The sequence below is a fragment of the Clostridium sp. TW13 genome, from assembly GCF_024345225.1.
GTDB classification, from domain to species: Bacteria; Bacillota; Clostridia; order Clostridiales; family Clostridiaceae; genus Inconstantimicrobium; species Inconstantimicrobium mannanitabidum.
In genome coordinates this window covers 634,386-692,056 of sequence record NZ_BROD01000001.1, presented here as the reverse complement: position 1 = coordinate 692,056, position 57,671 = coordinate 634,386, and the positions used below count along the sequence as shown (strand labels likewise).

Here is a 57,671-nt window from a genome sequence, read left to right as displayed (position 1 = left end):
TGCACTCAACCCTTGCAATGCTAGTAATATCTCATTTTGCTCCTTTTCTGAAAGCAATGATTTATTTATAATAAATTCAGGTAAGATACTAATCCCTCCACCTTTCCCTTTATTAGTGTAAATAGGTATACCTGCTATGGTTAAAGATTCAATATCCCTATATATAGTTCTCTGCGAAACCTCAAAATGTTCTGCTAATTCTTTCGCAGTAACTGTTTTCTTATTAAATAATATATATACAATTTCAAATAATCTATTTATCTGCATTTCTACCACCCTAATAAATTATATAATCAATAATATGACAACTATATGTCATATTATTGATTATATATCTAAAATCTATATTTTAGCAATAACTCCTTTACTTGTTAACAAAGTTTTGTTATAATTCGAATAATATTTTTACTGGAGGTGCAAGATATGAAGCTAATAAAACCAAATAAATTAAATCCTGGAGATAAAGTGGCTACTATAAGCCTTGGCTGGGGTGGTGCTGGTGATTCAGACATGCTATGGAGATATGGCATTGGAAAGAAACGACTTCAAGAAGAGTTTGGACTAGAAGTTATTGAAATGCCACATACCCTTAGTGGAAGTAATTATATTTATGAACATCCAGAGAAAAGAGCTGCAGACTTAATGATAGCATTTAAAGACCCTTCAATCAAGGGTATCTTCACTTGTATCGGTGGTTATGAAAGTGTAAGGATGCTCCCTTATATTGATTTCGATGTGATAAAAAATAACCCTAAAGTCTTTATAGGTTACTCTGATAACACTATTACTCATTTTATGTGCTTAAAAGCTGGCATATCTAGTTTTTATGGACCTTCAATCTTAGCCGAATTTGCTGAAAATGTAGAAATGCTTGATTATACAAAATATTGGGTAAGAAAAACTCTATTTAGCACTGAACCTATTGGATCCATTGAGCCAGCTAAAGAATGGGTGAACCAATACTTACCTTGGGAAGAGAGTAACAAACATATAAAAAGAAGCGTCGAAAACAATACTAGCTATGAATTATTACAAGGCAGCGAGAAAGTTCAAGGCCATTTAATAGGCGGTTGCATAGAGGTATTAGAAATGATGAAAGGTACTGAATTATGGCCTGATTTAAAAACTTTCGATGATGCTATCTTATTCTTTGAAACTTCTGAGGATAAACCTGATCCTAATTATTTCGAATATTGGCTAAGGAATTATGGAACCATGGGTATTATACAAAAAGCTAAAGGAATTATCTTTGGTAAACCTTATTTTAATGTTTACTACGAAGACTATAAGAAAGCAATATTAAAAGTAATTAGAGACGAATTAAAATTAACAGATCTTCCTATCCTATGCAACGTAAACTTTGGACATGCTTCTCCAATAATTACGATTCCATATGGTGCACTCGCTGAAATAGATTGTATTAACAAGCAATTTAGCATTTTGGAATCTGGAGTAATATAACTAAAATAACTTCTATGGTAGAATAGGTTTTGAAAGGTATAGAATCAATATTGGCTCTATACCTTTTTCATCTTTATTATTCCTCAAGTCTATACCCACCACTTTACATTGATAATTATTTTCATTTACTCTTCTATTTATTCTATGCTATATTATTTTTATAATATATATAAGTTCTAAGTAACAAGCTAAATATGGAATAGTTCTATATAAACTTACAAACTATATAAAGTGCATAGAATAAAAAATTTATACTAACCATAATACTTTTAACGGAGGAGAATAAAATTTATATGAATTTTAGCAAATTAAACAATAGATACAAAGGAATATTCTTTATAATAATGTCTTCCTTTGGCTTTGCCATGATGTCTGCATTCGTGAAATTATCAGGAGAGTTACCTTCATTTCAAAAGACTTTCTTCAGAAATGCAGTTTCACTAGTTATAGCATTCTTTCTTATAGTAAATCATAAAGGAAGCTTTTTAGGTAAAAAAGAAAATCAGAAAACATTGATTCTTAGATCAACATTTGGAACCTTAGGAATACTATTTAACTTTTACTCAATTGACAAATTAATTTTATCTGATGCAAATATGCTAAATAAGCTTAGCCCATTTTTTGTAATCATCTTCTCATGGATGTTCTTACATGAAAGAATAAATTTAAAACAAATTTTATCAATAATTGTAGCCTTTATTGGTGTTTTATTTATAGTTAAGCCTACTTTTAATTCAGATGTATTTCCATTTGTTATAGGAATTTTAGGGGGCATTACAGCTGCAGCTGCATATACCTGTGTGAGAGCATTAAGCGGAAAGGAAAACCCAGATACAATCGTATTTTATTTTTCACTTTTTTCAAGTGTTGTTACATTTCCATTAATGTTATTTTATTATGAACCTATGCAACTAATTCAGTTAGCCTATTTAATTCTAGCCGGAGTTTTTGCAAGCCTTGGACAGTTTGGTATAACCTTTGCATATAAATACGCACCTGCCAAAGAAATATCTATATTTGACTATAGCAACATAATTTTTTCTGCATTAATTAGTTTATGCTTATTTGGTATTCTACCTGATTATTTAAGCATTATAGGATACGTTGTTATTTTTATCGCTTCATTATATATGTTTTTATTTAATAAAAATTAATCTTTTTATTAACTTCCTTCTATTGATTCGAATTTAAATAATCTAGGATAATATGTATTTTTATTTAGCAAATAGGAAACTTCTATAATATAGTATTATTTTTATACCTATATACTCAGCAAAAACAATATAACTTAGGAGGAAAAAATGAAATCAAAAAAATTAATATTAGCATTAACAATGACTTGTATAATTGGCTTAGGTGTAACAACATATGCAAGTACAGATTCAGTAACTACTAATAATCTTATCATTAGTTGTCACCATCATGGATCTGAACTTAAAAATATTACAGGCATGAACGGTTCTGATTATGGAAAATCAGTATTAAAAAATAAATTAGGTTTATCTGACAAAGAAATCAACGAAGCCATTAAATCTGGTAAATCAATATATGATTTAGCTAAAGAAAAAGGAATGACTAAAGAACAATTTAAAGCAGCACTACTTGAAGAAAAATTCAAAGCCATTGACAAAGCCGTTGCAGATGGTAAAATAACAAAAAGTCAAGGTGATTCACTAAAAGAAACTGTAAAAAATAGTATGAATAGTTGCGACAGAAATTATAGTGAAAATTCTAATAAAAATCAAATAGAAAACAAAAACAACTAATTTTTTTAATAGAAATCATATTTAAAATACTTGGAATAATGTTTGACCATTATCCCAAGTATTTTAAATTATTTTTGAATATTGTTATCCCCATCAATAACCACATCTATCTTTCCTGTTTCAGGATCAATTATTAATCCGTGTACTTTTACATCATCAGGAAACAATGGATGGTCTTTTATCATTCTTACGCTTTCCTTTATTGATTCTTCAACTGATTCAAATCCATGAAGCCAGCCTTCAATGTTAATACCTGCATTTTTTAAGGTTTCTATTGTTTCTTCATTTATTCCTCTACTCACCATAGTATCAACAAGTTTCCTTGTATCCAAATTATTCATTCCACATCCATAGTGCCCAACTACAAAAACATCTTCAGCCTCAAATTCATAAACTGCAACCAGTATGCTTCGCATTACTCCTCCAAAGGGATGAACTACAGAAGCGCCTGCATCTTTTATTATCTTCGCATCTCCATTTTTTATATTCATTGCCCTTGGCAACAATTCTGTTAGCCTTGTATCCATGCATGTCACAATAACCATTCTCTTCTTTGGTATTTTTGTTGTTATATATTCTTCATAATCTTTATTATCTATAAAACTTCTATTATACTCTAGTATTTGTTGCAATTTACTCATCTATCTAATCTCCTTAGTTATGTCTAATTAATTTATATTTACATTTTAAAATCCTACATTTATTTATTATTAATAAAATTATTATATATAACTTTTATTTAAATACAACATAAATAATTTATTCTTTTTCTCATTATATATGCACTTATTAAATAAAAACTTCCTGTATTTCCACTGAAAACATAAATGTTATCTTAGCGTATATCCTTAATAACTCACATATATTCATCGATAACATAATCAAACTAATTTTTATCATTAAGGAGGAAATTCTTTTGAGAATTAATAAACGAATTAATATATTTTTTATATCATTGATTCTTGTTTTCTCAGTAAAAGCTGTTAATGTATTTGCTGCTAGTATAAGTGTTAAAGTTAATAGCTTAAATGTAAACAAGCAATCTGCCAAGGTAGATGAATCAGTTAAAATTAACGCTAGTGCTACAGGGAGTAAAAACTTACTATACAAATTTTCAATATTTGATGGAACTAGATGGTATGTACTTCAAGACTATTCATCAAAAAATAATACTGTTTGGAAACCTTATAGAGCATCTACTTCTAAAATAAAATTAGAAGTAAAAGATAAGTACTCATCTAAAAACTATAATTCTAAACAAATAAATTATCAAGTTTATAGTAATGTAAAAATACAAGCTCTAAGCACAGATGTAAAGGTTTCTCAAGTGATTAGCGCCCCTGTTCAAGTCACTACAATTACTAATTTACCTTCAGGTGTTCTTTATAAATACTCAGTTTTCGATGGACAAGCTTGGAAAACAGTTAGAGATTACACCTATAATAAATCAATGATTTGGAAAGCATTAAAAGCCGGAAAATACATTATAAAAGTAGATGTTAAACAGGCTAATTCTCTAAGAAGTCCTGATACTTCTACTCAAACAAGTATACAAATAGTAGACAAGCCTCAAGTTCAAGATTTATCTTCTGATGTTGCTTCTCCAAGAAAAATAGGCAACACAATAATACTAACTGCTAAATCAACTTTTGGTACATCACCACTATATAGGTATTGGGTAAATTCGGGAACAACTTGGGTTAAAGTTAGAGATTATTCTTCTGATGCAAATTACTCCTGGATTCCTACTGAAGAAGGTCAATACAAAATAAAAGTTGATGTTAAAGATTCTAAATCGCTTAATGATGTAGATGACTCTAAGGAAATATCATTTGGAATACTAAAGTATGGCGTATTAAATTATGTTGATACCAACTTAAGTCTAAGTGGATTTTTAGATAGTGAAATGAATTTAGCAACTAAAGCTCAAACTTGGAGTAATGGTAATTGGATTGATGCTACAAAAGATCAAGTAAGCTACTATTTAAACCCAACTAACTTCATTAATGACTATGGTATAAATCAATTTTTGAAGTTAAATTATGTAGATGGAATATCTGTAGAAGATTTAAATAAAGTTTTAGTTGGAAAAGGAGTCCTTGATGGTCACGGAGCTGATTTCTTAGAAGCGGGAAAGCAATACAATATAAATCCTGTATATTTAGTTGCTCATTCTCTTTTAGAAACTGGCAATGGTACTTCTGCACTTGCTAAAGGTATATCCGTAAAATCTATACATGAAGACTTTGGATACATAAATTCAAAAATTATTACTTTGGACAATCCTGTTACTGTATATAACATGTATGGTGTTGGTGCTTATGACTCCAACCCAGATCTATGGGGTTCTGAAAAAGCCTATAATGAAGGGTGGACTTCTGTATCTAAAGCAATTATAGGTGGAGCTAAGTTTATTTCCAAGGGGTATATAAACAATTTAACACTTAAACAAGATACTTTGTACAAGATGAGATGGGATATAAATACACTATATAGAAGTCCAAGCACACTATATGCACATCAATATGCTACTGATATAGGTTGGGCTTACAAACAATCAGTAATCATGAAAAAAATTATAGGTCAAATGAGTAACTCTATGTTCTACTACGAAATACCTAGATTTAATCTTCCATAGCATATTAAGTGAGAATCTATAGATAAACTAAATAAAATTACAAAATGCCAATTTATCAATAAATTTGATTGATGAATTGGCATTTTCCATTTTCCAGCACTTATAGCTTATATAACTTTTTGGAATGTGTATAGAACTGTTCCGCCTAAATGTTGGTAGAATTTTGTCGATTTTTATACCCTTGTCCACCAACTACCTTATGGAACAGTTCTATATGCATGTACCACATTTTAAGTAGATAGATATTATTACAACAAATAAAAATCATATTTTTATATTATTAATAAAAACTCTTAATGCTTCTTCCCAATTCCTCATTTCATCTCCAACTGTATATTTTAACATCATATTATCTAATGATGAATAAGCTGGTCTTTTTACTTTGCTCTGGTATTCATCAGAAGTACAAGGCTTCACTGTACATGAAATATTAGCAAATTCAACAATCTTGCAGGCAAAATCATACCAAGTACATTCTCCCTGACCTGAACAATTATAAATTCCATATTCCTCTGTAACAATCAACTTCAAGATGTGGTGTACTATATCTTCAACATTAGTTGGATTACCTCTTTGATCATTTACAACTGTTATAACTCCGTTTTCTTTTGCCAATTTTAATATAGTATATACAAAATTCTTACCTTGATATCCATATACCCAAGACGGTCTTACTATAAAATACTTAGAAGAAAACTCCCTTACAAAATCTTCACCCATTTTTTTACTCGCACCATAAATGCTCTGAGGATCTAGATGATCATACTCTCTAAAAGGTTTATTTCCTACTCCATTAAACACATAATCTGTGGAGATATGCACTAATTTTGCTCCTATTTTTTCACAGGCTATTGCCAAATTTTTAGGTCCTAAAGCATTTACTTTATATGCAAGTTCCTCATTTATTTCGCAACCATCTACATTCGTATACGCAGCTGCATTTATAACAACATCTGGTTTAACTTCTCTTATAAACTCTATTACCTTTTTATTATCTGATATATCTAATTCTTTAGAACCTGTACCTATAACTTCTACATTTTCTATCTCCCTAGGAATATTTCCTAATTCAGATTTTCCACTAGCTAATATATTCATTAATTGAGTGCCGACTTGTCCTGTTGCTCCTGTTATTAATATCTTCATAATCCTACCTTACCCTTCCATCATATCATCTATATACTGAGAAAATATTTTTCCTACTACATCAATGCTTATTATATTTTTTAAATATGGTGTATGAACAAACAAAAGCTTTGTATTTAAGTTATTTTTAATTATATATTCTAATCCACTAAAATACACATAATTGCATAGGTAATTACCTGGGTTATTGGATAGCTTCACTTTGCAATTATTGAACTTCAGACACTCTACTAGCGAAGCATACTCATAATTTGTCTGATAATCGTATTGTTGTCCCTTAGCAGTAGTTTCTATACAAATAGCTTTAGTAACTGGCTTTTGCCCAAAAACAATAACATAATCATAATTTACTGCTTTTATTTGTAGTTCCAATTGATTTTTACATATTGAAAAATCATTCTCTAAATATAATTTATTAACTTTATTCCTTGGATTAATTAAATCTAATAGGATTTTAGCTGAGTTATTTTTCCCCTTAAAACCTGCTAATAATGTATTCATAAATGCTATCCTCTCAATGTATACTACAATAACCAATTTTCTTCCATTATATAATATTATCTCAATTTATTTCCACATTAAATCAATCACACTTCTTACTTACATATTTCCACAAGCCATGTGAAATTAACTAAATGTTGGGTTTTTATAGAGCCCCCCAAAAATTCGGCATACTCTTTGATTTTTTCAACATCGGAATAATACTCATCTTCTACTATATCCCATAAATCCATTCTTCCGCCATCAACATACTTCTGTTTTTGTTTTTCTCTTTCAGCTTCATTTAAAAACATTAAATCAGCAATAATTAATTTTCCACCTTGCTTTAAATATCTTAATAGCAAGTTAATTGCATTTTCCTTCTCCAATTGATTTAAATGATGAAAAGCATAAGATGTAATTACTGCATCAAATTCATTTTCATCAAATGGCTCATCTAAAAAATTGCCTAATCTTAGATTAATATCAGAAAATTTATTCTTTGCCTTTAAAAGCATCTCTATACTCTGATCCATCCCAGTATATTTTATACCTTTAGGTAACCTTTTGACTATATTGGCAGTCCCACATCCAATATCAAGTACATTCTTTGCATTTGAGTTAATAATTATTTGAGCTATACATTTCAATACATAATCATATTTTTCAAATAACCTCAATTCATCCCATGAATCATTATTTTCTAAGGAATTATCATAATTTTTAGCCCATTCATCAAAGCCCCACTTATCAATCCACTCAGTTCTATTAGCTCTATTCTCATTAAGACATTCCATTATTCTGTCAAAATAATTATCATAATTTTCGTCTATCTTAACTTCTAATGCTTCATTTATACTCTGTTTTAAGGTCTCTTTTATTTTCTGCAATTCACTTATTTTGTTTTCAACCGCTTTAAATTGAAGATTTAATCCTCGAATTATTTTATTATCCTTACTAATTTCTTGGTCTAGAAGTTCCTTAATATTCTTTAATGGTATTCCCATTTCCTTAAGGAGTGTCACCTGCCTCAATTTCATAAGGTCATCTTTACTATAATTTCTATAGTTATTTTCCGTTCTTTCAGGCACTACAATTCCCATACTTTCATAAATTCTTAATGCTTTAGAAGAAATATTTAACTGTCTTCTAACTTCATTTGTATTCATTAATAATCACCTCAATTGAAATATAACCCCTGCCCTTTGGGCTAAGTCAATACCATTATTAATTATACACCCAGGCTTTTTTCTTTTAAATTCGTAAGGAATCCAGAGAAGCAATACTTCAAAATGAAACAATATATGAATTCACTTATTTTTCAAATCATTTAACCTATATTCAAAATAAAAAAGGATTGTAACTAGACTATATAAAAATAATCTAATTACAATCCTATTGTTATATAAACAATTATTAGCTACACATACCTATGAAATATTTATGCATATCTAAATTGTCTGTTAATTCAGGATGAAATGATGTAACTAACATATTATTTTGCCTTGCTGCTACAACATTATTAGCAACCTTACACAACACTTGTACATTGTCTTCTACTTTTGTAATATAAGGTGCTCTTATAAATACAAGTGGAATTGGCTCAGAAGAAACTTCTCCTATGATTTTTTCCTCAATAAAACTATTTATTTGTGTTCCATAGGCATTTCTCATAACTGTTATATCCATAGTCTGTAAGTGAATTGCTCCATCATTTTCAATACTCTTTGCAAGAAGTATCATTCCAGCACAGGTTCCCCACACAGGAAAACCACTAGATATTTTATCTTTAAGTTTATCAAAAATACCTGTTTTTCTTAATAATTTACCAATAGTTGTACTTTCTCCACCTGGTAAAATAAGCCCATCCAAATCATCCAATTCGTCAACTTTTCTTACTTCTACAGCTTCACATCCAAGAGCCTTAACGTGATTTATATGCTCTATTACTCCACCTTGAAGTGCTAGTACACCTATCTTCTTCATTTTTACCAGCCTCTTTCTTCAAATTTAGTAGTTAACTCACTGCAGTTTATACCTACCATTGGTTCACCAAGATCCTCTGATACTTCAGCAAGAATCTTAGGATCATTATAGTATGTTGTTGCCATAACTATAGCTCTTGCTCTCTTTTCTGGATCTCCTGATTTAAATATTCCAGAACCTACAAACACTCCTTCTGCTCCTAGCTTCATCATAAGTGCTGCATCTGCTGGTGTTGCAACTCCGCCTGCTGCAAAGTTCACTACTGGTAACTTACCATTTTCCCAAACATATTCTATAAGATCATAAGGAGCTCCAAATTCCTTAGCTAAAGTCATCAATTCATCTTTTGGCGCATTCTTTACTCTTCTGATATCGTCCATTATACATCTCATATGCTTAACAGCTTGAACAACATCTCCAGTACCTGCTTCTCCCTTAGTTCTTATCATTGCTGCTCCTTCACCAATTCTTCTTAACGCTTCACCTAAATCTCTTGCTCCACATACAAAAGGTACATCAAAACTTGCCTTATCTATGTGATATTTATCATCTGCATGTGTCAGAACTTCACTTTCATCTATAAAATCAATGCCAATTGCTTGTAATATTTCAGCTTCAACAAAATGTCCAATTCTAACCTTAGCCATAACTGGGATTGAAACTGCTGCTTGTATCTCTTTTATCATCTTAGGGTCAGACATTCTTGCAACTCCACCCTCTTTTCTTATATCTGCTGGTACTTTTTCAAGTGCCATAACTGCACAAGCCCCTGCTCTTTCAGCTATAATTGCTTGCTCTGCATTTACTACATCCATAATTACTCCGCCCTTAAGCATTTGAGCCAAATTTTTGTTTAATTCATATTTTGCCATTTATTTAACCCCCAAAATTTTATTGTTAGCTATATTATAGATTAATAAAAACAAATTACAAATGTACCGATACATTTAAAAATAACAAATAAAAAGCACTGCAAATATCAATATTTCAGCACTTTTCCTATTATAACTATAAAATTTCTTTTCTCATTACACCTTTATTTATTTTCCCCATTCCTCAATGAATTATAAATAAAATCTATCTTTTCATTCATCTCTCTATTTATAATAGTAGCTTTTTTATAAGATTGTATTCCTTTGAATATCACAACTATAATTGCAATTATAATAACCAAATTGATGATAGTAAATATTAGAACAGTATCCATATTATCTTCTCCCTTGATTATATTTAAAACATTTTTATTATACTAAACTGTTTCATAAATTATACTACTAAATTGAATAAAAGGTGAATATATCTAATGTTGTATTATTTTCTTTACATCTTCCGCTCTGTATATAATCATCTCTAAGAAACTCCTTCCTACAAATGTAATCCATAATTAGAGACTACACTTGTAAGAAGGAGTTGCCAGTATATTTTTTCAATCAATGTAAATCTAAGGTTATAATTAATGACCCTTCTTTTTCGATTTCTTCTTTTGCTGTTTCTTTTCGAATTTTAACTGTTGTTTTTTTTCTTTTCTTTCCTTAGACAAAGCTTTTCTTTCACTTTTCTTATTTTCATAATCAAGCTTCAATGCCTGTTGTGCCTTAGTGCCAATTCCACTCTCTTCTACTGTTTTACGAATTTTTCTTTGTATCCTTTTAGGATTGATTTTTATTTGTGGACTCTTTTCAATTGCCATAGGTTCACTAAATTTTAACTTATACAAATTCTTTAATGCAAACTCATACACTTCATAATCTTTTGGTTCCTGACCAAAAACTACTCGTGATACTTCAATTTTATCATCCTCAACCTTTTCAAAAACACCTATCCAAAACGGATCCTCAAAAAATACTGTTAATTTTATCATTTTTTCCTCCTGTATTTGAGCTTAAGCATCTAAAAGCACATAGTTTTATATGCAAGTCTATTTTCAGATGCCTTATACAGAGAACGGACAACCCCAGGAGGGCAGGTTACTGACGTATATTGTATACGCATTCGGACTACCAACCGAATAGTGTTTTTATCTCATAGCTATTTATTTTACAATTATTATATCACTGATTAACTTAAATTCCAATTTATTAGCCATTTTATCTATTTTATTTCATTTCTCATATAACTTTTCAATGGAATAAATCCATGTTTTTTGTATAATTCAATACCTGAAGAATTATCAATTAAAACAGTTAAATCTATGTACTTTGCATGAACTGATTTGCCCCATTTCTTAAATTCTTCTATAAGTGCTGTACCTACACCCTGCTTTCTGCTTTTATCTTTCACATACATAGCATCAAGCATTACTACTGTCTCATTTACATATGTACCTGCTTGATCCTTTATAAACCCATGAATAAACCCAATTGCTTCTCCTTCATCAATTGCAGCAAATGTTATTAGTTGTTCATTATCTAATGTAGTTGAATACCAGTCGCACACTATAAAATTTTCACTAATATTCCTATCATATTGCCTCTCATCCATGATTAAAGATGTTAACATCTCATCACACGCATCCGCTAAAGGTTTATCTGTCACTTTAATTATATTCATATTTCTCCTCCTTATTTTGCATAAACTTCTAGCTATGCATTTGCTTTATTATACATAGTCTTAGCGTGTACTTCAATTTCTAAGGTTACTGTGAAAAGCAAAAAATTGCTGATATAATACTTATATAAAAACAAGACTGAATTTAATAGATTGGTGATGATAAAATGTTATTAAAAGCTGGAGAACAAATAGCAATTGTTGGGTGCTCTAATGCCCAGCTCACTTCATATAAAAAACGTATAAACGAGCTACTAGAAACCATCAAAAGTTTAGGTTTAATACCTGTATGCAGCAATCATATTTTTGAAAAATATTCTGTATTTAGTGGTACAGGAAAAGAACGAGCTGATGCTCTTATGAATTTCTATATTGATGATAATATAAAAGCTATTTTTGATATATCTGGTGGTGATGTTGCTAATGAAGTGCTAGAGTATCTTGATTTTGATGTAATCTTCAATCATTATAAGCCTTTCTTTGGATATAGTGATTTAACTACAATAATTAACTCAATATATGCTATGACAGGTAGTACCTCTTACCTATATCAAATTAGAAATCTAATATATAATCATAAAACACAACAAATTGAATGGTTTTCTAATTCCTTGCTAAATAATAAGGATGATCTATATGATATAAAATACAAATTCTTACGTGGAAATAGCATGGAAGGTATCGTTATTGGAGGCAATATAAGATGCTTCTTAAAATTAGCTGGTACACCTTATATGCCTAACTTTGATGATAAAATATTGCTTTTAGAAGGGTATGGCGGTGAAGTGGCCTTAATGACCACCTACTTAAGCCAATTAAAACTCATGGGTGCATTCAAAAAAATCAAGGGTATTCTGCTAGGTACTTTCACTGAAATGGAACAAAATAATATTACACCTACTATGGAGGAGCTTGTATTAAATATTACCGAAAATGAAAATCTACCTATAGTAAAAACCTATGATATTGGTCATGGTACTGATTCTAAATGCATAAGAGTTGGTGAATATCTTTCATTAGATTGCTAATTCCCCATCTTCTCTCTTAATAACATAGTGTAAACGATGGATTTGCAACTTTAAACGCTTTCCTATCCTTGGCACTTATTAGATTTAGACGTATATCAAGAACTATTAAATCTGGTAACCCCTTTAAAGCAGTTATATCTCTAATATAATTTTTAGCTACATTAATAGTAAAAAGTTTCTTAAGCCCTTTCATTGGGCTTAAATCCCTTATTCTATTATTTTCCAAGTTTATATGCCACATTTTTATTAAATTCTTTATTGGGTTAATATCACTTATTCTATTATTATTTAAATCAATACTGGTTAGATTAGTTAATCCACTTAATGGTCTTAAATCACTTATTTTATTATTATTTAACCTAACGTCTGTTAGTTTGGTCAATTTTTCCAACACACTTATATCACTTATATTACATTCTTGCAAGCTGACAAAATTTAAATTAGTTAATTCTTTTACTACACTTACATCTTTTATAGGGTTATTGTCAAAAGCAATCCCCCTCAAGTTATTTAATCCTCTTAGTGCACTTATATCTTTAATTTTATTATTACTCAATATAATATCCTCTAGTTTTTTTAATTTGTTTAATGGAGTTATATCAGTTATTTCATTGCTTAACAAATGTAACTCAGTAAGATTTTCAAGATTCTCTATCCCATCTAAATGCGTAATTCCACGATAAGTCCCATCTAAATTTGTTATCTTGTTAACATCGCTTTTATGCAAGATTCCTTTTTTATTTTCTATTTTGAACCTAACCAAGTCTTCTAAATTTTTATCTTTAAAAGTCACTATAGGATCTTCTACTGTTAATGTTAATTTAACCTTATCACTGTACCCACTTATTCTTCCTGTAAAAGTATATTTACCAAGCTTACTAGTAACTACTTTATTACCATTCCAAGTTACAGGAACTTGTTGCTTTGAATTATTATTCATAACTGCTAATACTTTAGTTGGTAATATGTAATTATCCCACTGAGTTACAACCGCATTTATATCCTCAACCTTACTTATAGTCAGTTGAATATTAGTAACTGCAAAATAATTACTAGGTGAAACTGTAATACATGCTAATAAAGCAAGTATTAAAATCTTAACAAAATTTGAAAACTTAATTGATTTTTTCATTATGCTGCTCCTTTTTCATTAATGCTTTTTCTGCTAAGCTTATAAAACCTAATTTATTATAAAGTATTTCTGCATCATTACCAACAACATTATTTAATCTAATTGCTGGATAATCATTTTTAAATAAATTTAATGTTCTTTTCATCATCTTTGTTGCCAATCCTCTTCTTTGGTATTCAGGATGTACAACAAAATCAAGTATATATGGTAGATTATTAACAAGAGCAACTGTACATGCTGCAACTAATTTATTGGTTAATTTATCAAAAACTAATGTAGACCAGTCTTTAGGTACACTTCCACCATTTATAAAGTTAAAACATACATTTACACTTGAAACTTGAAATTCATAAGATTGTGCTGCAATTTGTGGAAGTTTATTTTTACTATAGCTTTGAAAATAAAGCTCCACCATATCAGCAGCATGTCTGCTTTCATCAGGACTTATAATCTCATATTGTTCATCCCAAGTAACTTCATATTTATTTGTAGGACAAACCATAAGTTTATTAACTTCCTCAAGCTTATATCCAATGTTTTGGTAGTACTTTACTGATTCTAAATCAGCATCAGGAACTTCTATTGGTTTACTTTCATCTGATATAGATTCAACATACTCACTTAACTTGTTAATTAATATCTCTTTATTATTAAATGGTGGTATAGTGAAAACACACTTTAGCATATTAGGTTTTATGAGTGCACCACCAACTTTTATCCCTCCTATCATGACCCAATAGCAGAAGTCTACTTTTAAATATCTGTCAATATCCCCCTCAAAGCTTAATGACATCCATTCATTAAAATTACTCAATCTATAAATAGCATGATATCTTGCCCATTCTTTTGAATCAGCTTTACAAATTTTATATTCCTCTAAATTAATCATAATAATCCCCCAATATTTTATTATATATTCTATAATTATACTTATATTCCATTATTCTTACAAGTGAGATATAATATATCTATACTTATTTTTGAGAGGTGCACTATGAATTTAAATAAAACAAAAATACTAGAAACTGTACGTCAACAATTAGCTATAGATATGAACTGTACTCCAGAGGACTTCCTTACAGAAGGAACAATATTTTGTGAAGCTAGACAAAATGAAGGAAGAAGGCTGTTTGAAAGACAAACACCTTTCCTTGAAATATGTACTATGGACAAAAGCATTATTGTCTCTGCAGATAAAAACATACTACCTAAAGTAAAACTATTACTTGAGCATAGAACCAGAGAAGATATCTTCGCAGCACCATTTTTATATGGACATTCACTCTACTTCATTCCTGATACTAATAGAGTACAAACACTGCCTTATCCTGATGGTTTTACTATACACATAAAAGAAGGAACGGAAATACATGAACTTTATAAAACTCCCGGTTTTGAAAACGCTATCCAATATGAGATTGATGATCCTCGCCCAGATGCAATTGCTATATATGCAATGCATGATGATAAAATTGTAGCTATGGCAGGTGCTTCTATTGATAGTATTCATATGTGGCAGATAGGTATTGACGTCATACCACAATATAGAAATAAAGGACTTGCTACAACTCTAGTAAGCAATCTTGCAATGATAATTATTGATAAAGGCATAGTTCCTTATTACGGTGCTGCTTCTTCAAATATTGCTTCACAAGCTGTGGCATATAAAAGTGGCTTTATTCCAACTTGGATGTGTACTTATAAAAATATCTTTGATGGAACATCACCTTATGACAGTAGCCTAAAATTCAACTTTGACTAATCTTTGTAAACTCTAACTTATGTAACTCATGATTAACTAAATATACATGAACATATAAAGTATTTGCAGGAATGTGTGTAGAACTGTTCCACTTAAATGTTGGCAGAAAAATGTCGAATTTTTGCATCTTGTCCACCAATATTATTATGGAATAGTTCTATACAACTAATAGATAACACCTTATACCCTCTTTCTCTACATATAACAACTTTGTTAAAGACTATATTAGCTGAAAAATGCACTCCTAACCTATACTGGTTAGAGTGCATTTCTATTTATTCATTACTATTTTCTATTTTCAGCAATTAACTTATCCACTAATTCTACTAATTCTCCAACTTCTGGCTTACTAAGTTGTCCATCAGCTCCTACAGAATCACCTTTATGTTTTAAGTCATCTGTAATAAGAGATGAGAATATAATAACTGGTAACTTGCATAGGATTGGATCTTCTTTTATATGTCTAGTAAGTGCATGACCATCCATTTGAGGCATCTCGATATCTGTTATAAGAATTTCTACATCATCTGTAAATTTTTCACCTTTTTCAACAGAAACTGCTTTTAAGTAGTCCCAAGCTTGTTTTCCATCAGAAAATGTCTTAAACCCTCTAAATCCAGCCTTTAAAAGCGTGTTTTCTAATAACTTTCTTATCATAGCTGAATCATCTGCAATTATAAGCTTAATGCTAGATCTATCTCTATAATCAACATTATAAATTCTATCTTCACTTATTCCTGTTTCCGGACTAATATCAGTAACTATTTTTTCAAAATCAAGCATTAATACTATATTATTATCAATAACAATATTACCTACTACTAAAGAATTAGGTGAAATATCATCTGGTTTCATAATTTCTTCCCATTTAATTCTTTGAACTTTTATAACTTCATCAATAATAAAAGCAACTTTTAACTTATTAAATTCGCACACTATAAGTTTAGAAAAATTCTTGCTCTTTACACCTTCAACAACATACTTAAGGTCAATTACAGTTAATATTTCTGTTCTATTAAGAATCAATCCAGCAATTGCAGGATGTGATAAAGGTAATGGTGTTAATCTATTTGCATCTACATCTAAAATTTCTTTAATCTTTATTATATTTATTGCATAATGTCTTTTGCTTATTGCAAATTCTAGTATTTCTAATTCTCCAGTTCCAGATTCAAGCAGTATGTTTGTTTCCATATTAAACTCCCCTTCTCATTCGTAATAAAACTATTACATCATTAATCAATTTATCGAATATAAAAGACTTTTCTTTATACATGTAATATAAACATATATAATAAAATAATTAAAATTTATAATTTTATTATATATTATTTAAGAATTAAAAAACACTTTATTTTTTCTTATTATCTTTTTCATTACCATGTTTAAAATCACCAGTAACTTTTGCCATAATTAATTGAGCTTCCTTCGAATCAGCATTTTCTATTTTAGAAAGAAACTTTTCGCTCTCTTTCCCCACCAATATCTTTACCTGCTTATTATACCAATATAAAAATACATTTTTATCTTTTGAAACTTTATATGAAAAGTATTCTTCAGCAAGTTTATTACGTTTATCTATCTCACCCATTTTTATATCTCCCTAAAATCTTATTATCCTTACTCTATTTTTATTAAATTATCTCTCACACAGAAGCAGCTTGAGACCATCATCAATACTCTTAGTTGCACTAACAATAAATTTATCCATTTCTTTTTGTGTCAAATAAATATAATTATCTTTCTGCTACTCTTAAATGTGCAATCCAAGTTGCCATATAGATGACCCTCTCTATCTCACTTTACTACTTAGCATACTTTCTAATATATGCTTAATTATTATTTTTTTAAGCTTAATAATGTTTAGTTAAATAATTTATCTTTCCTTATAAAAACTCAATTGATCAACTACTCCAAATTTATAATGTTTCTGTGCCTTATGAATTTTTCCCTCTTGTAAAAATCCAAGTTTATTTAATAAACTTATTGATTCCTCGTTCCATTCATTCACTAATGCAACTAACATCTCTATTCCCAGAAAATTAAAACAGTACTCTATAATTGCATTAATAGCTTCTGTAGCATACCCTTTTCTTCTAAATGCGTAATGAATGTCATATCCAATTTCATAACACTCCACTGCTCTTTCTAGTATTTCCGTTAAATGCATAATGCCAATCATTTTATTACCTTCTTTTAATTCTATTGCAAAATGCATCTGATCTGATATATATTTAAAATCTGCTTCATATCTTTTATCCATTTCCACATAAGGTCTTATTCCATCATTTATAGCAGTTTCCTCGTTACTAAATATTTCAAAAAAATCATTTCTATCTTTATTCTCAATATGACGTATAAGCAATCGTTCTGTATTAATTTCTAATCCTTTAAAACTATTTTTAATCTCTGTTCTCATATCTGCACCCCAATTCTATAAAATCAGCTAATTTCATACTTAGTTAATTTTATAATCAAAATAATTATTGCCATAAAATCTATAAAATAAGTATATTATATGAATTATATCATATTTTATGGAAAAGTCATGATATAATATAGATTATAATTGTAGAAAAGAATTCCTAACTTCTTGGGAACTTTGCACTTTTACACTAATTCATAAGGAGTGATATTATGTCTGAATTCAATGATTTAAGTAAAGAAAATACTGACGATATAATTAATACTGTTGCGTTCAAGAACTTTATGGAGAATTACACACGTACTACATCTTGTCCTTCAATCAAATTGAAGGCTGAAAGAAAAACAACTACAGTTTACAATAGCAAATTAGGAGGTACTCCTTATCTTCCACCTGATTTTGAATATCCATGTAACACTGATAAAGACAGTGACAGTGAGCCATTAAAACTCTTAGCTCAACTTAATTTTGAGGAATTACCTAAACTTAATGGATTTCCTTCAAAAGGGATATTACAATTTTATGCTGCTTGTGATGATTTATATGGGGCTAACTTTGATGATTGGACAGAGCAAACCAGTTTCCGTGTAGTTTACCACAAAGACATAATTAAAGAAGAAAGTCTTTTACAAACATATTCTATGGATGAAGCCCAAAATGAAGAATATTTCCCTTTTGAGAGTGAATTCCTTTTAACTGGAGAGCTTACATCATCACCAATGTCCTCTGGTGACTTTAGATTTGATAAAACCTTCCTTGATTTGTACAAACAGTACATTCCAACAGCTGCAAAGAATGTCTATGATTTAGATGAAGAAATTGCAGAAAAAGTTTTTAATGATCTATCTCAACCTGGACATCGTATAGGCGGTTATCCGTTCTTTACTCAAAGTGATCCTAGAGATACAGATGAATATAAAAATCATACAATATTACTTCTTCAGATTGATAGTGAAGGTAGTGGTAAGGATGAAATTCTTTGGGGTGACTGTGGAGTTGCAAATTTCTTCATAAAACCTGAGGATTTAGAAAAATGTATTTTTTCTAATGTCATGTATAATTGGGATTGCTGCTAAAAACATGTTGCTTCAAAACTAATTTATCAAGTTCAACTAAGATTCAGGTGGGGTTTGATCCCCATCTGAATCTTAGTTGAACTTATCCAGGAGCATGCAGCCGTTATCTCCAACTTAAGCAGAAAACCTAAATCTATGATTTAGTGTGAATCGGTTAAGCAGACATCTCAAATCTATGATTTGATGATGGTCGCTTACTCTGTGAGTACTCATCTGACTTTAGGAAGGGAAGTTTCATGTAAAGTTGGAGTGTTACGGATGCTAGCTATCGGATAAATAGAGAGGTATGAATTATGGGGTATGTAAAAGATTTAAGAGCAATTATTGGTACAAGACCTGTAAACTTAGTTGCTTCAACAGTTATAGTTACAAATCACCAAAATCAAATATTATTGCAAAAAAGAACTGAACCTTATGGTTCATGGGGACTACCAGGTGGACAAATTGAACTTGGTGAATCTACTGAAAGTGCTGGAAAAAGGGAAGTTTTTGAAGAAACCGGACTAATAATTGATGACCTGCACTTAATTGACGTTTTCTCAGGTAACGCTGATAGCCATATACAACTAAAAAATGGCGATGAATATTATGTTGTACTTGTTGCTTATTATACTAATAATTACAAAGGTACTCTAAAAGCAGATGGTCTTGAAACACTAGAGTGTAATTTCTTCAGCATAGATGATATTCCAACCAATACATTAAAAAGACATAAGGATGTTATCCACAGATATTTAGAAATTATCAAAACCTATAAATAACACAAAAATGGTTTGAGAAAGATTACACACCTTTTCTCAAACCTAATATGCATAATTTATATAGTTTTACGCATCCTATTATAATGTAAAATTGACTCCTTTAAGTGTCCACCTCTAAACTCTGGCCAATAATCTGCTGTAGCCCAAAAGTTAGGTTGTGATGACTGCCATAATAAAAAGTTATTTATTCTCATTTCTCCACTAGTTCGGATTATTAAGTCTACATCAGGTAGCCCAGCAGTAAGCATGTACTTATCCACTGAGTCCTCACTTAACTTATCTATATCCACCTTTTCTTCTACATCTTTTAAAATTCCTGTTACAGCATCTACTATTTCAAAGCGTCCTCCATAATTCAATGCTATATTTAAAACCATCCCAGAATTATTCTCTGTCAATTTCTCAATTTTATCAATTTCACTCACTAATTCAGGAGAAAAACTTGATTTATTTCCGATATGTTTAACCTTAATATTTGTTCCCACATCTTTACCCAAGCTTCCAAAGAATTTCACAAATAGCTTCATTAAATAATCCACATCTTCTGGAGATTTCTCCCAACTTTTAGTCGAAAATGCATAGAACGTTAACACTTCAACTCCTAATTTAGAACATTTTTTAGTGATTCTTCTTATTGGTTTTATACTTGCTTTATATCCATAAGATTTAGGCAAATTTCTAACCTTAGCCCACCTACAATTTCCATCACAAACTATAGCAATGTGCCTTGGAATTAAAAATGTATTCTTATGCAATAATCTCTTGATAAAAAAGACCATTTTTTCATTTCCCTTCTCAAATTATTTACCTTTACACTACCCTATCTATTACCTTAATTTAATAATTCCTTGTTTATACTTACATTTTACTTAATTTATCATTTTATGTAAATATCTTTGTTAACAAATGTGTCCAATTTATTAATATTAATGTGATGACTTGAATATTTTCTGTGCTTCCTTTAAAAATATAATATCTCTAGCATGGATAAACTTTCCCACATAACTTTGTGGTTGATCACTTTCCATAATCTCGATTGCCTCTTCAATTGAGTACCATTGAAGTTGAAACCCATCACTAATTTCAAGTTCAGTGAAACTAACTGGAACTAATTCTCCAACAATTCTTGCAATATAGCAATATGAAATTTGAAGTAGCTTAAATTCATCACGATATTCAATTGTACAGCCCACTTCATCTTGAATTTCAATTTCTGCTCCTACTTCTTCCATGACTTCTCTTCTCAAAGCTTCTTCTACATCTTCATCACCCTCGAAGCCTCCTCCAGGCAATTTGTGATACTTATCTTTTGTAACATTTAATATAGCAATTCGATTATCTTTATTAACAACCATTGCCCTAGCAGCTTTTCTTAGCCTATATGCAATATCTACATCTCCATTACTAATTCCGATGTCTTTTTGTGATATTTCTTTTAATAAAATCATATCTTTCTTTCACCTTCTCTATAAAAAATTCTCATTTCACTTACAAATATGTAATTTTATAAATATTGTAACATAATATAAGAGTGCATTAAAATGATTTTACAAAATCATTTTAATGCACTCTCTATTTTTAAGGTGAATTTGTATATATTATTTATATTTTAAATTTAGTTACAAGTCCAGATAGATTATCAACACTATCCTTAATGCATGCTGTTTCACTATCTATGCTACTAACTCTCTCTGCTATACCGCTTGTCTTTAATGCAATATTAGATGTTCCTTCTGCTCCTTCATTAGTTGCTAAAGTAATTCCAGACAGTTGTTTTGAAATATTGTCAATAAATTCTTTTATTTGTCTGGTAGCTAAGCTAAAGTCATTTGATAAATTATATATATCATTTGCATCTTCATTGTATTTTTCACCAGTCTCAACCATTGATTTATAGTCTCTCTGTACTTGTTTATCAATAAATTCTAATATTTCACGAGAGCTTGCTGCTAAATTTTCTACAGAATCTAGTACTATCTGAGTTACATCTTGAATTTCAGTTACAGTATTTTTTGAATCTTCAGCCAAGCTTCTAATTTGATCTGCTACTACAGCAAAACCTCTACCAGCTTCTCCTGCTCTTGCTGCTTCTATAGCTGCATTTAATGCAAGCATATTAGTTTGAGATGTTATCTCTAGTATTGATTCAGATAAAGTTTTTATTTGCTCTACTGATTTCGATTTTTCTATTGCATCTCTTAAATTCTTGTTTGTTGCTAAATATACTTCATCTGCATTCTTTTGAGATACAATTGCATTAGATTTTATTTCATTAGCTCTATGACTAATTTCATTTGAAGCTACTGCACTGTTTTCAGCTTTCTTAGAAATTCCTTCAATTGCACTTTCTATTTCTACTGCTGTATTATTCATGTCCTCAGTAGAAGCTGCTGTTTCCTCCATCCCTGATGAAAGTTGTTCAGTTGTAGCTGATACATCTTCAATTTGAAGATTTAACTGTGAAACATGATTACCAACATCATAAACCATTTTTTCAATATTTGATGACTCATTAATTACTGAACTTAATACTTCTTTTATAGACTGTTGCATTTTATCAGTAGCTCTTAACATAACACCAACCTCATCTTTACTCTTTAATAAAGCTGGTTGAATTTCTTGGCTAAAATCACCTGTAGCAAGAACTCCTAAATGTTCTGTAGCCTTCTTTAAAGAGAAAGTAATTGGTTTTACAATTATGAAAGTAAGAATTGCACCTAAAATAACAGCCACTCCTAAAATACTTAAAAGTATTGTTATTGATATTTTATATGTATTATCTACTTTAACATATGAGGCATCAGCTTTTTTCACATGATCTTTTAATAATGCATTAGCCCCTGAACGAATGCTATCTAATGTCTTGTCATTTTGCGAATAATATGCATATATTTCTTCAGTTTTAGTTTTACCTGTAGAAGCCATTTCCTTTATTTTTTCGCACACACTTACAAATTGAGTTAGATTCGCTTCCATTGTTTCCACATTTTGCTTTTGAGTATTATCTAATTTCAATTTTTTATAATTGTTAATAACATCGCCTATTCCTTTAGACTTAGAATCTATTTCCTTTATATATGCCTTTTGCTCTTCTTGATTTCCATTACTAAGTATTAATCTTAATAAATTCATTTGACACGTTCTTGTTTGAATTCTTATGTCATCAGTTAAATTGATAGCCTTTACATCTTGATTGTACATTGTTGACATATTACTATGTGACTGTTGTGTAAAATAATAACCTGCACCACCAATAATAGCTCCAAATAATAATAAAATAGCAGACAATAATGTGACCTTGTGTAAGATTTTCATGTTCTTTAGCATTGATACTCCCCCTTAAAACAATTTTGATTTTCACTTTTGGACTATTAGATAAAATACATAACATTATTGGCAATATATACAATGTAATATACGCATTACATACTTATGTATAATTCTACACTTTAGTTATATAATCGACTGTTTAGTATAATATATTTAGCCTATATATTACATTTATATATAGATACTTTAATATTTTTAAAAAAATATTAACTTTTTTATGTTTAAAATTTAAAAACATAAAAAATAAGAACCTCCTAATATAGAGATTCTTATTTTGCATTTTAGTCATTTGAAAATAAATAACAAGTCCAAACACGCCACATTACTGAGCCATCTTCTCCAAATCATTACTTAATGTTTTAATTTCATTAACAGAGTTACTTATCATATTAATATCATTATGTGTATTTTCTACTGTAGCAGAAATTTCTTCTATAGTTGCCGCTTGTGTTGCTGATATTTCTGCAACAGAATGAATTTTTTCTAGCATTTGCATGAATTCTGATGAAGTTTCTTCACTAATGCTTGCGGCTTCCTCCATCAATCTATTTGTCATTTCAAAACTCTTTTGAAATAGCACAAAACTTTCACTTACCTTAGAAATAAGCTGCTTTCCAACTTCAACTGCCTCATCTCCAAGTTTAACTTCATCTACAGCTACTTTAGTCTTTTCATTTATCTTATTAATAATATTGTTTATATCTTCTACTGTAGTTGAACTTTGTTCTGCTAACATTCTAACTTCATCAGCAACTACTGCAAATCCTTTTCCTTGTTCACCAGCTCTAGCAGCTTCTATAGCAGCATTTAGTGCAAGCATGTTAGTCTGCTCTGCTATATCTGTTATTCCTGCAAGGAAATTATTTATTTCAACTATACTGCTCTGCAATTCATTAACTGTAATATAAGAAGTGTTAACTGCTTTATATATTATGTCCATCTGAGAATTCATTTCTTCTATATTAGCTGAACCTACAGTCACTTTTTCTGTAACATTTTTTGCTTCATTCTTAACTTTGTTTGATATTTCTGTATTCTGAACAATATTCTTTGATGCAAATTGCATCTTTTCATTAATGCTACTTAAGCTTCCAGATTGTTCACTCACACCACTTGCCATTTCTTGAATAGCTATATTTAAATTTGAAATTGCTTCTTTTGAAGAATCTATATCTCTATCAAAATCATCTATTGTTGAATTTACAACATTGATGCTTGTCTTTATTTGTTCCATTGAAACATTTAATTTTTCTGAAAGCTCCATTGAAACCTTCTCTTTTGCAACTGCTGCATCAACCAATGCTCTTCCCCATTTTGTAAGAAAAAATAGCAAGCATAATATACTGTTTACACAAATTAAAACATAAATTAGTGTCCAAATGTTCCCATTGTTATCAATTAGTAATCTTGATCCATATGTCACATACTGTACAATTAATAATAGATTAACCAATACCTGATATATAGCTACTAACTTATTATTGAAATATAATGCTATCATAGCTATTGATACTATCATCAAAACATTGTTGCCAACTTGACTAGCTCCATTCATAAAAAACATAGAACCTGATATGGCTAAGGGAACAGCTGCATAAATGATTGCTTTAATATTATCATTTATATGTACAAAATAAATTAAAGCTAAAATAATCCAGACAACTACACTTTCCGCCAGCGAAGTCATTCCTACAGACGTGCTTATAAACGATACTATAGTAAGAAATATTGATAGTAAAACTACTATAAAAATGTTTAATAAATGTGCTTTTTTCACATCATACTTTATTGAGGTTTCAGTGCTCATTTTATAATACCACCTTTTAAAATTTAATCTAAAAATAACAATACTTGTATAAATATATTTTCACATTGCCATATAATTACTATATTAATAGTACCACCATATTTTCCTATTTTCAACTCATAATAAATATTTTTCACAAACTTCTCCCTTATTTTAACACAAAAACGTTTTATTCGCCAAAAATCGTCATCGTTTTGGTATTGGTATATTCTACATTAAAAATTCCTATATATTCCACTTAATACATAGGAATTTTGTTAATTTAATTAAACAACTTAATTTTGAGTCTATCTATCCCAATCTTCTACCTCATAAAGTAGACATGTATTGCCTATAAGCTTTCTATTATATGAAGTTGACTGAATAAATACTTTATATTTATCTAATACTACAGGTTTTAATCTCTCATTTACTCCCCTAACATTCTCCTGAGGACTTAGTCCTAAGATTTGTCTAACTTGAGGTCCATTAAAGATCTTGCCTGTTTCCTTTTCATATAGAAGTATTTCCTTATTAAGTCCTACCTTTTCACTTTTATTAAGTTCATAAAACCCTCTTCCTGCCTTAAATGATATTCCTTGTTCTAATATAAATTCTTTTATACTTTGATCTTTATCAACTTTTAATAGCTGAAATCTTCCTTCTATCACTGGCATTAACCCATCTTCACTAGCATACTCATCAATAACTAAATTACTTAGTTTCTGTATGGATGTCTTTATATTGTAGTTCATCCTCCCATTCAATTTAAGTTCTCTCTCAAATGATTCCAAACTATCTTGTCCATCTTGTTTATAACAAATAGCCATAATCAACTCTGTAATATTAGAAAATTGATCTAGGGTCAAATAGAATCCACCTGTTTTTTCAGCTATTTCTTCATAAAATGGTTTGGAATGTTTTCTTATACCAGGCATAGCATGTATACCATACACATTAATGCCACTTTCTAATAGCAAGCCTAATTCATTTCTCCAATCAATTTTATTTGTATTTGATGGATAATTAGGGCCATGTGGCACATCATCACCAACTATAATTAAAACTTTTGATACTCCTGATTGCCAGGACAATTTTGTTCTAGCTTGATTTAGCACTAATTCATAACATTCTGGAGCATCTCCACCATAGGTAGGTTTTACATTATTAACAAAATCAATCAATTCTCCTTCATCACTAGAAAAATCCTTAATACTTATTACATATGCATTACCCACATCACAATAATCTCCATGAGCTATTATAGAAATTCTAAGATTGGGAATATCTTTAAATAATCTACTTACTATTCCTTTGATTGATCTTCTAACCTGAGTTAGACATGGATACATAGAGCCAGTGGTATCAAAGCTGATGCATACATCTATACTATTATTCATTTTATTTCTCCTCATATATTTATCTTTAATTTTTATATTCAAAAAATAAAAATAATATGAGTAAATAAAACAATTTTTTATTTAATACAAGCTAAATGCCTGTGTACAGTTCTAATTTAAATAAATATATGTAAACTAAAAAATTATGTTACACCAGGTTTAACCACCCAGAGTAACATCTTGAACTTGGTACCATTCTAATGCTTCATGCAAATGCTCTATCTTGAAATCAGGCCACATTTGATCTAGTACATAAAAATCTGCATAAATCGATTGTACTGGGAGAAATCCACTTAATCTTCGTCTATTTCCCCATCTGATAATCAAATCCATTCTTGATATTTGAGAAGAGGCAATCTTATCAATAAAATGTCCTTTTTCTGTTATATGCTCATCAACAAATGCATGATTTAAGTCCCAATCCCACCCATAGTTAATTAAGAAGTTTACATTAATAAGTCCCTTACCTATAGTTGTTCTTTTGGTATATGGAATCAATTCTTTTGGGAATAAAGGTGAATTTGTGTTTCCCACTACAAGTATATTGCAATCATAATCCAAAAGCTTAAGTACAGAATCTACACAAGCTTTTTGGAATGCTTTAGTCTGTATAGCTGGCCGTTTTGTATTATCCTGAGTAAATCCATAAAATGTAAGTTCCTTTATTCCTAATCTAAGGCATTCTTTAAAAAGCTCCAGTCCTGGATTAATGCCATAATCATATCCATCTTGTTTATTTAAACCATTGCACTGAGCCCATCTTCTATTGCCATCTGGGATAATTCCAATATGTTGGGGCAATCTTTTGTATTCCTTCATTACACAATCCATCCTTCTATTTAAATAAATATAATATATACACTGAAAATTATATTAGTTAGTTTCCCCTTTAGATTCAAAGATATACAGATTATATTTTTGAATTAATACTAGTTATTAACCTCAAAAAGGGTTGTGGTGAATAATAATCACCTACAACCCTAAAAGCTATAATATATTTTAAGCAACTATTTAAATTGTAATCAATAAAATTAGTCTTCTGGTCGTTTCCTTCTAGCAAGTAGTACCAAACCAGTTCCTACTACTAGAATACTTCCACCAAATAAAAGCACTGCGTCTGTATTAATTGGGGTACCTGTCTTAGGTAATTGCTGTGCTTTATTATCTGTAAGTGTTGGTTTGGGGATTGGGGTCGGTGTTGGCGTTGGGGTCGGTGTTGGCGTTGGGGTCGGCGTTGGGGTCGGTGTTGGCGTTGGGGTCGGTGTTGGCGTTGGGGTCGGTGTTGGCGTTGGGGTCGGTGTTGGCGTTGGGGTCGGCGTTGGCGTTGGGGTCGGTGTTGGCGTTGGTGTTGGGGTCGGTGTTGGCGTTGGGGTCGGTGTTGGCGTTGGGGTCGGTGTTGGGGTCGGTAGCATACCATTAAATAAATAACAATGAGCTTCTAAATGGCCACCATTCATTTTTAATGAATTAATAATAAAATTGCCTTCTATATTACCACAGCCATTAATTACCCAATTGGCGTTGGGTGCTAATACTGATCCCTCAATAGATAGGCTACCGTTAAAAACATTGGTAGCAGAACTTAAATTCCAAAGAATCTTTTCTTTTTGTTCAGCATTTGTGAATATACTATATGCTCCAAAACCGAAATTATCACCAGTAACATTTATAATGGCAGTAGACCCTTTTGGTACTAAAATCTTAATTCCACATAACTGTTCCATTTTAGTTCCTTTACCATCTACATTTGCCCCATCAAAAGTAAAAATATTTAACTTTGAATCTTCTGCAGTTAGCACCAATGTTCCATATTGATTTTCAACCTTTCCGTTAGGAGTTAATGATGCAAAATAATTAGATTTCTTGATCAACTCAGCTTTTACAGATTTAAAATCAATTAAATTTTGGACTATAGGCTGATTTGGAACCTTATTATTATTTGTCATTGTATAATTAATTACTTTTCCATTGGGACTTATAACAGTATTACCATTAAAGTTTGTTCCACCTTTAATATCTATATCCCCACCTACAACTAAATCTGCCCTTGTATTGGAGATTGTTGTCAGCTTGCTTCCAACACCATAATTAGTTAATGTTGCATTTCCACCAATAGCAACTCGCCCTTCTGAATCAGATTCATTTGTAACATCTCCAAATGCAAAAACATTAAAATCATTTGCTACTCCAAAATTAATTGTAGTATCATAATTTCCTAAATCAGCTTTACTTTTGGTGTCTGCTAATGCAATCATTCCACTATGTGCAATCATAATCATTGAAATAGAAAATATAATTACCTTTTTAATACCTTTAGTTTTGCGCAACCAATCTACCTCCTAATATAAAATACGTTTAAATATAGATAAACAGTTTATTGATAATTTGTTTAATCACTTTCTCAAAATACAAATTCAAAAACCATTTTCTATATAATTACTACTATAGATACTAGGTACTTAATATATTTATGACTGCACTAAATTAATTTTTTTGCTTTTTATCAAAACTAAATTACTCAAACTATGATTCTTAAATCTCTCCTACATTTTATGTACAAAAATTTAAAACCCTCACCAAAAGTATGATGAAGGCTTCTAATTAGATATTGTATTTTTAGTCTTTATTCACTTCCTATAACTAATCTCTTTTATACTTAGGAAATTTACTAAAGAATATTATTAAAAATGCTATAAACATGATAATTGCAGCAATCGGTAAAAATAATGTAAAACCAAACTTATCAAGGAAAACTCCCATTGCATTAGTAGCTATAAACTGGCTAAGTGATATAAATAGATTCATAATCCCCATGAATTCTCCCATTCTTTCTGGAGGTACTATTTCAGCTAAAATAGAATAAATTGTAACCTGTATGGCTATAAAACCTATACCAACCACTGATAGCATAATATATATTGATATAGCACTCTTACATAAAAATCCGAATGCTATAGCTACAGTAAAAATTAATGTACCAATCAAAAGAACTTTTCTACGTTCAGTTTTATCAGATAGTATACCCATTGGTGCTGCAAATATGGCTCCTGATATTGTAAGTAGCAATAGTGCTGTACTTGCTGTATTGCTTGTGAGATTAAGTATAGTTGTACAATACTTTACAAAGTAAGGTGTAATACATCCATAGCTTAAGAAGATAAAGAAAACTGATATATATAATTTCATTACTGCAGGTCTTTTTAAGAAATCAAAAGATAACTTCGCTGGTGATTTAACATTAGTGCTTTTTTCCTTAATGAAAAGTGCAGTAATAATAACACTGCCAAGAGCTAAAGCTGCTGCTAGAAAGAATGGTAAGTAATGTCCTTTCTCCCATAAAGATGGACCAACAACAAAAATAACAGCACTTCCAAGTACACTTACAACCTTAGAAAAACCATTAGCAAGGCCCAACTGATTTTCATCAACAGTTTCTGGTATCATTGAATAATAAGGTCCTTGATAAAAATTAAGACTAAAATAAAATACAAAGGCTGCTATAAACATCCCAATATAACTGCTAGCAAATGGCATTACACAAATAAATATAGCTGCACAAATTGAACCTATAAGCATAAACGGTTTTCTTTTTCCCATTTTGAAATGACTTCTATCACTAATCATTCCTGCAATATATTGTACAAAGATTCCAGTAAAAGCTCCCATTGAGGTTAATGCCCCCAATTTGGTATTACTTTTTGTAACTGTATTAACTAATAACGGAATCAACACCATATTCATCGCCCACAAAAGGCCAACACCCATATTAGGAATTCCTATAAGATATGGTACATACTTTTTATTCATTTTAATCCACCCTTTCATTTCGTTCCAGTAAACATTTTCACAAGAACGTATAACAATTTATTTCTTGACCATATATTGATAACATAAATTGATTCTTTATCCGATAGCTAGCATCCGTAACACTCCAATCTTATATGAAACTCCTCTTCCTAAAGTCAGATGAGTACTCACAGAGTAAGCGACTATCATCAAATCATAGATTTGAGATGTCTGCTTAACCGATTCACACTAAATTGATTTTAATGAAGTTAACTAATTCATTAGTTAACTAAGTTCAAGTAACCAAATCATAGATTTTGACTTTCACTTATTTGCTTAAGTTGGAGATAACGGCTGCACGCTCCTGGACGAGGTACCCCTTGAGGGTGTAAGTTCAACTAAGATTCAGATAGGGATACACCCCACCTGAATCAAGTTTCACTTGATAATCAGAACCAACTTATGTTAACTTCAACTAAGACTTTTTTAAGCATAAAGATTGATAAGGTAATAAAGTTAAAGCGCCACCTTTCCCAACAACTTGACCATTTTCAACAATACTTCCAGAACTATCTAGAACTATTGTCCCTCTATTGCTTGTAAGATTACTAAATGAAACATACTTAACATCTTCCACTTCAAAATCAACTCTAACTACCTCTCCTTGAGAAACACTATTGATTTTTTTATTCTTCCACTTAAGCATGATTTTGAAAATCTCCATCTGCTTTTTGCTATAGGAATTAATATTATCTGAAGTAAATGTAAGACTTCCAAGTAAAATATTAAGTAAAAATAACGTATATTTTTGATCTTCAGTAAGGCTGTTATTTTCACTTCTTAATATAAAAACATCAGGATCATTCAAAAACACTCTTTTATCTAGATGCTGCCTACCAATAGTACTTGTAAGAGCATTAATGGTAGATACACGCTCTCGATAATTCATTGTGCTTCCAAATTTATTTTCCCAAGTTAAATCTACATCACTACTCACACGACAATAATCCACTAAACCAAAGGCTGGTCCTAACGGAACTCCACAGCCTAGAATAAGTTTATCCCCTACTATTTCTCTTAGGAACTCCATAAATTCATACATAATTTCACCACGAGTCTTATCATCTCGCTTTATAAGAGCCACAGCATATAGAAAATCTAGTTTCACCAAGTCATAATTCCACTTATTTAACACTGTATCAAACACTTCACGAAGATATTGACGAACCTCTTCATTATAAAAATCAAGAGTATAGAAATTCCCACTCCATCCCGGATTATATCCTGCTTTAGCAACTACCCATTCAGGATGCTTTTTATAAATATCCGAATTTTTTTCGCACACTATTGGTGCAAGCCACAAGCCTGCTTTATAACCATTTGCTCTGATTTTATCAGCTAATGCTTTCATTCCATTTGGAAACTTTTCATTAATATTTAGCCAATCACCAACTGCATGCTGATATCCATCATCAATTTGAAATATATCTATAGGTAGCTTTCTTGAACTAAAAGCTTCTAAGTTCTCCAAAATATCTTTTTCTGTAACCTTCGTATAATAGTTGTACCAGCTTGTCCACCCTGTGCAAGGTTCTACTCTAGGAGCACTGTAATTTCCAGTACTAAAATATTTATCAAAGATATCATGTTCTTCACCTTGTGCAATGAAAATATCAAATAAAATTCTAGGCTTATTTACAACTAAATCCACACTATCTTTTACAATAACAAGATTCTTTTCTTTCTTATCATACTGAAATAACGTATATCCTGTTTTCTCAATTAGTGATCCTACAAAACTAATAAGATTTTTTTCTCTTATATAGGTGTAAGTCCAGCTATGCAATGCATTTTTATTATGCTTATAGAATCTATAATCTCCATACATAGCCATTATCGGTCTTACTATTGGATTAAGCCTTGGAATAGTTTCATTTATTTTAAATTCACGACTATCAGTCCAAGTTTGATATCCATTCAAATATATAGGAGTTTCCTCAGTAAATTTTGCATCTGTTCGCAAAGTACATTCCTTTAATATAAGTTCTGTCTTAGGCAAAAGAGTAATTGTAATATGTTGTCCCCCATTTTCTTGCTTTGTAGAAAATTCTAATGACAAGTCCTCATTATTTATATTGCCATCGTAGGTTAATACCTTTTTTCCCGTACTATTTATTTTCTTATACGCTAATTTTCCTAAAGTAATCCTCATTATTTATACCTCCATTTACCTATGTTGAAATATACTTAACAGCCATCTCTATGATTAAATTTAATTGTGCAATAGCTTCTATTTCATTGTCACTTTTAAGTATGTTACCTCTTAAGACCAACTTCTCACTCAAACTAAGTACTGCATGAGTTACAGTTGCATAGAAAATATATTCTTCAACTTCCTGCTTAATAGTTCCATCTTGCTTTCCTTCTTGGAGAGCTTTTACTAGTATTCCTCTTAAATCCAAAATGTTCTGCTCATAAATCCGCAAAGCTTCTGCATCAATTTTCTCTTTAACAACATAGTTATCAAACTCATCTAAAAATCGAATGAATTCAGGATATTCTTGATAAAGGATAACATAAGAATTCAATATATTTCGTATTTTATCTATCCCTTTGCAAGTATTACTGCTCTCTGGTAAAATACGTGGCATAAGACTGCTTATCTCACTTTGCCAAAACTTTATTGCAGCAACAATAACTATTTGTGGTTTGTTTTCAAAATGTCTGTACACAGTTGCAGGACCAACTTCAGCTTTTGCCGCTATATCATTTATAGAAGTTGAATCTATTCCTTTTTCTACAAAAAGACTTAGAGCTGCTGAAATAATTTCATCTTTTCTTCTTTCAACTTGTTCCATTCTCTCATTGTTCCGTTTTTCTTTTAAATCCATTTTTAGTCCTCCAAAGTAGCTTAATCTAAACTTAAGATTCTATATTTGATATTGTAAATTCATATTTATATTGCTTATTTTTATGAATAATGTATGGTTGATGTAACCCTGCCATTCCAGGTAAATCTCCTCCAACACCACATTGCATATGGTCAATATTTAGTGTGATAAAATCACGTCTTGGCAATTCATGAATATGATTAGCTTTTTCAAGATCACTTTGTGAATATGGCCATGCACTGAAATTCAATAGATTTTCATCTGAAGATTCTATATGAATACCTCTTCCCTGTGCATTCATAATATTTACAAATCTAACCTCAGTATGATTTCCATTTTCTTGTGGTCTCATATAATTATGAATAAGCTCATCAATTTTAGCAGTGTGAACCTTTATTTTAGCTCCAGTGTTACGATCACAATAGTTCTCATGAGGCCCCTTTCCAAACCATGTAAACTTGTCATATTTATTAGGTAACTTCATAGAATATCCTATACGGTACATATCTTTTTTAGGTAATATATTTGCAGATACTTTAATATTGCCTTTTCCATCAATAAAATATTCCGTAATCATATCTCCCTTGCAATATGAAACCTTATATTTAACTAAGACACGAACATCCGTGTCATTTTCATAAACCTTAATATCTTTTACTTTGATATTTTCTGTGGCTTTTAGCCATTCTCTTCTAAACACAAATTTTTCAACTCTAGGTTCAAAGTTTGCAAACCCCATATCATTGTCTGTAGGTACTCTCCAGAAGTTTGGTAGCATAGTGCCATCTAAAAGTTCCCCATAACCATAATTGAGAGATTGTATTCCTCCATTTTCTTTAGAAATTTTCATAGTGAAATTCTTATTTTTCAAAGTAACAACATCTTTCTTTTCAGAAACTTTTACTTTCTCCACTACCTTAAGATGCAAAGCCTTCTTCTTAGCAGGTTTTAACTTAAATTCTTCCCAAGCAATTTCATAATCTTTATCTGCCCATATAGTATCTTCTTTTAGTTTAAATGATACTAACAAATGATATTCTGCTTCATCTTCAACATTAACACTTGGTAAATCAATCTTTAATTCTTTTTTACGCAGTGGTTCTATATCAATATTTTCTACAGTTTCTTTTGCAATTGAAACTCCATCTTCTAACAAATCCCACTCTATTTTATACATTGATAGATTTCTAAACATATATTGATTATCTATCAAAAGTTCTGCTTGAGGATTATTCTTTATTGAAAAGTGTTTAAGTTTCACTTTAATCTCACTGTAAACCTTCTTAACTTCATATAAAGATGGATGTGGAGTTCTATCTGCAAAAACAATACCATTCGCACAGAAATATCTGTGTGTCTTTTCCTCTCCAAAATCTCCACCATAAAGCCATTTATCAGTTCCATCCTCTGATTTTACATGAATAGCTTGATCTACAAAATCCCAAATGAAACCGCCTGCCATATTGTCATACTTTTCAAAGACATCCATGTATTCTTGGAAGTTACCTAAACTATTTTCCATAGCATGAGCATATTCACATACAACTACTGGCTTTCCTGCATATTGATGAGGTTTTACTGGCTTGTTATCAGCAGTAAGCTTATTTAGTAAATTATCAAAAGCAGATATCTTAACCTCTTCATGTTTCCCTAAAGTCTCTAATATTTCAACAGTTGGATACATTCTAGATAAAACATCACTTACACTTATGTCATAATCACCTTCATAATGGAATGATCTTGTATCATCTAATTTAAGTGCAGCGTCCTTCATCTTTTGAAAGTTAGAACCATATCCAGCTTCATTTCCTAAAGACCACATAAATATGCAAGGATGGTTTCTATCACGAAGAACCATACGTTCCATACGATCAACTACAGCCTTTGTCCAAAGAGGATTGTCTCCAGGTACATTCTTTCTACGTACAGCATGAGTTTCCATATCAGCTTCATCCATAACGTAAATTCCATAAATATTGCACAATTCATATAAATAAGGATCATTTGGATAATGACTTGTCCTTATTGCATTAATATTATTTTGTTTCATAATCTTTAAATCTTGATGATATCTTTCACGAGGAACTGCCCATCCATAGTCAGGATCATAATCATGACGGTTTACCCCTCTAATTAATAACGGAACACCATTAATTAAAATCTTTTCATTTTTGATTTCTACAGTTTTAAATCCAAAAGTTATAGTTTTAACTCCAATAACTTTATTCTCTCTGTCCTTTAAAACTATGAAAATGCGATATAAATTAGGTTCATCCGCACTCCATTTTCTTGGCTTTTTTATATGTTCCTTAAATTTCAATGTTTGCTGAGATTTCGCACTTAACACCACTTCAGAATCCAAAATATGCAAAGCGTTAAAATGTGTATACTCAGATAAAATCACATTAACCTTTATAAGTTCATTGCTATTTGTTTTATTACTTATTAATGTATCTATGAGTAACTCACAATCCTCATATTTTTCATCAAAAGTTGATCTTGCAAAAATATCTGCTGCATACACTAGTGCTTCACTATAAATATATACAGCTCTGTAGATTCCGCTAAAAAACCACATATCTTGATCTTCTAAGTAAGTGCCATCTGAATATCTAATTACAAATACAGAAATCAAGTTTTCACCACTATGCACATAATCTGTAATATCAAACTCTGCTGGAGTCATTGACCCTTGTGAGTACCCAACTTCTTTACCATTGATATAAAGATAAAATGCAGACTTTACTGCTCCAAAATGTATAAAAGTTTTTCTATCCTTAAAATTCTGAGGCAATGTAAAACTATGCTTATAATATCCAAATTCATTTTGTTCATGATCAATAGATGGTATCTGTGATTTTTTTGTACTTAATGCAGGTGGATATGCAAATGCCAAATAGTAAGGCTTCCCATAACCATTTAATTGCCATATCCCAGGTACATTTATTTTTTCCCAGCCCTTGTTAAAATCGTTTACAAGAAAGTCATCAGGTTTTTCATGATTCCCTCTATACCATTTAAAATCCCATTTGCCATTTAAGCTCACTTTATATTGAGATTCTTCATGTTTATAAAAATCTTCTATACTGTCATATGGCATCATAATTGCATGCGCCATTTCTTTATTCTTACCAATTACTTTTGGGTTTTCCCAATCAAAACGATATGTTTTTTCCATACAACTCATCCTCTCCTAGCAAGCATATTACATAATTAATAATACTCGCAATAGATTCATTATTTAAGCAAGTGATAGTGCCACTATCACTTTGATACTCATTATATCATTTCCATATATTGAAATCAATATATTTATTTTCATCTAACTACAATTTTTTTACTTCTTAGCTATAAAATCAAAAATAAAGATAAAAAAACTCTTAAGTGAATACTTCACTCAAGAGCTTTTTCAATATATTAATTAAATAAGTAACTTGTCATTGATAATGATCCTAGTTCACAGCAATCATTAAATATTTCAACTTTATCATTATCTGTTAATGTTCCTAATATATAAACTAGTGGATAGAAATGATCTGGCGTAGGTACAGCTAAACTTGCACTCTTTCCTGCATTTCTATAGTTAATAATATCCTGAAACTGTCTACTAACTATTTTATCTTTGATATAATTATCAAATTCTTCTGCCCAATCATAGCCACCATCCATATCCCAATTAATTGCAGAAAGGTTATGAACAACATTCCCACTAGCCAATATCAATACTCCTTTTTCTCTTAAACTGCTTATCTGTTTTCCTATCTGAAAACAAACCTCAGCATCAGCAGTGCTATCTATACTAAGTTGATACACTGGAATATCTGCTTCGGGATACATTCTATTAAGTATTGACCAAGTACCATGGTCGTATCCCCAACTATTGTCTATTTTAACATCTCTACTAATTAATTTTCCTGTAAGATGAGCTAACTCTGGTGCTCCATCTGATTTATACACTATCTGGTATAATTCATCAGGAAATCCATACATATCATAAACCATTTTAGGATGCTTTGCATCTGTCATTCTGGTGCCATTAGTATACCAATGCGCTGAAATTGAAAGTATTGCTTTAGGCTTTGGAATCTTACGTGCAACTTTCTCCCAATTCATAGAATACATATTATCTTCAATTGCATTCATAGGGGAACCATGCCCTACAAATAACACTGGCATTTTTTCTAGCAAACCAAATTTGTTTTCATTGCTTTCCATAAAACAACACCGCCTTCAAAAATAAAGTATAGTATTATTTTAAACTACCTTCAGTTACTTTTCTATAGAATTTTTATTAATTAATAATAATTTTCTTTAAATATAATCTCTCAATCCTTCTTCATCTAAAATTACTATCTTTTTAGTGCCAATAATCTTTATAAGCTTTTCATCTTCAAACTTCTTTAACTTTCTACTTATAGTTTCTCTTGTGACTCCTATGTAGTTGGCCATTTCTTCTCTGGATAGTGGCAATTCTATAGATATATTCTTTTCTAATAGCTCGCCATATTTCTCAATTAAATCTATTAATAAATATGCCATTCTTGAATCAACATCATTGGTTGCTAGATTTTGAACCAAGTTCTCTACCTTTGCCAATCTTTCTCCCATAGTTTCCAATACCTTCATTGCTATTTCTGGATTTTTCATTATTATATTTTTCATTTCATCTTTTGTAAGAGTACATATCTTGGAATCAACTATTGCTTTAGCATTAAAAGTATACTTTGAAGCATTTATTAGATCTAACTCTCCAAAAAAGTCTCCATCAGAAAGTACATGAAGTATCTGTTCCTTTCCGTCTTTTGTGTATTTATATAGCTTTATTTGTCCTTGATTTATGAAGTAAAGTGTATTTCCTATATTTCCTTCTGAAAAAATTTTGTCACCTTTAGAAAATTCCTTATGATTGATGGTGTCTACTATTTCCACTAATTCTTCATCATTAAGATTTTCAAATATAGGTACTTTACTGGCACAAAGCCCTCCTCTGCAGCCATCACAACAGTTTCCACATTTTATGCTCATAATACTCTCTCCTTTGCTAACTATTTAAAATATACATCAAGTAAATTTACTCTTTCTTTTTCCCAACAGCTGCTAGATATATAACGAATTCATCATCGCCATCTAGCTCCAAAAGTTCATCTATCTTTTTTTGATCATATATGCCTATTGCACAAGTTCCCGCTTTAATAGATTCACTAGCTAAGTAAAGATTTTGGCATACATGCCCAATATCTATTAAAATTTTCTTATGTGCTGTAACATCAAATTTCCACTCTGAACGATATGGTGTTGTACTCCATGCAAATATCACAGCTGCTTTCTTTGCAAAATTAGGTACGAAAGGCTGATCTAAAGTGATTTCATCTATTTTATTACCTATTTCATCTAATTTATACATGGACAAAAGTTTATGTTCAAATGGAAGATATCTATACACTCCACTTTGTACTCCTTCTACACTTAAAATAAATAAATAAGTTTCAAAAGAATGTGTTGCACCACTGCATGGAACTGTTCTAAGTGTAAGTCCAGCTTTATTATTTCCTGCAATCCCCTGAGTTGCCCATAGTAAATATGATAACTCCTCTAAACTCATTGATTCTTCTGCATAAAATCTTGTACTTCTTCTATCATTTATACAATCATAAATGTTTAGTTTCTTCACAATTTCTTTATGTACTTTAGGCAGCTCAATAATATCTGATGATAAATCATAATTCTTAAAACCAGTTGGCTGAGGTACACCTTTCATTTTATCAGTTTTTATGTTTTTAAACTCATCAAAATTAGATTTTAAAAAATTTCTATGTTCTTCATATCTTTTCATACAACTTTCCTTCCTTTACTTATCTACTTAAAAATTAAATTTGAAAAAATCCTAGCCAATTATCAATAGCTAGGATTTTATATAATATATAGGCTTGGGAGAGATATTATTTAAGCTAATGTGGTTAGCTTTGAACTAATAATTGATATTATTTTATTAAGCTTCTAAGAACATCTTCATATCAGCTTCAACATTAGTGATTCCACCAATGCCAAAGTTGTCAACTAACACTTTTGCAACGTTTGGTGATAAGAATGCTGGAAGTGTTGGTCCTAAGTGAATGTTCTTAACTCCTAAGTATAATAGTGATAATAATACTATTACAGCTTTTTGTTCGTACCATGCTATGTTATATGATATAGGTAACTTATTAACATCATCTAAACCAAATACTTCTTGAAGTTTTAAAGCTATCACAACTAATGAATATGAATCATTACATTGTCCTGCATCTAATACTCTTGGAATTCCTCCAATGTCACCTAGGTTTAACTTATTGTATTTATATTTTGCACAACCTGCAGTTAATATAACTGTATCTTGTGGTAAAGCTTTTGCAAAATCAGTATAGTAATCTCTTGATTTAGCTCTTCCGTCACAACCAGCCATTACAAAGAATCTCTTTATAGCGCCAGTCTTAACAGCATCTACAACCTTGTCAGCTAATGCTAGAACTTGATTATGAGCAAAACCACCAACTATTTGTCCCTTTTCTATTTCTGTAGGAGCACTACACTTCTTAGCCTTAGCAATTATCTTAGAGAAATCCTTAGTTCCATCAGCTTTAGCTTCTATATGTTCACAGCCTGGCATTCCTGTAGCCCCTGTTGTGAATAGTCTACTCTTATAAGAATCCTTTGGAATTACTATACAATTTGTAGTCATAAGAATTGGTCCATTGAATTTTTCAAATTCTTCTTTTTGCTTCCACCATGCATTACCATAGTTTCCTGCAAAATGTTTGTACTTCTTAAACTTTGGATAGTATTGTCCTGCAAGCATTTCACCATGAGTATATACATCTACTCCTGTACCTTCTGTTTGCTCTAATAGCATTTCTAAGTCTCTTAAATCATGTCCTGAAATTAATATTCCTGGGTTAGTTCTAACACCAATATCAACAGTTGTTATTTCAGGGTGTCCGTAACTTTCAGTATTAGCCTTATCAAGTAATGCCATACCATCTACACCAAACTTACCTGCTTCTAATGCTAAAGCAACCAGGTTATCAGCTGTTAAACTATCATCTAAAGTTGCAGCTAAAGCTTTTGCCATAAAGGCATGAACTTCCTCGTTGTCATAACCTAAGTTCATAGCATGCTTCATATAAGCAGACATTCCCTTTAATCCATAAGTGATAAGTTCTCTCAAACTTCTTATATCTTCATTTTCAGTTGCAAGTACTCCAACTTTTTCAGCTTTTTTATCGAATTCTATTGTATTGTCAGCAGTCCAAGTTGCTGCATCTGGCATTATCATTTCAGTAGTTTGCATACCGAAGATTTTCTTAAAGAAACCACCATTTACTTTAACATCTCCAACTTGTCCACCAGCATTAATAACTTTAACCTTTAATGCTTCTCTTATATTTAAAGTTTCTTTTACTCTATCTAATATAGAATCTCTATCAAAATTAGCATTTGTAATTGTTGTAAATAGATTTTCTACTATAAATTTATCAACTTTGCTGTCAGTAACACCAACTTTTCTTCCTTCATGGCTTACTATAGCTAATCCTTTAGTTACATATATTAATAAATCTTGAGCCTTCGCTACATGTTCATCTTTACCACATACACCTTTTACAGTACATCCAGCACATCCAGCAGTCTCTTGACATTGATAACAAAACATTGACATATTTTATGTCCTCCTTATTCCTTATAATAATAAATATTTTTTTCATTAGCTTGTTGCTATGAGTATATATTACTAAAATACTCTGATATAATCCGTAACATTTGTTACGAAATAAAATAAATTTATTTTTTATTTTGTTTCAGGGGTAAATCCACAGTATCCTATTTCATCACATCTTTTTTTCATATCATCCCATACTTCTTTATCACTAATAGCTTCTATAGCAGTAGGATATAAAATATAATTTTCTTTAAATATGTGATCCCTTAAATTGAAGATAATGTATTTTGCTGTCTCATCTACTTGCACCTTAAATTCATTAAAATCTAATTGTTGAACTTGCTCTGCTAATTGTTTTAATAGTTTTTTCTTTGCTCTTAAATCATCATGTTCCATTCTCATAATTCTTGTCGGACCTGTGATTTCTCTATCCTCCATCTCTGCAAACAATACCTGTTCTTCTCTTTGATGGTGATTTTCTGCATCTAATATGTTGTTGATAACAGTCAGCAATTCTTCAAATTCCATAGCATCACTGTTATAACCTCCTAGCTTTTGAATTCTAGCATTTATTTCTTCAAGCTCAGTTAAAAACTCAAGTATCCTATCATGTTCAGCAATAAAAGTATGCATAACATGACCCGGCTCAACCTTTGTTTTTATCTTATCAAGTTCACCTTTTAGAACTTCCATATGAATATCACAAAGATGTCTTAAATCATGGGGATTCATTCCTTTTTCTATTAAATTTTGTTCTGCAATTGATAGTTCAATTGGATTTATATTAGAAACAATATTTAAAGCTTCTTTTCTTAGATTTTCTGTCACGCCTTCATTGTTTAATCTTTCTAAAACATCAGTTAATTTTTCTATCTTATTGTTATTCATTCTCCATTCCTCCTTGATATAGACCTGAGAAAAATTTGTATGTCTCACGTCTCTATGTGCTTATTCTACGAGAATTTCATCTATAAAAATATGATTCAAATCAAATTTAAAAAATATATAAAAAAATGATACAAGACACATTCGTATAACATGTCTTGTATCATTTCTCTTTCTAAACTGTCACTATACATGAGTTAACTTCTTTTCATTTAAAATCTCTCATAAATTACTTTTCCAACTCTCTCAGCTCTCATAGATCTTTATATTCCAAATGAGTATAATCAACAATGTCAAAAAAATATGGCATAGTACTACACTCTTCAAGTTCATAATGAAGTTTTGATAAAATATAAAAATTTACATTTTCACAATAAGTGCATAAAAAGTTTCTTCACAGCATATCTTGTATAGTTGGAAAATTTACATTATAGAGATATTGCATCTTGCAATAATTAAAATCTCAAAATAAGTAAAGGAGGATTTTATTATGCCTAGTTTGACTATACGTGGAGTAGTAAGCAGATCTTTCAATTACACAGTAGTTATGTACAGTTCCGTACTAGGGACTTTTGTCGTCACACCAACTGAGGGAGCATTTAGTAACGAAACAATTGGTGTTACAGTCGAACATAGCACTTTGGTAAATGGTATACCAGCAAAAAATGCGCGACTTGAAAATATTTTAGCTGAAGGAGCTAAAGTAGAAGTTGTGTTAACAGATTCGCCAGTAGAAATTAAGCCTGAGGGATGGACTGCAGTTGCTAAATATTCGGCAACTGCTGCTTCGATTAATATCCAATCTAAAGTCAGCATAAAAAACAGTACATCTTGCGTAAAAAATACCGCAGCAGCTAATTTTCTATTAACAAAAGAAGATGTAACAGTAAAACCTGCTGAATATTATTCAGTTGTAATTCAAAGTCAAGAGTCTACAGGCTATTATTGGCATATGAGTGACTTCATGGATGATAATGTACAATTCCTAAAAAGAGAAGTAGTTCCATATAATGAGCTTTTAGGGTCCCCAGGAATAACCATATTCATGTTTAAAGCTGTCGACTTCAAATGTAAGCATACAATAACTTTTAATTTGGTATCTCCAGCCAAAAAAGTAGTTGATGAAATTCTAATTCGTGTAACTGTCACAGATTAATTTTCTAATTAATGCTTATAACATTAATATAATAAAGATAGATGGTAATAAAATGATCTTTAAAGGTTATTTTGCTACCATCCATTTTTCATACTTACAGCTGTGAATAAAAATACTGCTTTACTTTATTATAATCCTCTATATTATCTATATCCATAAGTATACCTTGATCTTCTACCATAACACTTGTAACCTTATGTACTTCTATAAAATTCCTTAAGGATTCATAACTTTTATTATATAAAATATCATCTATGTAAGTGCTTTTAATAAGTATAGGATGCCCATTCTCCCCCCTATAAGTAGGGCTTACTATATCACTTTCAGATTGTATAATTTGCCCGTATGTACTTTTATTAATCACAGCATAATCTCCTGGAATAAGCAAAAAGCGTTCAGATGTGACTTGCTTTAGTCCTGTCTTTACTGAACTGAACATCCCTTCCATATAGTTAGAGTTCAAAATTACTTTTACTTTTCTATATGGCTTTAATATTTCTGATATCAAATCATAGTTGTAACCACCAACTACTATAATTCGTGAGCATACATCATACATGGATTCTATACATCTTTCAATTACAGTCTTATTTCCTATCATTAAAGACATCTTATATTTCTTCATTCTACTTGATAATCCTGCTGCAAGCACTATTCCTTCAATATTCATTATAATCCTACCTCTTATGTATTCTACATATTTTATCCCTTTAAGTAAAGATATGTTAGTTTGATTTTACATTAGTGTTTCCAGCTAACATTCTTTTATACGAAACCTCTTAATAAAAACTATAATTAACAATAAAAAAGAACTATAGATAGGTTTGTCCATCTATAATTCTCCTTATTGTGTAACTCTTTATATTATACTTGTTAATAACATCTTTAATGCAACCTTCTCTAATTACAACATACATTTCTTTTTCTGAATTCAAGCACCAACTAAATAATCTATGAAATCCCTTTTCTTCAAGTTCTAACGGTCCAATTTCATCAATAAATATAGGCTGCTTAGTTGATTGGAGTATAGAAACTATTATACTTTCCGCAAAATCTAATCCCTCTTTTGAAAAACTATAATTATAATAATTAAATGCTTCATTCCATTCATCGGGCTTTTTTCCTATGACTGACCACAACTTACCTTTTCCTGTGGACAATTGAATAATTTCTTGTCCAATGTAACAATCGTCAATATACACCTTTCTACTGATAAAGCCATCTCCGCTGCCTATAATCTTAACAAGCTCTATAAAATTAGTGGTTTTACCTGAATCAATACTTCCAGTAATTATATTTATCATATATAAAGCTGTATAAAAACAGCAAGTGCAAGCATTAAGGCTGATATAACTGGTCTTGTGGAATAATTTCTTCTACTTTCTTCTGTTGTTTTAGTAATTAACTTTTCTCTAAGTATTAAATACATGGCAATTATAATAGTATTTACTAAACTCTCTAATATCATAAACTTTAAAAATGGCTGCCATCCTCTTAACACTGATACTGCTAAGATAGATTGCGGCATAAATAGCAAATAAATATCATATAAGCATCTCCATGATAAATTTAATACTCCCACACCCATCATATTAGTTTTCTTCTGCTTTTTTTCTAATACTTTATAGAAAATTACTAGCGCTACAGCCTCTAATATTATAGAAATTACAGGATTTAATACTTTATCTATTCTTGGTTCAATAAACATATTGGTTAATTTTATTGATGCAGTGATAAATGCTCCATACAGCATACATTGAGCCTCGCCTGTTTTTCTATAGATTTTATCCATAAAATAAAAAGCAATAGGAAACCATATGCACCAGCCAAAGCTAAAATTTATTCTGTGCAGAAAATATCCCAAAGTAGCTTCAACTATTCCCCAAAGTGAACCCCAAAATATAATAATGCTTATATTTCTCAAAAAATTCTTAGAATTCTTGATTGACTCAATTTTATTAAACATTTTATTCTCCCAAATCATATATTCTCTACAGTATATTTAAGTTTATAAAAATATATGTTTAGGGCTGTAAACATATTTGATTATTTTGAGATTAAATTATTAGCTAGCACTGATTTTATGGCATCTCTTATCTCCTCATATCCAGTACATCTGCAAATATTAGATTGTAACCATTCTTCTATAATATGATCATTTGCATCTGGATGAATTTTAGATAAAGCATGACAAACCATTATAAATCCTGATGTGCAATAGCCACATTGAAAACTCCAATTATGTACAAAAGCCATTTGAGTTGGTGCATCCTCCAAGCCCTCTACAGTTAATATTTTTTTTCCTATTGCTTCAACCGTTAACATCAAACAAGATTTTATTGGCCAGCCATCCACAAGCACTGTGCACGAACCACAATCTCCATTTTCACAACCTGGCTTAGCTCCTGTAAGTCCCAATTCGTTTCGAAGTGTATTCAACAAAATATCAGAGGGCTTTACTGCAACTTCTTTTTCTTCTCCATTTACATTTAAAATTATTATTGTTTTGCCTGAGATTTTTTGCATTACCTATCCCTCCAACTTTTCTATAACTTCCATAAGCATTTTTTGCAGCATAAATTTTCTAAAATCAGCAGACCCAGCTAAATTACTCAATATGGAATCATGAAGACTCTCTACTATTTTGTTTATTCTCTCTTTATATGGCAAGCTTGATTCAATTAAATACTCCTCAATTAGTGCGGATCTAAAAGGATAGTCACATACCCCACTAAAAGCTATATTTATTTTCTTTTCATCTTTTAATGCTGCAAGAGTAATTAATGGATAATCAATCTTATCACTCTTTGTTCTTTTAACGTGCAAATAAGGTAGAGATAAAAATTTTTCATCCACTATGAAGTTAACTATAAATTCTCCGCCATTAAGCCTTATTTTTTTATGAAATACTTCTTTCAGTGGAACCTGCTTAGTACCATTTGAAGTTGCAATAACTACTTGACTATTAGCAACTAGAAGAGGTAGAACTGCTTCCTTATAAATAATTGTACCTGCTATATTTCCTCCAAGAGTTATTTTATCTTGTATAGTATGATCTGCTATTCTTTGTACAGCTAATGAAAGCAAGGGAAATAAATTTGCTTCAGCAATTTGTGTAAGAGTAACAGTTGAACCTAAAATCAATTTATTATTCCTTATTTCTTGAATGTTGCATTCTGAAATTCCTTTTATATCAATTATAGCTTCAGTGTACACATTACAGGCTCTCGCCATGCTTATTATTTCAGTACCTCCACCATAGTATAACGGCTGCTTTCCCTTGTAACTTAATTCAATAAATAATTGAACAGCTTCTTTAATTGTTTCTGGTTTATAGTAATCAAAATCAAAGGGTATCATATTTTCCTCCAGTCTTAGCCTTCCAAATTTCTTCTGGTGTAATAGGCAATTTATCAAATTCATAGTCCGTAGCTCGAGAAATAGCATTAGCAAATGCTCCTGGAATAGCTATTATCCCATGCTCAGCAAATCCACGTGCTCCAAATGGCGCATCTGCCTGAGGTGTCTCCACAAAGTCCACTATATATTCAGGATTCTCGCCATATCTCATCACCTTATAATTACGTAAAGTAGTACTTTGGAGCCTACCTTCCTCATCATAGGTAAAAGCTTCACGGGTTGCCACTCCAAATCCCATGTTTATTCCTCCCATAATCAGCCCTCTTGAAGTTTTAGGATTAATCACTTTTCCTGCATCAACAACAGTAATAGCCTTCAAAAGTCTATAGGTAAACATTTTGGGATCATATTCTATCTCTACTGCTTGAGCACCTACTGTCCATGCTGGACCTGCTTTCCCCTTGCCAGTTTCTTCATTTAAATTAGTCAAATTGCTCATTATAAAATTTCCACGCCCAAGAATTTGTCCTTGTACTGCAAGACCTTGAGGTTCTTTATAGCCTTTAACTAAATCTTTGAATGCAAGATATGTATCTGGATCCTGTTTTAAAAATACCCTCTCATTGGCTACATCAAAATCGTCTGGCGGATACTTTAATGCAGTAGAAGCCACAATTTTCAATTGACTTATAAGATCCTCAGCAGCTCTAAGTACTGCATTTCCTCCCATATATGTTGTCATACTTGCAACTGTCTTCCAATGTTCTGGAGAAACTTGAGTATCAACTGTCATCATTACATTGATTCTGTTCACATCCATTTTCAACTTTTCAGCTAATATCTGTGCTAAAGTAGTTTTGCTAGCTGGACCAATTTCTACTGCACCGCAATTCAAGTTTACACTTCCATCTGAGTTGAAAGTGATCAATGCTCCTGAACCAGCATCTGTAGGAGAATCTGATGTTTTCCAAAAGCATCCCATACCTTTGGCTTTAATTAATCCATCATCGTTTTTAATTACTTGACCTTCATCCCAATTTGATAATTCTTTTAGTTTTTTTAAACATTCTGATAGATTACCAACATTGCTTAATGTTGTTTTTACTTGAGTTGGTGTGTATTGATTAGGTTGTATAGCATTTTTTATTCTTAATTCTAATGGATCCATACGAAGTGCTGTTGCCAGTTTATCTATCATTCTTTCCATACAAAATGTGTACTCTAAATGACCAAAGCCTCTAAATGAAGTAACATACGTATGGTTAGTATAAACACAGATTGAATCACACCATATATTTTCAATATTATATGGCCCTGAACAATCTACTGCTATTGCCTTTGCCATACGTGGACCTATATCTGAGTAAGCTCCACCATCAAGCATATAACTAGCTTCAAGAACTTTTATAACTCCATCTCTTGTAGCTCCAAGTTTCAAACTTGCCTCAAGTCCAATTTTACATGGAGAAGTCTTAATATCCTCTTCTCTTGTGTTAGCAAGCTTTACTAATTTGCCATTAGCGGCCCTTGATGCAAGATAAGCTATAAGTTCAAGCTGTATAGGTGATTTCCCACCAAAGCCTCCCCCTACAAGCGGAACTTTTATAACTACATTTCCTTCTGGAATATCATAATATCTACTTAATAGAGTTTTAACAAAAAAAGGAGATTGGGAAGATGTTTCTATTATCACCTTTCCATCAGGCATAATCTGTGCTCTTACATTTCTAGTTTCCATAGCAATATGATCTGATTGAGGAATAGAAAACTTAGCTTCCACTCTAATTTCACTTTCTTCCCAAGCCTTCTCCACATCACCTTTTCTTATCTGAATTCTATCAGAAACATTTGTATTAGCTTCTGGAAATACATCATTTACGGCTAACCTATATTCATTTAATTTCTCATGAACAAGAGGCGCATCAGCCTTTAATGCTTCATATATTGAGCTAACCACAGGCAAAGGTTCATAGTCAACTTTTATAAGTTCTAATGCTTTCATAGCTTCCATTTCACTATTAGCTACAACTACTGCTACAGGTTCACCATAATATCTAACTTTATCTCTTGCTATTGGAGGTCTATCCTCTATTAATGCTCCACAAAGTACAGGAAAGTAGTCTCCAGCTATAACAGCCTTCACCCCCTGTGCTTTCTTTGCTTCGGATATATCAATTGATTTTATTATTGCATGTGCATAGCGACTTGTAAGTATCTTAGCAGTTAACATTCCTGGACTATTTGTATCATCAACATATTTAGCTGCACCAGTAACCTTATCATACGCTTCTTTTCTAGGTATACTCACTCCAACTATATTTGCATTGCTCAAAGGATACTCCCTCCTCTTAATAGTTCTTACAGATTTTTAATAATAGATTTATTTTTTCCACCATTTATTAAATTATTCAACTATCATATAAACAGTAAAAGAGACTTTCATATTTATGAAAATCTCTTTTACTGCTTAATCAATTAAATCTCTTACGCCTATAATCAAGCAATCAAATTTCACCTTTTCAGCAATATATTCATAACCAATTTCGTAATTCACAAAATTCACTAAATCTTTATCACTATGATTCATACAATATTTTTTAAATTTATTCATATCAACACTACAATTATCTTTACTCTCTGCAAGCACTTCTCTTCCTTTATCTAAGTTCTTATGCTCCATTTTTATCATCTCTGGCTGAGTATAGAAATCACTATTTTTTTCATGGGTTAATTCTACATCTTCTTTGCCTTTAACAGCATTTCCTATATTTATATTGTGCTTTTTTTCCTTAATTTTCTGCTTAAGCTCTTCTATTATATCTGGAACATTTTCTATTATCTCTATCTTAGAATCCATCCCCATCATTTCGTAATCAATAGACAGGTATTTTTCTAAACTTTTTTGCACTTCATAACTTATACTTTCAAGATTCCCCATTATAAATCCATGCATAAATGGAGGTTTAGGCATGTCCTTAGGCGGTAGAGGTTTCACTGAATCTATATAGCTTTCTACAATCATTGGCACCTTATCTTTTTCAACTAAAAGAAGAGGCGTATGCTTTCCCATATGTGCAAATACTACTCCTGCTATAATACTCATTGGTTGATTTATATCTCCAAATGTAAAAGCGTGACCTGCTCTATAGTCTCTATCCCACCCAAATCCTGTTTCCTCATCTTTATACTTAGCAAAATTCACTGCTATATCATATATGCTATTTCCCTCAATTCTCTGTACTCTTTTTACGTTGCGGATTTGTTCTAATGAAAGTTCAACTGATTTTGATACAGTTTTTGTTGAACCTAAAATATAAACATTAACATTTTTCATTTTTGTTATTTCCTCAAAGGTACAACGAGGAATATTGTTTTTTTGCACATACAAAATTGGAGAGCCATGATGTGCTGCCCAATAAGCTGAAGCAATCCCTTCTGTATAATCTTCTCCAGACATTATAATGATATTATCAAACACTTCTCTAAAATCGCAAACCATAGTTGCAGTTTCATAATGATTATGTCCAACCATCTGCTCTGTATTAAATCCATGAAAGGTAAGTTCTAAAGATACTGCTTTTGCAATATTCCCAACTAAAATCACCTGTATCTCTTGATATCCCTTTGGAGATAACCTTTGAATTTCCTCCAAAGTTTTTTTGCTTAAAGTATTTCCATCTGTATATAGAATGGGTGCATTAAACGGAAAGTGAACCAAAGAGCTTGCTGCTATTCCGTCAAAAACTTCATTCTCATTTACCAAAATAACTGTATTAGGTCTCATATCTGCAAACCCAATCTTAGATACTTCTATTGATGCATCAATAGGAGTATCACCACATATTCTTGTAGTATTTAATGTACACGGACAACCTTCATAATTATTATTCATTGTAAATCTCCTAAAACTTTATCAATAAATATGATATGAATTAATAATTTATTTTGATTATAGTAAAAGAAAAATACCCTAAATTAGGGTATTTCTCTTTTGCAATTTCTTAAAATAAAGGCTGCTATGCATTATTCATTCTTCTGCATTCATCTGCACAATGACGGCATGTATCAGCACAAAGTCTACAATGATCGTCTTTAAACATATCACATTCTGATGCACACTTTTCACATATTGTTGCACATACACTACTTACTTCCTTTGCATTAACACTACTTCTTGCCATAAAGCAAGCTGAAGTAGTACAAATTTCAGCACAATCTTGAAGTGTTCTGATGCACATCAACCTATCTTTAATGTTATGTTCTTGCAAACATAAATTTAAACATTCTTCACAAATCTGAGCGCATCTGTTACAAGAATCAATACAAGATTGCATTTCAGTGCCTACATGTATTAATGAATCTACTGGCTCCATCATAGCTACTTCCATAATTAATTCCTCCTTTATTTTAGATTACAAGATTTATTTTCTTCTTAATAACTAGAAATATACTGATGTAATTCTTGTGAATAATCCATAATTCAGTAGTATTTCTCATTTTAATGTGGATGCACTCTATCTCTATGCAATTACTCTGCGAGTTACATATATAAATAATGAATGGAGGTGAACTTAATATGAACGGTAATGATCTAGCAAACTTAATTGCCAATGTTGGTTTTCCTGTTGCCATAAGTGCTTATCTGCTTATGCGCCTTGAAAAGCAAATCGTTGGATTAACTGCTTCAATCAATAAACTTAATACCATTATCTCTACAAAACTTGGAGTTGTTATTGATTATACAAATGAAAATAAAAGTGCTTAATTATTTCTAAAAAACAAAATATAAAATTTAAAAAAATTCAACGTAGCCCCTTAAATATTCCAATAATTGCATATATAGAAATTGTAAGCAATGTGCACAAAGCTTAAAAGTTAAAAGTTAAAAATTAAATTTATAGGGAGGATTTTATTATGGCAGTAAACAAAACTTTAAACACCACTTCTTTTTCTATGGAGGTTGAAAGTGGAACAGATAAAACAGGAGCAAAAGTTTATAAAAAGAAGACCTTCTCTGGAGTAAAGGGTACTGCTCCAATAGAAAATATCTTTGCTGTAGCTGAGGCTATAAAGGCTGTATTAGGAAATGGCACTAGGGATTACTATTTAAATGAAGCTTCAAAGATCACTAACGCTTAATGCTTAATAATTAAATTAATGAAATCAAAAATTAGATTGTAGGGAGGATTTTTAACATGGAATATACACTATCTTTAACATTTATCAATGCTGCAGGTGACAAGGCTTCTTTAAGCATAGCAGGTGTGAAACCTACTTTAACAAAAGACGAGGTAAATAGTCTTATGGATACCATAATAGCTAAAGATATATTTGTAAACAAGGGCGTATCTTTAGTTTCAAAGTACAGTGCTCATTTGTCTCAAAAAGAAACTACTAAGTTTGACCTTTAATAATTACAACTAAATAATTAAAAAATATTTAAGCCATCAATCTTAATTTTATTCTTAGATTGATGGCTTTTCTATTAATAAATATCCCTCTAATATTTCACTTTCTCTAATTCAAGCATTTTGAGTCATTTATAATTTTAACTTTTGTTCTTGGGTTTAAACTAAAGAACTCAGGCATATAATTCTCTGCATTTTCTACCTCTACTTCAATATACTTTGCCTCATTTGAAATTAAATCAAAATCATTATCTGAAGGATTTATCCCATCTGGAGTTGCAAGATGAAGCATCCATACAAAAGTTGTAGACTGCAACTTCATCTTTACTTTTATATCTGATATCCTATTTACAGTACACTCAATATCTGCTGCGCTTAGATTTAATTTATTATAAGGTGCAAAGAAGTATCGATTTTCATTTAAAGTCTCTCCTTCGCAACTTATCTTTGCATGTAGAAAGGTTTCTTCTGGAATTATATCTTTTTTAATATCTGAAAAATCAATATTTGCATATACTCGTGTGCTATTTGCTTCTATATTTTGGGCTATTTCTCCACTTTTCAATACTTGTCCATTCACAGTTAGAATCCTATATTCAAAAAATACATCTTTATCCTCTAATGTATCGTTAATCACTGTAACTTCTATGGGCTTAACCTCTCCCTTATAATACTTTTTATAATTAGCCATCCCATCAAAATTTTGTGCTTCATAACCTTTTAGTGTTAATCCAAGTGGAGCCATTGATCTTTTCAAATAATAGTATACAGGTCTTTTGCCTAAATAATAATCAATTACAGACCAATTGTGTATACCATAAGAATCACTTAAAGTCCAAAGTAAAATTCCAGAGCATCTAAATTTTCTAGCACGTAATTCATCATAAATATGGCGCATAATCTCTGCTTGTATAACTTGACTTTTAAGAATATATTCTTGAATGTCCATTTTTGAACAATCCCCAAAATATTTATTAACTATAATATTTAGTAACTGATGCTCACTGGTTGTGTTTGTATGATATAGCCACTCATGAGAATCTGGATTAAAAGCTTCTGCTTTAATACACTTTTTTGCAGATTCAATATTCATTGCACCTATAATACCAAACTCACTCAAAAACTTAAAATCAAAATCTGTAAAACGCCATAAGTCTAAATAATGTTCCCAGTTAGGACGATGGGTAAAATGCCATGTATGTTGATCACCTTCCTCATAGCTTGCAGGCATATCCCCTCCATATGGACTACTTTCCCTATATATTCTATCTGAACAAAGTGATTTTACAAGGCTAGGCAAAAGTTCCTCATAAAAACGTCCACCATACCAAGGCAATTCTTCATGATACTCCTTAGCTGATGTATACATCTCCTGAATTTCGTTATTACCTGACCATCCAACTAAACTAACATGATTTCTAAGACGCTTTATAGCCACTGTTGCTTCTATTTTAATCTCTTCATAAAATTTTTCGTCATAATCTGGATAGTATCCGCATGCAAACATAAAATCATGCCATACCATTAATCCCAATTCATCACAACCATCCATAAAAGCTTCACTTGCATAAACACCGCCACCCCAAACACGTATCATGTTCATATTAGCATCTGCAGCTGCTTCTAGAATTCTTCTGTCTTTTTCATCAGTTATACGCCCTAATAAACAATCCGCTGGCACATGGTTGGCTCCCTTAACAAATATAAGATTATCATTTATCTTAAAGGTAAAACTTTTTTGGTTATCTCCAAGATCCTGCTTATCAATTTCTACAGTTCTTAATCCATGTTTTCTCACTGAAGTATCAATAATTTTTCCTTCATTATCTTTAATTTGTACCTTAACACAATATAAATAAGGCATCCCTGATTTATTGGGCCACCATAAATTAGGTTCCTTTATTTCTAATTTCATATTGTAATTCACTATTGAGGCTTCTAGAATTACATCTTTACTGCAAATACTAATAGGACTGTTAGCATCATCATAACGTCCATCCTTGTACAACTCACATTGAAGAGTATACTTCTCATTTTTTAATGCTTTAAGTTCAATGTTTATACCTAAACTAATATTATCTGCTTTAGATATTCTATTTCCTTCAAATTGTGTTTCAATATAAACATCATTAATATATGCTTTGTGATAACTGTCAATGTGCACATCCTTCCATATTCCACAGGTTGGTAACCAGATTGTCCAATCCCATCCATATACATATTGAGGCTTCCTCATCCATACTCTATAAGGCTGATCATTGTTCCAAGAGTATTTCATCAACTCAATTGGTTTTTCTTTCACACTATTAACACCATCATCTATTCTAACAACCAATAAGTTTTTACCCACCTTAATATTAGATGTTATATCAATTGTTTTCCCAATAAAAGCATTATTGTGACACCCAATATACTTGTTATTTAGCCAAATATCAGAAGTTAAATCAAGTCCTTCAAAAGTAATCTCCTCATAATCCTGAACGAAATCTTCTTCTATATCAAATACCTTTATATACCAAAATTCTTTTTCTTCTAACCATCTACAATCTTCACCATTTAGATCTATAAGTGGATCTTCAATAACTCCTGCTTCTGTTAAGGCAATATGCACATCTCCTGGTACTTTACATTCAATTGTATTTCCATCCTCATATAAATCAATTGCCTGCTGTAAGTTTCCTCTTCCCACATCTTGTAAAATTAATCTCCACTCTCCTGATAGCCCATATGATTGATGTTGTTTAACTTTACTCATTTTCTCACTCCCAATTTATATACTTCTTAAAATCGCATTATAAAATTATTCTATTAACTTTACAATTTCAGTAATAATACTTACTAATAAATTTCCAAAGTATTAACAATATAATACAAACATCCTTCAATATGCATACTTATTATCTCACGCAAAGTATTTATCCAATATTTACATCCTATAAAAATAATGATATACTCTTGTAATTAAATATGGCTATAAGTGTAGGAGGATTTATTATATAATGAAAAAATTTATCGTCGATTACAGAATTGCATTCTCAGTTCTATGTTTTCTAAATTCAATTTTCTTTTTTATTAATTCCAATGGCATTTTGGGCAAGATAGGTGCCTGTTTCATTTTCATAGCTGGACTATGTGCAATATTTGATAAGCAAGTAAAAAAACAACTATAAAATTTCACACGTAAGGATAACTTTTAAACAGACAGATAGAATATCCCAATATAATTGTTTGTATCAATATTGGGTTACTTCTATTTATTTTTATCTTCTTATAAAAACTCTCTAACATATATCATATGCACTGAATAGTTTAACTTTGAAGTTCTATTCTAAATATCCTTCTATAATTGAATCACTAAACTCTTCATTAAGTATATCTAGAAAAACCTCGTCATATTCATGTTGCCCATAAATAATCGCTTTTCTTCTTCTGCCTATTTCTTTAAAACCACACTTCTTACATAGCTTTAGTGAAGCTTTATTAAAGGAAAATACTTCAACCATAACATTTCTTAGATTAAGTACGTTGAAAGCAAAATCAAGCAATAGCTTCCCAGCTTCAGTTCCAATGCCACTGTTTCTATTATCCTTTTCACCTATGAACATTCCCATTACCGCATTTCTGTTTATAAAACTTATTCGCATAAGTCTTGCAATTCCAATTACCTTCTCATTAGAGTTATCTACTATATAGAAAGCATATTCACTACGACTGTTCATACCTTCTAGGTATTCTTTCTGTGTTTCATAAGTAATCATGTCTGAAATATCACCAGTTTTAATAGACATTTCAATATCATTGCTCCATTTAGCCACAACCTCTGTCATACTCGTATCTACAGGTGATAGAAAACATTTATGTCCTATAAACTTTTTTAATTGATTCATCTTTATCCCCCAAAACTATCATAATTTGCACGCTTTGATTTTTATATTTTACATAGCACTAAATTTGTGCCTAAATATTACCATTGCTTATCTAAAATTATATCTGCCTTTTACCAAAAAATAAACCCTTCAGTTTTACACTGAAGGGTTAAAAACTTTCAAGTAGTATTATTTATTTGATTTTTATATTAATGAAAATCAGCTTAATATCAATACTAAGCTAGTCCAATTTAGCAAAAATCTACATATCTATACACAATCTTAAAGCAATATTATTCCAAACCTAATCCAATCAATAGCTATAATTAAAGCTCCAACAATCAATCCTGCCTTTACGTATTTCACATTGATTTTTTCTAACTTTTCACTAATTAATGGATAAATATATAGAATATATACATAGCCTATAATTCCCCAAAAAATCATATATTGAAGGCTTGTTCTTCCATATAAATTCATGAAATCTCTTGAATAATCCCAAGATCTTGTATGCCATATCATCTCTTGAAGTACAGAACAAATAAATTCAAAGGCACCTCCACAAATTGCTGCCATTAGAAAGATCTGATACGTTTTTTTGGGTCTAAATTTATGAAATAACATGGTAAACATAACCATCGCTACACCATATATAGGATTAACGGGGCCAAGTAGTCCAGCATTTCTAAATGTTAAATGCTTATTCACAACAGTACACCAAAGGGTTTCAACTACAAATCCAATTATTGAACCAATTATAAATATCCCTAATACTTTATAAATATCTAAAATCTGTTCAAACACTTTATCTAAAATATTATTATTTTTTAATTCGTCTCTACTAATTAATTTATTCTTTCTTCCTCCAATAGAATATGTACCTCCTTCTACTATATTTCATATTTGTTCCTTCTCTATTTCAAACAAATGGTATAGCAAACCCCTAGACTAAATAGAACCTTAAAATCCAAAAGTCTACATTCAATTTATATTCATTTTATATTCAGTTTATGTTGGATAAATATCTATCAACGTTAACAATCTAATAATACTTTGTGAAAAAGGGTGTAGCTTAAATTTGCTACACCCTCTTTGCAAATATTCCCCACCTTATCATGAAATGATTGAAATTAGTCGAAAAAAATGTTATGCTACAAACGATAAACTAAAAAAAGAATATCGTTACTTCAGAACTTCTCCAATTGTAGAATTGCAACTTGGAAGGTTTTGCATATATTGAAGAGCTTATTTTTATAGGCTCTTTTCAAATGATAAAGAGAGGTAATATTATGATAAAAGTTGATAACTTGTCTTACTCCTTTCCGCAAAAAGATCTTTATAATAAGATTTCTTTTACCTTAGAAGATGATCAACATTGCGCCTTTATAGGTACGAGTGGTAGCGGAAAAAGTACACTGATAGATATAATTATGGACCCAGAAAAATATGTGTTCGATGGTACCCTAGAGATTGATCCAAATTGTAGGATTGGATATGTAAGTCAATTCTCACAACTAGATAAAATAAAAGAAACTACAGTTTTCGAATATATATGTGAAGATTTTATTAAACTACAAAATGAGATAGCCTCTATTTGTGCTGAAATGGAAACATCTTCAGATATTGATACTTTACTAATAAAATACCAAGAAGCTTTAGAGGCACTTGATGCAATTGGTGGAGATGATTTCGAAAGCAACCTTAATAAAAAATTAAATCTTGCAAACTTAAACAAGCTTAAAGATCTAACGATATCTGAACTTAGTGGTGGTCAATTCAAACTTATCCAAGTTATTAAGGAAATGCTTAATAGCCCACACTTAATGATTATGGATGAACCTGATGTGTTTTTAGACTTTGAAAACCTTAATTCTCTTAGAAATCTAATTAATTCTCACAAAG

The 57,671-nt window shown here is 30.7% G+C and carries 56 protein-coding genes (2 of these 56 cut by a window edge); 14 read left to right on the top strand and 42 right to left on the bottom strand.

Going from position 1 to position 57,671, the window contains the following annotated elements; genetic code table 11:
* Nucleotides 1-267: the beginning of a helix-turn-helix transcriptional regulator gene (locus tag OCU47_RS03300; protein WP_261827168.1), read on the bottom strand. The gene continues 642 nt to the left of window position 1, outside the view; the window shows 267 of its 909 coding nt (coding positions 1-267); the start codon lies at nucleotides 265-267; the stop codon falls past the left edge of the window.
* Between the two features lie 156 nt (nucleotides 268-423).
* Between OCU47_RS03300 and OCU47_RS03295 the strand changes: the two genes are divergently transcribed.
* From OCU47_RS03295 to OCU47_RS03285, 3 genes are all read left to right on the top strand, one after another.
* Nucleotides 424-1,461, top strand: coding sequence for a S66 family peptidase (locus OCU47_RS03295; protein WP_261827167.1), 1,038 nt, complete (start codon nucleotides 424-426; stop codon nucleotides 1,459-1,461).
* A 293-nt stretch (nucleotides 1,462-1,754) separates the two neighbouring features.
* Nucleotides 1,755-2,615: a DMT family transporter gene (locus OCU47_RS03290; RefSeq protein ID WP_261827166.1), complete on the top strand. Its 861-nt coding sequence runs from the start codon at nucleotides 1,755-1,757 to the stop codon at nucleotides 2,613-2,615.
* Between the two features lie 147 nt (nucleotides 2,616-2,762).
* Nucleotides 2,763-3,227: a hypothetical protein gene (locus tag OCU47_RS03285; protein ID WP_261827165.1), complete on the top strand. Its 465-nt coding sequence runs from the start codon at nucleotides 2,763-2,765 to the stop codon at nucleotides 3,225-3,227.
* A 68-nt stretch (nucleotides 3,228-3,295) separates the two neighbouring features.
* On the opposite strand, the gene OCU47_RS03280 is transcribed toward OCU47_RS03285, so the two are convergent.
* A complete protein-coding gene (locus OCU47_RS03280) occupies nucleotides 3,296-3,868 on the bottom strand; it encodes a beta-class carbonic anhydrase (protein WP_261827164.1) in 573 nt (190 codons plus the stop codon).
* Nucleotides 3,869-4,143: 275 nt separating this feature from the next.
* Here OCU47_RS03280 and OCU47_RS03275 point away from each other — a divergent pair, with 275 nt between their 5' ends.
* Nucleotides 4,144-5,865: an N-acetylglucosaminidase gene (locus tag OCU47_RS03275; protein ID WP_261827163.1), complete on the top strand. Its 1,722-nt coding sequence runs from the start codon at nucleotides 4,144-4,146 to the stop codon at nucleotides 5,863-5,865.
* Nucleotides 5,866-6,129: 264 nt separating this feature from the next.
* On the opposite strand, the gene rfbD is transcribed toward OCU47_RS03275, so the two are convergent.
* The 8 genes from rfbD to OCU47_RS03235 all read right to left on the bottom strand — a co-directional run bounded on the left by rfbD (nucleotide 6,130) and on the right by OCU47_RS03235 (nucleotide 12,027).
* Entirely contained in the window at nucleotides 6,130-7,011 is an 882-nt protein-coding gene (gene rfbD, locus OCU47_RS03270) for a dTDP-4-dehydrorhamnose reductase (RefSeq protein WP_261827162.1), read from the bottom strand.
* Between the two features lie 9 nt (nucleotides 7,012-7,020).
* Nucleotides 7,021-7,512 (bottom strand): pyroglutamyl-peptidase I family protein, encoded by a 492-nt coding sequence (locus OCU47_RS03265; protein WP_261827161.1) that lies wholly within the window; start codon nucleotides 7,510-7,512, stop codon nucleotides 7,021-7,023.
* A 95-nt stretch (nucleotides 7,513-7,607) separates the two neighbouring features.
* Nucleotides 7,608-8,660: a MerR family transcriptional regulator gene (locus OCU47_RS03260; protein WP_261827160.1), complete on the bottom strand. Its 1,053-nt coding sequence runs from the start codon at nucleotides 8,658-8,660 to the stop codon at nucleotides 7,608-7,610.
* Nucleotides 8,661-8,907: 247 nt separating this feature from the next.
* On the bottom strand, nucleotides 8,908-9,477 hold the full coding sequence (gene pdxT / locus OCU47_RS03255) for a pyridoxal 5'-phosphate synthase glutaminase subunit PdxT (protein WP_261827159.1): 570 nt from the start codon (nucleotides 9,475-9,477) through the stop codon (nucleotides 8,908-8,910).
* 2 nt (nucleotides 9,478-9,479) lie between these two features.
* Entirely contained in the window at nucleotides 9,480-10,349 is an 870-nt protein-coding gene (gene pdxS, locus OCU47_RS03250) for a pyridoxal 5'-phosphate synthase lyase subunit PdxS (protein ID WP_261827158.1), read from the bottom strand.
* A gap of 164 nt (nucleotides 10,350-10,513) precedes the next feature.
* The gene (locus OCU47_RS03245) at nucleotides 10,514-10,684 is read right to left on the bottom strand and encodes a hypothetical protein (protein WP_261827157.1); all 171 of its coding nucleotides are present in this window, start codon (nucleotides 10,682-10,684) and stop codon (nucleotides 10,514-10,516) included.
* Between the two features lie 246 nt (nucleotides 10,685-10,930).
* Nucleotides 10,931-11,338, bottom strand: coding sequence for a YjdF family protein (locus OCU47_RS03240; protein ID WP_261827156.1), 408 nt, complete (start codon nucleotides 11,336-11,338; stop codon nucleotides 10,931-10,933).
* Nucleotides 11,339-11,568: 230 nt separating this feature from the next.
* Nucleotides 11,569-12,027, bottom strand: a complete 459-nt coding sequence (locus OCU47_RS03235) for a GNAT family N-acetyltransferase (protein ID WP_261827155.1) — start codon at nucleotides 12,025-12,027, stop codon at nucleotides 11,569-11,571.
* Nucleotides 12,028-12,191: 164 nt separating this feature from the next.
* Between OCU47_RS03235 and OCU47_RS03230 the strand changes: the two genes are divergently transcribed.
* Entirely contained in the window at nucleotides 12,192-13,052 is an 861-nt protein-coding gene (locus OCU47_RS03230; protein ID WP_261827154.1) for a S66 family peptidase, read from the top strand.
* A gap of 16 nt (nucleotides 13,053-13,068) precedes the next feature.
* On the opposite strand, the gene OCU47_RS03225 is transcribed toward OCU47_RS03230, so the two are convergent.
* Together OCU47_RS03225 and OCU47_RS03220 are read right to left on the bottom strand one after the other, a co-directional pair.
* Entirely contained in the window at nucleotides 13,069-14,184 is a 1,116-nt protein-coding gene (locus OCU47_RS03225) for a leucine-rich repeat domain-containing protein (protein ID WP_261827153.1), read from the bottom strand.
* Nucleotides 14,168-15,073 carry a GNAT family N-acetyltransferase gene (locus OCU47_RS03220; RefSeq protein WP_261827152.1) on the bottom strand — a complete coding sequence of 302 codons (906 nt, stop codon included), beginning with the start codon at nucleotides 15,071-15,073 and terminating at the stop codon, nucleotides 14,168-14,170. Before OCU47_RS03220 ends, OCU47_RS03225 begins: the two co-directional genes overlap by 17 nt.
* A gap of 105 nt (nucleotides 15,074-15,178) precedes the next feature.
* Between OCU47_RS03220 and OCU47_RS03215 the strand changes: the two genes are divergently transcribed.
* Nucleotides 15,179-15,946, top strand: coding sequence for a GNAT family N-acetyltransferase (locus OCU47_RS03215; RefSeq protein ID WP_261827151.1), 768 nt, complete (start codon nucleotides 15,179-15,181; stop codon nucleotides 15,944-15,946).
* Nucleotides 15,947-16,231: 285 nt separating this feature from the next.
* On the opposite strand, the gene OCU47_RS03210 is transcribed toward OCU47_RS03215, so the two are convergent.
* The 3 genes from OCU47_RS03210 to OCU47_RS03200 form a co-directional block, all read right to left on the bottom strand.
* Nucleotides 16,232-17,140, bottom strand: a complete 909-nt coding sequence (locus tag OCU47_RS03210) for a chemotaxis protein (RefSeq protein ID WP_261827150.1) — start codon at nucleotides 17,138-17,140, stop codon at nucleotides 16,232-16,234.
* Between the two features lie 157 nt (nucleotides 17,141-17,297).
* Complete coding sequence (locus tag OCU47_RS03205; protein ID WP_261827149.1) at nucleotides 17,298-17,537, bottom strand: hypothetical protein; 240 nt, start codon at nucleotides 17,535-17,537, stop codon at nucleotides 17,298-17,300.
* A gap of 285 nt (nucleotides 17,538-17,822) precedes the next feature.
* Nucleotides 17,823-18,365: a GNAT family N-acetyltransferase gene (locus tag OCU47_RS03200; RefSeq protein WP_261827148.1), complete on the bottom strand. Its 543-nt coding sequence runs from the start codon at nucleotides 18,363-18,365 to the stop codon at nucleotides 17,823-17,825.
* A gap of 218 nt (nucleotides 18,366-18,583) precedes the next feature.
* On the opposite strand from OCU47_RS03200, the gene OCU47_RS03195 reads away from it, so the two are divergent.
* Together OCU47_RS03195 and OCU47_RS03190 are read left to right on the top strand one after the other, a co-directional pair.
* Nucleotides 18,584-19,447, top strand: a complete 864-nt coding sequence (locus OCU47_RS03195) for a YwqG family protein (protein WP_261827147.1) — start codon at nucleotides 18,584-18,586, stop codon at nucleotides 19,445-19,447.
* A 293-nt stretch (nucleotides 19,448-19,740) separates the two neighbouring features.
* The gene (locus OCU47_RS03190; RefSeq protein WP_261827146.1) at nucleotides 19,741-20,208 is read left to right on the top strand and encodes an NUDIX hydrolase; all 468 of its coding nucleotides are present in this window, start codon (nucleotides 19,741-19,743) and stop codon (nucleotides 20,206-20,208) included.
* A 56-nt stretch (nucleotides 20,209-20,264) separates the two neighbouring features.
* Here OCU47_RS03190 and uppS read toward each other — a convergent pair whose 3' ends face one another.
* The 16 genes from uppS to OCU47_RS03100 all read right to left on the bottom strand — a co-directional run bounded on the left by uppS (nucleotide 20,265) and on the right by OCU47_RS03100 (nucleotide 41,982).
* The gene (uppS, locus tag OCU47_RS03185; RefSeq protein ID WP_261827145.1) at nucleotides 20,265-20,987 is read right to left on the bottom strand and encodes a polyprenyl diphosphate synthase; all 723 of its coding nucleotides are present in this window, start codon (nucleotides 20,985-20,987) and stop codon (nucleotides 20,265-20,267) included.
* Between the two features lie 147 nt (nucleotides 20,988-21,134).
* A complete protein-coding gene (locus tag OCU47_RS03180; RefSeq protein ID WP_261827144.1) occupies nucleotides 21,135-21,656 on the bottom strand; it encodes an NUDIX domain-containing protein in 522 nt (173 codons plus the stop codon).
* A 154-nt stretch (nucleotides 21,657-21,810) separates the two neighbouring features.
* Complete coding sequence (locus OCU47_RS03175; protein ID WP_261827143.1) at nucleotides 21,811-23,535, bottom strand: methyl-accepting chemotaxis protein; 1,725 nt, start codon at nucleotides 23,533-23,535, stop codon at nucleotides 21,811-21,813.
* 325 nt (nucleotides 23,536-23,860) lie between these two features.
* The gene (locus tag OCU47_RS03170; protein ID WP_261827142.1) at nucleotides 23,861-25,345 is read right to left on the bottom strand and encodes a methyl-accepting chemotaxis protein; all 1,485 of its coding nucleotides are present in this window, start codon (nucleotides 25,343-25,345) and stop codon (nucleotides 23,861-23,863) included.
* 287 nt (nucleotides 25,346-25,632) lie between these two features.
* Entirely contained in the window at nucleotides 25,633-26,724 is a 1,092-nt protein-coding gene (locus OCU47_RS03165) for a vWA domain-containing protein (protein ID WP_261827141.1), read from the bottom strand.
* 159 nt (nucleotides 26,725-26,883) lie between these two features.
* Nucleotides 26,884-27,543: an undecaprenyl diphosphate synthase family protein gene (locus OCU47_RS03160; protein WP_261827140.1), complete on the bottom strand. Its 660-nt coding sequence runs from the start codon at nucleotides 27,541-27,543 to the stop codon at nucleotides 26,884-26,886.
* A 212-nt stretch (nucleotides 27,544-27,755) separates the two neighbouring features.
* Nucleotides 27,756-29,051 carry a choice-of-anchor A family protein gene (locus tag OCU47_RS21775; RefSeq protein ID WP_309297426.1) on the bottom strand — a complete coding sequence of 432 codons (1,296 nt, stop codon included), beginning with the start codon at nucleotides 29,049-29,051 and terminating at the stop codon, nucleotides 27,756-27,758.
* Nucleotides 29,052-29,364: 313 nt separating this feature from the next.
* Entirely contained in the window at nucleotides 29,365-30,531 is a 1,167-nt protein-coding gene (locus OCU47_RS03140) for an MFS transporter (protein ID WP_261827139.1), read from the bottom strand.
* A 454-nt stretch (nucleotides 30,532-30,985) separates the two neighbouring features.
* Nucleotides 30,986-32,722 carry a glycoside hydrolase family 36 protein gene (locus OCU47_RS03135; RefSeq protein ID WP_261827138.1) on the bottom strand — a complete coding sequence of 579 codons (1,737 nt, stop codon included), beginning with the start codon at nucleotides 32,720-32,722 and terminating at the stop codon, nucleotides 30,986-30,988.
* Between the two features lie 19 nt (nucleotides 32,723-32,741).
* Nucleotides 32,742-33,401 carry a TetR/AcrR family transcriptional regulator gene (locus tag OCU47_RS03130; RefSeq protein WP_261827137.1) on the bottom strand — a complete coding sequence of 220 codons (660 nt, stop codon included), beginning with the start codon at nucleotides 33,399-33,401 and terminating at the stop codon, nucleotides 32,742-32,744.
* A gap of 31 nt (nucleotides 33,402-33,432) precedes the next feature.
* On the bottom strand, nucleotides 33,433-36,579 hold the full coding sequence (lacZ, locus tag OCU47_RS03125) for a beta-galactosidase, LacZ type (RefSeq protein ID WP_261827136.1): 3,147 nt from the start codon (nucleotides 36,577-36,579) through the stop codon (nucleotides 33,433-33,435).
* A 239-nt stretch (nucleotides 36,580-36,818) separates the two neighbouring features.
* Nucleotides 36,819-37,616, bottom strand: a complete 798-nt coding sequence (ygiD, locus tag OCU47_RS03120) for a 4,5-DOPA-extradiol-dioxygenase (protein ID WP_261827135.1) — start codon at nucleotides 37,614-37,616, stop codon at nucleotides 36,819-36,821.
* A gap of 96 nt (nucleotides 37,617-37,712) precedes the next feature.
* Nucleotides 37,713-38,426: a Crp/Fnr family transcriptional regulator gene (locus tag OCU47_RS03115; protein ID WP_261827134.1), complete on the bottom strand. Its 714-nt coding sequence runs from the start codon at nucleotides 38,424-38,426 to the stop codon at nucleotides 37,713-37,715.
* A 46-nt stretch (nucleotides 38,427-38,472) separates the two neighbouring features.
* Entirely contained in the window at nucleotides 38,473-39,234 is a 762-nt protein-coding gene (locus OCU47_RS03110) for a SagB/ThcOx family dehydrogenase (RefSeq protein ID WP_261827133.1), read from the bottom strand.
* 156 nt (nucleotides 39,235-39,390) lie between these two features.
* Nucleotides 39,391-41,094, bottom strand: a complete 1,704-nt coding sequence (gene hcp, locus OCU47_RS03105) for a hydroxylamine reductase (RefSeq protein WP_261827132.1) — start codon at nucleotides 41,092-41,094, stop codon at nucleotides 39,391-39,393.
* Nucleotides 41,095-41,223: 129 nt separating this feature from the next.
* Complete coding sequence (locus OCU47_RS03100; protein ID WP_261827131.1) at nucleotides 41,224-41,982, bottom strand: DUF438 domain-containing protein; 759 nt, start codon at nucleotides 41,980-41,982, stop codon at nucleotides 41,224-41,226.
* Between the two features lie 487 nt (nucleotides 41,983-42,469).
* Between OCU47_RS03100 and OCU47_RS03095 the strand changes: the two genes are divergently transcribed.
* A complete protein-coding gene (locus OCU47_RS03095) occupies nucleotides 42,470-43,135 on the top strand; it encodes a protease inhibitor I42 family protein (RefSeq protein ID WP_261827130.1) in 666 nt (221 codons plus the stop codon).
* 94 nt (nucleotides 43,136-43,229) lie between these two features.
* Here the strand turns inward: OCU47_RS03095 and OCU47_RS03090 are convergent, their stop codons facing one another.
* The 8 genes from OCU47_RS03090 to OCU47_RS03055 all read right to left on the bottom strand — a co-directional run bounded on the left by OCU47_RS03090 (nucleotide 43,230) and on the right by OCU47_RS03055 (nucleotide 50,883).
* On the bottom strand, nucleotides 43,230-43,805 hold the full coding sequence (locus tag OCU47_RS03090) for a nucleotidyltransferase family protein (protein ID WP_261827129.1): 576 nt from the start codon (nucleotides 43,803-43,805) through the stop codon (nucleotides 43,230-43,232).
* A gap of 142 nt (nucleotides 43,806-43,947) precedes the next feature.
* The gene (locus tag OCU47_RS03085; protein ID WP_261827128.1) at nucleotides 43,948-44,439 is read right to left on the bottom strand and encodes a nucleoside-triphosphatase; all 492 of its coding nucleotides are present in this window, start codon (nucleotides 44,437-44,439) and stop codon (nucleotides 43,948-43,950) included.
* Nucleotides 44,436-45,101: a hypothetical protein gene (locus tag OCU47_RS03080; protein WP_261827127.1), complete on the bottom strand. Its 666-nt coding sequence runs from the start codon at nucleotides 45,099-45,101 to the stop codon at nucleotides 44,436-44,438. The genes OCU47_RS03085 and OCU47_RS03080 overlap by 4 nt, the downstream gene beginning before the upstream one ends.
* Nucleotides 45,102-45,181: 80 nt before the next feature.
* Complete coding sequence (locus tag OCU47_RS03075) at nucleotides 45,182-45,661, bottom strand: (2Fe-2S)-binding protein (RefSeq protein WP_261827126.1); 480 nt, start codon at nucleotides 45,659-45,661, stop codon at nucleotides 45,182-45,184.
* 3 nt (nucleotides 45,662-45,664) lie between these two features.
* Nucleotides 45,665-46,495 carry an FAD binding domain-containing protein gene (locus tag OCU47_RS03070; RefSeq protein WP_261827125.1) on the bottom strand — a complete coding sequence of 277 codons (831 nt, stop codon included), beginning with the start codon at nucleotides 46,493-46,495 and terminating at the stop codon, nucleotides 45,665-45,667.
* A complete protein-coding gene (locus OCU47_RS03065; RefSeq protein ID WP_261827124.1) occupies nucleotides 46,482-48,827 on the bottom strand; it encodes a xanthine dehydrogenase family protein molybdopterin-binding subunit in 2,346 nt (781 codons plus the stop codon). Before OCU47_RS03065 ends, OCU47_RS03070 begins: the two co-directional genes overlap by 14 nt.
* A gap of 135 nt (nucleotides 48,828-48,962) precedes the next feature.
* Entirely contained in the window at nucleotides 48,963-50,387 is a 1,425-nt protein-coding gene (locus OCU47_RS03060; RefSeq protein WP_261827123.1) for a cell wall-binding repeat-containing protein, read from the bottom strand.
* Nucleotides 50,388-50,511: 124 nt separating this feature from the next.
* Nucleotides 50,512-50,883 carry a four-helix bundle copper-binding protein gene (locus tag OCU47_RS03055; RefSeq protein WP_261827122.1) on the bottom strand — a complete coding sequence of 124 codons (372 nt, stop codon included), beginning with the start codon at nucleotides 50,881-50,883 and terminating at the stop codon, nucleotides 50,512-50,514.
* A 188-nt stretch (nucleotides 50,884-51,071) separates the two neighbouring features.
* Between OCU47_RS03055 and OCU47_RS03050 the strand changes: the two genes are divergently transcribed.
* From OCU47_RS03050 to OCU47_RS03040, 3 genes are all read left to right on the top strand, one after another.
* Entirely contained in the window at nucleotides 51,072-51,260 is a 189-nt protein-coding gene (locus OCU47_RS03050) for a YvrJ family protein (RefSeq protein WP_261827121.1), read from the top strand.
* 149 nt (nucleotides 51,261-51,409) lie between these two features.
* The gene (locus OCU47_RS03045) at nucleotides 51,410-51,634 is read left to right on the top strand and encodes a DUF1659 domain-containing protein (RefSeq protein WP_261827120.1); all 225 of its coding nucleotides are present in this window, start codon (nucleotides 51,410-51,412) and stop codon (nucleotides 51,632-51,634) included.
* Between the two features lie 56 nt (nucleotides 51,635-51,690).
* A complete protein-coding gene (locus OCU47_RS03040; protein WP_261827119.1) occupies nucleotides 51,691-51,906 on the top strand; it encodes a DUF2922 domain-containing protein in 216 nt (71 codons plus the stop codon).
* Between the two features lie 106 nt (nucleotides 51,907-52,012).
* On the opposite strand, the gene OCU47_RS03035 is transcribed toward OCU47_RS03040, so the two are convergent.
* Nucleotides 52,013-54,658: a beta-mannosidase gene (locus OCU47_RS03035; protein ID WP_261827118.1), complete on the bottom strand. Its 2,646-nt coding sequence runs from the start codon at nucleotides 54,656-54,658 to the stop codon at nucleotides 52,013-52,015.
* Between the two features lie 244 nt (nucleotides 54,659-54,902).
* Between OCU47_RS03035 and OCU47_RS03030 the strand changes: the two genes are divergently transcribed.
* Nucleotides 54,903-55,073, top strand: coding sequence for a hypothetical protein (locus tag OCU47_RS03030; protein ID WP_261827117.1), 171 nt, complete (start codon nucleotides 54,903-54,905; stop codon nucleotides 55,071-55,073).
* Nucleotides 55,074-55,226: 153 nt separating this feature from the next.
* Here the strand turns inward: OCU47_RS03030 and OCU47_RS03025 are convergent, their stop codons facing one another.
* Together OCU47_RS03025 and OCU47_RS03020 are read right to left on the bottom strand one after the other, a co-directional pair.
* On the bottom strand, nucleotides 55,227-55,790 hold the full coding sequence (locus tag OCU47_RS03025; RefSeq protein WP_261827116.1) for a GNAT family N-acetyltransferase: 564 nt from the start codon (nucleotides 55,788-55,790) through the stop codon (nucleotides 55,227-55,229).
* Between the two features lie 261 nt (nucleotides 55,791-56,051).
* The gene (locus OCU47_RS03020) at nucleotides 56,052-56,573 is read right to left on the bottom strand and encodes a putative ABC transporter permease (RefSeq protein ID WP_261827115.1); all 522 of its coding nucleotides are present in this window, start codon (nucleotides 56,571-56,573) and stop codon (nucleotides 56,052-56,054) included.
* A 485-nt stretch (nucleotides 56,574-57,058) separates the two neighbouring features.
* Here OCU47_RS03020 and OCU47_RS03015 point away from each other — a divergent pair, with 485 nt between their 5' ends.
* Nucleotides 57,059-57,671, top strand: the 5' end (the start) of a protein-coding gene (locus OCU47_RS03015) for an ABC-F family ATP-binding cassette domain-containing protein (protein WP_261827114.1). 1,127 nt of this gene lie beyond the right edge of the window; the window shows 613 of its 1,740 coding nt (coding positions 1-613); its start codon is at nucleotides 57,059-57,061; its stop codon lies off the right edge, out of view.

What these genes read in the sequence shown, in the direction of transcription:
- OCU47_RS03295 (WP_261827167.1), top strand. Translation starts at nt 424, where the DNA reads ATGAAGCTAATAAAACCAAATAAATTAAATCCTGGAGATAAAGTGGCT.
- OCU47_RS03290 (WP_261827166.1), top strand. Translation starts at nt 1,755, where the DNA reads ATGAATTTTAGCAAATTAAACAATAGATACAAAGGAATATTCTTTATA.
- OCU47_RS03285 (WP_261827165.1), top strand. Translation starts at nt 2,763, where the DNA reads ATGAAATCAAAAAAATTAATATTAGCATTAACAATGACTTGTATAATT.
- OCU47_RS03280 (WP_261827164.1), bottom strand. Translation starts at nt 3,868, where the DNA reads ATGAGTAAATTGCAACAAATACTAGAGTATAATAGAAGTTTTATAGAT.
- rfbD (WP_261827162.1), bottom strand. Translation starts at nt 7,011, where the DNA reads ATGAAGATATTAATAACAGGAGCAACAGGACAAGTCGGCACTCAATTA.
- OCU47_RS03265 (WP_261827161.1), bottom strand. Translation starts at nt 7,512, where the DNA reads ATGAATACATTATTAGCAGGTTTTAAGGGGAAAAATAACTCAGCTAAA.
- OCU47_RS03260 (WP_261827160.1), bottom strand. Translation starts at nt 8,660, where the DNA reads ATGAATACAAATGAAGTTAGAAGACAGTTAAATATTTCTTCTAAAGCA.
- pdxT (WP_261827159.1), bottom strand. Translation starts at nt 9,477, where the DNA reads ATGAAGAAGATAGGTGTACTAGCACTTCAAGGTGGAGTAATAGAGCAT.
- pdxS (WP_261827158.1), bottom strand. Translation starts at nt 10,349, where the DNA reads ATGGCAAAATATGAATTAAACAAAAATTTGGCTCAAATGCTTAAGGGC.
- OCU47_RS03245 (WP_261827157.1), bottom strand. Translation starts at nt 10,684, where the DNA reads ATGGATACTGTTCTAATATTTACTATCATCAATTTGGTTATTATAATT.
- OCU47_RS03240 (WP_261827156.1), bottom strand. Translation starts at nt 11,338, where the DNA reads ATGATAAAATTAACAGTATTTTTTGAGGATCCGTTTTGGATAGGTGTT.
- OCU47_RS03235 (WP_261827155.1), bottom strand. Translation starts at nt 12,027, where the DNA reads ATGAATATAATTAAAGTGACAGATAAACCTTTAGCGGATGCGTGTGAT.
- OCU47_RS03230 (WP_261827154.1), top strand. Translation starts at nt 12,192, where the DNA reads ATGTTATTAAAAGCTGGAGAACAAATAGCAATTGTTGGGTGCTCTAAT.
- OCU47_RS03225 (WP_261827153.1), bottom strand. Translation starts at nt 14,184, where the DNA reads ATGAAAAAATCAATTAAGTTTTCAAATTTTGTTAAGATTTTAATACTT.
- OCU47_RS03220 (WP_261827152.1), bottom strand. Translation starts at nt 15,073, where the DNA reads ATGATTAATTTAGAGGAATATAAAATTTGTAAAGCTGATTCAAAAGAA.
- OCU47_RS03215 (WP_261827151.1), top strand. Translation starts at nt 15,179, where the DNA reads ATGAATTTAAATAAAACAAAAATACTAGAAACTGTACGTCAACAATTA.
- OCU47_RS03210 (WP_261827150.1), bottom strand. Translation starts at nt 17,140, where the DNA reads ATGGAAACAAACATACTGCTTGAATCTGGAACTGGAGAATTAGAAATA.
- OCU47_RS03205 (WP_261827149.1), bottom strand. Translation starts at nt 17,537, where the DNA reads ATGGGTGAGATAGATAAACGTAATAAACTTGCTGAAGAATACTTTTCA.
- OCU47_RS03200 (WP_261827148.1), bottom strand. Translation starts at nt 18,365, where the DNA reads ATGAGAACAGAGATTAAAAATAGTTTTAAAGGATTAGAAATTAATACA.
- OCU47_RS03195 (WP_261827147.1), top strand. Translation starts at nt 18,584, where the DNA reads ATGTCTGAATTCAATGATTTAAGTAAAGAAAATACTGACGATATAATT.
- OCU47_RS03190 (WP_261827146.1), top strand. Translation starts at nt 19,741, where the DNA reads ATGGGGTATGTAAAAGATTTAAGAGCAATTATTGGTACAAGACCTGTA.
- uppS (WP_261827145.1), bottom strand. Translation starts at nt 20,987, where the DNA reads ATGGTCTTTTTTATCAAGAGATTATTGCATAAGAATACATTTTTAATT.
- OCU47_RS03180 (WP_261827144.1), bottom strand. Translation starts at nt 21,656, where the DNA reads ATGATTTTATTAAAAGAAATATCACAAAAAGACATCGGAATTAGTAAT.
- OCU47_RS03175 (WP_261827143.1), bottom strand. Translation starts at nt 23,535, where the DNA reads ATGCTAAAGAACATGAAAATCTTACACAAGGTCACATTATTGTCTGCT.
- OCU47_RS03170 (WP_261827142.1), bottom strand. Translation starts at nt 25,345, where the DNA reads ATGAGCACTGAAACCTCAATAAAGTATGATGTGAAAAAAGCACATTTA.
- OCU47_RS03165 (WP_261827141.1), bottom strand. Translation starts at nt 26,724, where the DNA reads ATGAATAATAGTATAGATGTATGCATCAGCTTTGATACCACTGGCTCT.
- OCU47_RS03160 (WP_261827140.1), bottom strand. Translation starts at nt 27,543, where the DNA reads ATGAAGGAATACAAAAGATTGCCCCAACATATTGGAATTATCCCAGAT.
- OCU47_RS03140 (WP_261827139.1), bottom strand. Translation starts at nt 30,531, where the DNA reads ATGAATAAAAAGTATGTACCATATCTTATAGGAATTCCTAATATGGGT.
- OCU47_RS03135 (WP_261827138.1), bottom strand. Translation starts at nt 32,722, where the DNA reads ATGAGGATTACTTTAGGAAAATTAGCGTATAAGAAAATAAATAGTACG.
- OCU47_RS03130 (WP_261827137.1), bottom strand. Translation starts at nt 33,401, where the DNA reads ATGGATTTAAAAGAAAAACGGAACAATGAGAGAATGGAACAAGTTGAA.
- lacZ (WP_261827136.1), bottom strand. Translation starts at nt 36,579, where the DNA reads ATGGAAAAAACATATCGTTTTGATTGGGAAAACCCAAAAGTAATTGGT.
- ygiD (WP_261827135.1), bottom strand. Translation starts at nt 37,616, where the DNA reads ATGGAAAGCAATGAAAACAAATTTGGTTTGCTAGAAAAAATGCCAGTG.
- OCU47_RS03115 (WP_261827134.1), bottom strand. Translation starts at nt 38,426, where the DNA reads ATGAGCATAAAATGTGGAAACTGTTGTGATGGCTGCAGAGGAGGGCTT.
- OCU47_RS03110 (WP_261827133.1), bottom strand. Translation starts at nt 39,234, where the DNA reads ATGAAAAGATATGAAGAACATAGAAATTTTTTAAAATCTAATTTTGAT.
- hcp (WP_261827132.1), bottom strand. Translation starts at nt 41,094, where the DNA reads ATGTCAATGTTTTGTTATCAATGTCAAGAGACTGCTGGATGTGCTGGA.
- OCU47_RS03100 (WP_261827131.1), bottom strand. Translation starts at nt 41,982, where the DNA reads ATGAATAACAATAAGATAGAAAAATTAACTGATGTTTTAGAAAGATTA.
- OCU47_RS03095 (WP_261827130.1), top strand. Translation starts at nt 42,470, where the DNA reads ATGCCTAGTTTGACTATACGTGGAGTAGTAAGCAGATCTTTCAATTAC.
- OCU47_RS03090 (WP_261827129.1), bottom strand. Translation starts at nt 43,805, where the DNA reads ATGAATATTGAAGGAATAGTGCTTGCAGCAGGATTATCAAGTAGAATG.
- OCU47_RS03085 (WP_261827128.1), bottom strand. Translation starts at nt 44,439, where the DNA reads ATGATAAATATAATTACTGGAAGTATTGATTCAGGTAAAACCACTAAT.
- OCU47_RS03080 (WP_261827127.1), bottom strand. Translation starts at nt 45,101, where the DNA reads ATGTTTAATAAAATTGAGTCAATCAAGAATTCTAAGAATTTTTTGAGA.
- OCU47_RS03075 (WP_261827126.1), bottom strand. Translation starts at nt 45,661, where the DNA reads ATGCAAAAAATCTCAGGCAAAACAATAATAATTTTAAATGTAAATGGA.
- OCU47_RS03070 (WP_261827125.1), bottom strand. Translation starts at nt 46,495, where the DNA reads ATGATACCCTTTGATTTTGATTACTATAAACCAGAAACAATTAAAGAA.
- OCU47_RS03060 (WP_261827123.1), bottom strand. Translation starts at nt 50,387, where the DNA reads ATGAATAATAATTATGAAGGTTGTCCGTGTACATTAAATACTACAAGA.
- OCU47_RS03055 (WP_261827122.1), bottom strand. Translation starts at nt 50,883, where the DNA reads ATGGAAGTAGCTATGATGGAGCCAGTAGATTCATTAATACATGTAGGC.
- OCU47_RS03050 (WP_261827121.1), top strand. Translation starts at nt 51,072, where the DNA reads ATGAACGGTAATGATCTAGCAAACTTAATTGCCAATGTTGGTTTTCCT.
- OCU47_RS03045 (WP_261827120.1), top strand. Translation starts at nt 51,410, where the DNA reads ATGGCAGTAAACAAAACTTTAAACACCACTTCTTTTTCTATGGAGGTT.
- OCU47_RS03040 (WP_261827119.1), top strand. Translation starts at nt 51,691, where the DNA reads ATGGAATATACACTATCTTTAACATTTATCAATGCTGCAGGTGACAAG.
- OCU47_RS03035 (WP_261827118.1), bottom strand. Translation starts at nt 54,658, where the DNA reads ATGAGTAAAGTTAAACAACATCAATCATATGGGCTATCAGGAGAGTGG.
- OCU47_RS03030 (WP_261827117.1), top strand. Translation starts at nt 54,903, where the DNA reads ATGAAAAAATTTATCGTCGATTACAGAATTGCATTCTCAGTTCTATGT.
- OCU47_RS03025 (WP_261827116.1), bottom strand. Translation starts at nt 55,790, where the DNA reads ATGAATCAATTAAAAAAGTTTATAGGACATAAATGTTTTCTATCACCT.